This window comes from Nitrosospira sp. Nsp18 (assembly GCF_900103145.1).
Classification (GTDB): Bacteria; Pseudomonadota; Gammaproteobacteria; order Burkholderiales; family Nitrosomonadaceae; genus Nitrosospira.
Genome location: NZ_FMWY01000001.1, coordinates 115,344 through 173,014, shown reverse-complemented (window position 1 = coordinate 173,014; position 57,671 = coordinate 115,344). Strand labels below are relative to the sequence as shown.

General features: G+C 51.1%; 47 protein-coding genes, 2 tRNA genes and 1 pseudogene (1 of these 50 only partly in view). 13 read left to right on the top strand and 37 right to left on the bottom strand.

Annotation, left to right across the window (positions count from 1 at the left end; all coding sequences use genetic code 11):
- The 17 genes from BLS94_RS00785 to BLS94_RS00700 form a co-directional block, all read right to left on the bottom strand.
- Window positions 1–327, bottom strand: the 5' end (the start) of a protein-coding gene (locus BLS94_RS00785; RefSeq protein WP_090957344.1) for an O-succinylhomoserine sulfhydrylase. 852 nt of this gene lie to the left of the window's left edge; the window shows 327 of its 1,179 coding nt (coding positions 1–327); the start codon lies at window positions 325–327; the stop codon falls past the left edge of the window.
- Window positions 328–471: 144 nt separating this feature from the next.
- Complete coding sequence (gene purF, locus BLS94_RS00780; protein ID WP_072766142.1) at window positions 472–1,992, bottom strand: amidophosphoribosyltransferase; 1,521 nt, start codon at window positions 1,990–1,992, stop codon at window positions 472–474.
- A 275-nt stretch (window positions 1,993–2,267) separates the two neighbouring features.
- A complete protein-coding gene (locus tag BLS94_RS00775; RefSeq protein ID WP_072766143.1) occupies window positions 2,268–2,777 on the bottom strand; it encodes a CvpA family protein in 510 nt (169 codons plus the stop codon).
- A gap of 61 nt (window positions 2,778–2,838) precedes the next feature.
- Complete coding sequence (locus BLS94_RS00770; RefSeq protein ID WP_072766144.1) at window positions 2,839–3,483, bottom strand: SPOR domain-containing protein; 645 nt, start codon at window positions 3,481–3,483, stop codon at window positions 2,839–2,841.
- Between the two features lie 16 nt (window positions 3,484–3,499).
- Window positions 3,500–4,798 carry a bifunctional tetrahydrofolate synthase/dihydrofolate synthase gene (gene folC / locus BLS94_RS00765; protein WP_090957343.1) on the bottom strand — a complete coding sequence of 433 codons (1,299 nt, stop codon included), beginning with the start codon at window positions 4,796–4,798 and terminating at the stop codon, window positions 3,500–3,502.
- Between the two features lie 58 nt (window positions 4,799–4,856).
- The gene (accD, locus tag BLS94_RS00760; protein WP_072766146.1) at window positions 4,857–5,726 is read right to left on the bottom strand and encodes an acetyl-CoA carboxylase, carboxyltransferase subunit beta; all 870 of its coding nucleotides are present in this window, start codon (window positions 5,724–5,726) and stop codon (window positions 4,857–4,859) included.
- A gap of 8 nt (window positions 5,727–5,734) precedes the next feature.
- Window positions 5,735–6,562 carry a tryptophan synthase subunit alpha gene (gene trpA, locus BLS94_RS00755; protein ID WP_090957342.1) on the bottom strand — a complete coding sequence of 276 codons (828 nt, stop codon included), beginning with the start codon at window positions 6,560–6,562 and terminating at the stop codon, window positions 5,735–5,737.
- Window positions 6,563–6,573: 11 nt separating this feature from the next.
- Window positions 6,574–7,770 carry a tryptophan synthase subunit beta gene (gene trpB, locus BLS94_RS00750; RefSeq protein WP_072766148.1) on the bottom strand — a complete coding sequence of 399 codons (1,197 nt, stop codon included), beginning with the start codon at window positions 7,768–7,770 and terminating at the stop codon, window positions 6,574–6,576.
- On the bottom strand, window positions 7,757–8,383 hold the full coding sequence (locus BLS94_RS00745; protein ID WP_090957341.1) for a phosphoribosylanthranilate isomerase: 627 nt from the start codon (window positions 8,381–8,383) through the stop codon (window positions 7,757–7,759). Before BLS94_RS00745 ends, trpB begins: the two co-directional genes overlap by 14 nt.
- 71 nt (window positions 8,384–8,454) lie before the next feature.
- Window positions 8,455–9,261 carry a tRNA pseudouridine(38-40) synthase TruA gene (gene truA / locus BLS94_RS00740; RefSeq protein ID WP_090957340.1) on the bottom strand — a complete coding sequence of 269 codons (807 nt, stop codon included), beginning with the start codon at window positions 9,259–9,261 and terminating at the stop codon, window positions 8,455–8,457.
- A gap of 255 nt (window positions 9,262–9,516) precedes the next feature.
- Window positions 9,517–10,446: a type IV pilus assembly protein FimV gene (locus BLS94_RS00730; protein ID WP_090957338.1), complete on the bottom strand. Its 930-nt coding sequence runs from the start codon at window positions 10,444–10,446 to the stop codon at window positions 9,517–9,519.
- A gap of 362 nt (window positions 10,447–10,808) precedes the next feature.
- A complete protein-coding gene (asd, locus tag BLS94_RS00725) occupies window positions 10,809–11,921 on the bottom strand; it encodes an aspartate-semialdehyde dehydrogenase (protein ID WP_072766152.1) in 1,113 nt (370 codons plus the stop codon).
- A gap of 49 nt (window positions 11,922–11,970) precedes the next feature.
- The gene (leuB, locus tag BLS94_RS00720) at window positions 11,971–13,032 is read right to left on the bottom strand and encodes a 3-isopropylmalate dehydrogenase (RefSeq protein WP_072766153.1); all 1,062 of its coding nucleotides are present in this window, start codon (window positions 13,030–13,032) and stop codon (window positions 11,971–11,973) included.
- Window positions 13,033–13,062: 30 nt separating this feature from the next.
- Complete coding sequence (leuD, locus tag BLS94_RS00715) at window positions 13,063–13,701, bottom strand: 3-isopropylmalate dehydratase small subunit (protein WP_256325224.1); 639 nt, start codon at window positions 13,699–13,701, stop codon at window positions 13,063–13,065.
- Window positions 13,702–13,726: 25 nt separating this feature from the next.
- A complete protein-coding gene (locus BLS94_RS00710) occupies window positions 13,727–13,852 on the bottom strand; it encodes an entericidin A/B family lipoprotein (RefSeq protein ID WP_072766155.1) in 126 nt (41 codons plus the stop codon).
- Window positions 13,853–13,907: 55 nt separating this feature from the next.
- Window positions 13,908–15,317 carry a 3-isopropylmalate dehydratase large subunit gene (gene leuC / locus BLS94_RS00705; protein WP_090957336.1) on the bottom strand — a complete coding sequence of 470 codons (1,410 nt, stop codon included), beginning with the start codon at window positions 15,315–15,317 and terminating at the stop codon, window positions 13,908–13,910.
- A 106-nt stretch (window positions 15,318–15,423) separates the two neighbouring features.
- Window positions 15,424–16,566: an MFS transporter gene (locus BLS94_RS00700; RefSeq protein ID WP_090957335.1), complete on the bottom strand. Its 1,143-nt coding sequence runs from the start codon at window positions 16,564–16,566 to the stop codon at window positions 15,424–15,426.
- A 199-nt stretch (window positions 16,567–16,765) separates the two neighbouring features.
- Here BLS94_RS00700 and BLS94_RS00695 point away from each other — a divergent pair, with 199 nt between their 5' ends.
- The gene (locus BLS94_RS00695) at window positions 16,766–19,240 is read left to right on the top strand and encodes an ATP-dependent DNA helicase (protein WP_256325223.1); all 2,475 of its coding nucleotides are present in this window, start codon (window positions 16,766–16,768) and stop codon (window positions 19,238–19,240) included.
- A 56-nt stretch (window positions 19,241–19,296) separates the two neighbouring features.
- Here the strand turns inward: BLS94_RS00695 and BLS94_RS00690 are convergent, their stop codons facing one another.
- On the bottom strand, window positions 19,297–19,854 hold the full coding sequence (locus BLS94_RS00690) for a PRC-barrel domain-containing protein (protein ID WP_072766158.1): 558 nt from the start codon (window positions 19,852–19,854) through the stop codon (window positions 19,297–19,299).
- 707 nt (window positions 19,855–20,561) lie between these two features.
- On the opposite strand from BLS94_RS00690, the gene egtD reads away from it, so the two are divergent.
- The 4 genes from egtD (at window position 20,562) to BLS94_RS00665 (ending at window position 25,165) form a co-directional block, all read left to right on the top strand.
- Window positions 20,562–21,548, top strand: coding sequence for an L-histidine N(alpha)-methyltransferase (egtD, locus tag BLS94_RS00680; RefSeq protein WP_218124712.1), 987 nt, complete (start codon window positions 20,562–20,564; stop codon window positions 21,546–21,548).
- A gap of 188 nt (window positions 21,549–21,736) precedes the next feature.
- The gene (locus BLS94_RS00675) at window positions 21,737–22,486 is read left to right on the top strand and encodes a TerC family protein (RefSeq protein ID WP_090957333.1); all 750 of its coding nucleotides are present in this window, start codon (window positions 21,737–21,739) and stop codon (window positions 22,484–22,486) included.
- Between the two features lie 184 nt (window positions 22,487–22,670).
- Window positions 22,671–24,560 carry a bifunctional tRNA (5-methylaminomethyl-2-thiouridine)(34)-methyltransferase MnmC2/FAD-dependent 5-carboxymethylaminomethyl-2-thiouridine(34) oxidoreductase MnmC1 gene (mnmC, locus tag BLS94_RS00670; RefSeq protein ID WP_090957332.1) on the top strand — a complete coding sequence of 630 codons (1,890 nt, stop codon included), beginning with the start codon at window positions 22,671–22,673 and terminating at the stop codon, window positions 24,558–24,560.
- A gap of 221 nt (window positions 24,561–24,781) precedes the next feature.
- Entirely contained in the window at window positions 24,782–25,165 is a 384-nt protein-coding gene (locus BLS94_RS00665) for a hypothetical protein (protein WP_072766162.1), read from the top strand.
- A gap of 217 nt (window positions 25,166–25,382) precedes the next feature.
- On the opposite strand, the gene BLS94_RS14435 is transcribed toward BLS94_RS00665, so the two are convergent.
- Window positions 25,383–25,598 (bottom strand): hypothetical protein, encoded by a 216-nt coding sequence (locus tag BLS94_RS14435; protein ID WP_025041609.1) that lies wholly within the window; start codon window positions 25,596–25,598, stop codon window positions 25,383–25,385.
- A 601-nt stretch (window positions 25,599–26,199) separates the two neighbouring features.
- Window positions 26,200–26,493 (bottom strand): hypothetical protein, encoded by a 294-nt coding sequence (locus BLS94_RS00660; RefSeq protein WP_090957331.1) that lies wholly within the window; start codon window positions 26,491–26,493, stop codon window positions 26,200–26,202.
- 331 nt (window positions 26,494–26,824) lie between these two features.
- On the opposite strand from BLS94_RS00660, the gene BLS94_RS00655 reads away from it, so the two are divergent.
- Complete coding sequence (locus BLS94_RS00655) at window positions 26,825–28,591, top strand: ATP-binding protein (RefSeq protein WP_090957330.1); 1,767 nt, start codon at window positions 26,825–26,827, stop codon at window positions 28,589–28,591.
- Between the two features lie 376 nt (window positions 28,592–28,967).
- Here BLS94_RS00655 and BLS94_RS00645 read toward each other — a convergent pair.
- Window positions 28,968–29,044 (bottom strand) — tRNA-Arg (locus tag BLS94_RS00645).
- Window positions 29,045–29,344: 300 nt separating this feature from the next.
- Here BLS94_RS00645 and BLS94_RS00640 point away from each other — a divergent pair.
- The gene (locus BLS94_RS00640; protein WP_090957328.1) at window positions 29,345–29,701 is read left to right on the top strand and encodes a DsrE family protein; all 357 of its coding nucleotides are present in this window, start codon (window positions 29,345–29,347) and stop codon (window positions 29,699–29,701) included.
- A gap of 52 nt (window positions 29,702–29,753) precedes the next feature.
- Here the strand turns inward: BLS94_RS00640 and BLS94_RS00635 are convergent, their stop codons facing one another.
- The 11 genes from BLS94_RS00635 to BLS94_RS14425 all read right to left on the bottom strand — a co-directional run bounded on the left by BLS94_RS00635 (window position 29,754) and on the right by BLS94_RS14425 (window position 48,265).
- Entirely contained in the window at window positions 29,754–30,764 is a 1,011-nt protein-coding gene (locus BLS94_RS00635) for a zinc-dependent alcohol dehydrogenase family protein (protein ID WP_090957327.1), read from the bottom strand.
- Window positions 30,765–30,816: 52 nt separating this feature from the next.
- Window positions 30,817–31,977, bottom strand: coding sequence for a galactokinase (galK, locus tag BLS94_RS00630; protein ID WP_256325222.1), 1,161 nt, complete (start codon window positions 31,975–31,977; stop codon window positions 30,817–30,819).
- Entirely contained in the window at window positions 31,974–33,059 is a 1,086-nt protein-coding gene (gene galT, locus BLS94_RS00625) for a galactose-1-phosphate uridylyltransferase (protein WP_090957325.1), read from the bottom strand. The genes galK and galT overlap by 4 nt, the downstream gene beginning before the upstream one ends.
- Window positions 33,059–34,840, bottom strand: a complete 1,782-nt coding sequence (locus BLS94_RS00620; protein WP_218124711.1) for a glycoside hydrolase family 2 protein — start codon at window positions 34,838–34,840, stop codon at window positions 33,059–33,061. Before BLS94_RS00620 ends, galT begins: the two co-directional genes overlap by 1 nt.
- Window positions 34,841–35,411: 571 nt before the next feature.
- On the bottom strand, window positions 35,412–35,684 hold the full coding sequence (locus BLS94_RS00615) for a hypothetical protein (RefSeq protein ID WP_218124710.1): 273 nt from the start codon (window positions 35,682–35,684) through the stop codon (window positions 35,412–35,414).
- A gap of 161 nt (window positions 35,685–35,845) precedes the next feature.
- Window positions 35,846–36,049, bottom strand: coding sequence for a Sec-independent protein translocase subunit TatA (gene tatA, locus BLS94_RS00610; RefSeq protein ID WP_090957324.1), 204 nt, complete (start codon window positions 36,047–36,049; stop codon window positions 35,846–35,848).
- Window positions 36,050–36,167: 118 nt separating this feature from the next.
- The gene (locus BLS94_RS00605; RefSeq protein ID WP_143021626.1) at window positions 36,168–40,478 is read right to left on the bottom strand and encodes a hypothetical protein; all 4,311 of its coding nucleotides are present in this window, start codon (window positions 40,476–40,478) and stop codon (window positions 36,168–36,170) included.
- Between the two features lie 46 nt (window positions 40,479–40,524).
- Window positions 40,525–46,782, bottom strand: coding sequence for a hypothetical protein (locus BLS94_RS00600; RefSeq protein ID WP_143021625.1), 6,258 nt, complete (start codon window positions 46,780–46,782; stop codon window positions 40,525–40,527).
- A gap of 619 nt (window positions 46,783–47,401) precedes the next feature.
- On the bottom strand, window positions 47,402–47,584 hold the full coding sequence (locus BLS94_RS00595; protein ID WP_090957321.1) for a hypothetical protein: 183 nt from the start codon (window positions 47,582–47,584) through the stop codon (window positions 47,402–47,404).
- A gap of 61 nt (window positions 47,585–47,645) precedes the next feature.
- Window positions 47,646–47,828 (bottom strand): transposase, encoded by a 183-nt coding sequence (locus tag BLS94_RS15390; protein WP_143021624.1) that lies wholly within the window; start codon window positions 47,826–47,828, stop codon window positions 47,646–47,648.
- Window positions 47,829–47,944: 116 nt separating this feature from the next.
- Window positions 47,945–48,265 carry a hypothetical protein gene (locus tag BLS94_RS14425; RefSeq protein WP_143021623.1) on the bottom strand — a complete coding sequence of 107 codons (321 nt, stop codon included), beginning with the start codon at window positions 48,263–48,265 and terminating at the stop codon, window positions 47,945–47,947.
- Window positions 48,266–48,603: 338 nt separating this feature from the next.
- Here BLS94_RS14425 and BLS94_RS14985 point away from each other — a divergent pair.
- Window positions 48,604–49,006 (top strand): annotated as a pseudogene (locus BLS94_RS14985) (IS3 family transposase); the annotation flags it as partial.
- A 69-nt stretch (window positions 49,007–49,075) separates the two neighbouring features.
- Here BLS94_RS14985 and BLS94_RS00585 read toward each other — a convergent pair.
- Window positions 49,076–50,217 (bottom strand): IS3 family transposase gene (locus BLS94_RS00585; protein ID WP_218124709.1). Its coding sequence is split into 2 segments (ribosomal slippage): window positions 49,076–49,965 and window positions 49,965–50,217, totalling 1,143 coding nucleotides; the frame shifts between segments, so codons are not numbered across the junction.
- Between the two features lie 29 nt (window positions 50,218–50,246).
- Between BLS94_RS00585 and BLS94_RS00580 the strand changes: the two genes are divergently transcribed.
- On the top strand, window positions 50,247–50,960 hold the full coding sequence (locus tag BLS94_RS00580) for an AIR synthase family protein (RefSeq protein ID WP_090957319.1): 714 nt from the start codon (window positions 50,247–50,249) through the stop codon (window positions 50,958–50,960).
- Between the two features lie 281 nt (window positions 50,961–51,241).
- Here the strand turns inward: BLS94_RS00580 and BLS94_RS14750 are convergent, their stop codons facing one another.
- From BLS94_RS14750 to BLS94_RS00565, 3 genes are all read right to left on the bottom strand, one after another.
- Window positions 51,242–51,385 carry a hypothetical protein gene (locus tag BLS94_RS14750; protein ID WP_176767753.1) on the bottom strand — a complete coding sequence of 48 codons (144 nt, stop codon included), beginning with the start codon at window positions 51,383–51,385 and terminating at the stop codon, window positions 51,242–51,244.
- A gap of 412 nt (window positions 51,386–51,797) precedes the next feature.
- A tRNA-Ser gene (locus BLS94_RS00570) sits at window positions 51,798–51,890 on the bottom strand.
- Window positions 51,891–51,999: 109 nt separating this feature from the next.
- Complete coding sequence (locus BLS94_RS00565; RefSeq protein WP_090957318.1) at window positions 52,000–53,229, bottom strand: aspartate kinase; 1,230 nt, start codon at window positions 53,227–53,229, stop codon at window positions 52,000–52,002.
- A 604-nt stretch (window positions 53,230–53,833) separates the two neighbouring features.
- On the opposite strand from BLS94_RS00565, the gene BLS94_RS00560 reads away from it, so the two are divergent.
- A complete protein-coding gene (locus BLS94_RS00560; RefSeq protein ID WP_025041617.1) occupies window positions 53,834–54,118 on the top strand; it encodes a helix-turn-helix domain-containing protein in 285 nt (94 codons plus the stop codon).
- 96 nt (window positions 54,119–54,214) lie between these two features.
- On the opposite strand, the gene BLS94_RS00555 is transcribed toward BLS94_RS00560, so the two are convergent.
- Window positions 54,215–55,075, bottom strand: a complete 861-nt coding sequence (locus BLS94_RS00555) for a radical SAM protein (protein WP_256325221.1) — start codon at window positions 55,073–55,075, stop codon at window positions 54,215–54,217.
- A 16-nt stretch (window positions 55,076–55,091) separates the two neighbouring features.
- Between BLS94_RS00555 and queD the strand changes: the two genes are divergently transcribed.
- The 3 genes from queD to BLS94_RS00540 all read left to right on the top strand — a co-directional run bounded on the left by queD (window position 55,092) and on the right by BLS94_RS00540 (window position 57,565).
- Window positions 55,092–55,553, top strand: a complete 462-nt coding sequence (queD, locus tag BLS94_RS00550; protein ID WP_072766225.1) for a 6-carboxytetrahydropterin synthase QueD — start codon at window positions 55,092–55,094, stop codon at window positions 55,551–55,553.
- Window positions 55,554–55,653: 100 nt separating this feature from the next.
- Window positions 55,654–56,130 (top strand): peroxiredoxin, encoded by a 477-nt coding sequence (locus BLS94_RS00545; protein WP_072766643.1) that lies wholly within the window; start codon window positions 55,654–55,656, stop codon window positions 56,128–56,130.
- Window positions 56,120–57,565, top strand: a complete 1,446-nt coding sequence (locus BLS94_RS00540) for a PhoH family protein (RefSeq protein WP_090957317.1) — start codon at window positions 56,120–56,122, stop codon at window positions 57,563–57,565. Before BLS94_RS00545 ends, BLS94_RS00540 begins: the two co-directional genes overlap by 11 nt.
- The last annotated feature ends 106 nt before the right edge of the window (window positions 57,566–57,671 follow it).

Genomic DNA, 57,671 nt, shown 5'->3' with positions numbered 1-57,671 from the left:
AAGACTGCGGGACGCGATGACATGATCGCCGGCGGAGAGTAGCCCCATCACGCAAGCAAGTATGGCCGACATCCCCGAAGAAGTGGCCACACAGGCTTCTGCGCCTTCGAGGGCGGCAAGCCGCTCTTCGAAAGCCGTAACCGTTGGGTTGGTGAATCGCGAATAAATATTTCCGGATTCCGCACCGGAAAAGCGCGCCGCAGCCTGGGCCGCGCTATCAAATACAAAACTCGAGGTCAGGTACAAGGCTTCCGAGTGTTCGTTGAATTGACTACGGTGAATACCGGTGTGTAACGCCAGGGTTTCCAGCTCAAAATCATCAGACATGCTTAACTCCCAAAAAAAACCCGTTCAGCATTCGCTAAAACGGGTTTCCCGCTTTAGCCGAATTTATAATGCGCCCGCAAGCTGAATATCAAATCGGCGCTACAGTCAAAATTACGCCCGATAACTGTTTTTGTCAAATCCCCATCAATCGATCGCTACCAAGTTCAAATCCAACTGCGTACTGGACCGCGCGCGAGACAAGGGTATGCCGCCATCGCGTTGCGCCTCCAGTAAAGCGAGATACTCCGGCGTAACATCACCGGTGATGTAGCGCCCATCGAAACAAGAGGTTTCGTAATGGGTGATTGATGGATTGACGCGGCAAACATCTTTAACAAGCGAATCGAGATCTTGATAAACGAGATGGTCGGCACCGATCTCGCGGCAGATTTCGTCTTCATTCCGTCCCGTAGCGATGAGCTCGCGGCGTGTCGGCATATCGATGCCATAAACATTGGGGAACCTCACCGGTGGCGCGGCCGAAGCAAAAAATACCTTGTGGGCGCCGGCCTCCTGCGCCATTTGCACAATTTCAAGACTGGTGGTGCCGCGAACGATTGAATCGTCTACCAGCAGTACGTTTTTACCGCGAAATTCCACGCTCATTGCATTGAGCTTTTGGCGAACTGATTTGCGCCTCTGCTGCTGTCCCGGCATGATAAAAGTACGTCCAATATAGCGGTTCTTTACGAAGCCTTCACGAAAGCTGACTCCCAGGCGGTTAGCAAGCTGCAAGGCGCTTGGGCGGCTGGAATCCGGGATTGGAATCACCACATCTATGTCCAGATGACGCATCGTTGTGGCGATCTTGTCAGCTAGGCTCTCCCCCATGTTAAGGCGCGTTTCATATACCGAAATACCGTCCATTACGGAATCCGGGCGCGCCATGTAGACATATTCGAAGATACAAGGATTCTGCGTGGAATTGGCGGCACATTGCTTATTATGGAAATTACCGTTCTCGTCAATAAAAACTGCCTCGCCCGGGGCGACATCACGCACTAGCTTAAACCCCAAAGTATCAAGCGCCACGCTTTCAGATGCCACCAGATATTCCATCCCCTGCTCGGTTTCAGCAGAGCCGAACACTAAGGGACGGATGCCGTAAGGATCTCGAAAAGCGAGTAATCCATAACCCGCAATCATCGCCACCACTGCATAAGCACCTCGACAGCGCCGGTGTACACCGGACACTGCGTCGAAAATAGCGGCAAGGTCGAGTTGGTGGTTTTTCGTGCTTCTTTGCAACTCATGGGCGAGTACGTTGAGAAGCACTTCCGAGTCGGAACTGGTATTGACGTGGCGCAAATCCTCACGAAACAACTCGTCATTGAGTTGCGCCGCATTCGTGAGATTACCGTTGTGCCCGAGTACGATTCCGAACGGCGAGTTGACATAGAACGGCTGTGCCTCAGCTGATGATTCGGCGGAGCCAGCGGTGGGATATCTCACATGGCCAATACCCATGTTACCAAGCAAAGCACGCATGTTGCGGGTACGGAACACATCCCGGACCAGGCCGCCACCCTTGTGCATGTGGAAAGTGTTACCTTGGGCAGTAACGATGCCGGCCGCGTCCTGTCCGCGGTGCTGGAGCACCAGCAAGCCGTCGTACAGCAACTGGTTGACGGCAGTTCGTGCGACTAAGCCCAGAATTCCACACATGACCGCACTCCGCAAAGATGGCTTTGATTTTGATTGAAGCTGTACAAAAGGTTTATCCGGATATGGACGAATGGGATACCGAGCGCTGTATTATACCGGCACAAGCGCTAGCAGCCTGTCGGACTTAAAGAATCGCAACGAAAAAGTGACTGGGTGAGGACAGATTTTGCGGATTTTGAAGGCCAATAGTTATTCTATTGGCCGAAAAATCGGCGAAATATGAACCAGCCAAATGCTTTTGCAGCCGACTTCCTTTAAGTCCGCCAGGCTGCTAGTCACTGTCCGCGCTTTAATTTCACATAATTAATACGCGTGGACAGATCTGGCGGCAACCATGGTATTACAAACATTGCCGCTGTCTCCAGTGGTTTGCTCAGCAAGGCCTTTTGCCAGAATGGCTCTTGCGGCAGCGCCGTGAATCCCGCTCCCAACACAACCAATAACACTACCAGCAACCCTCGTATAAAACCGAACAACGAGCCAAAAAAACGATCCGCGAATCCCAATCCCACACTTTTTACCAAGGCTGAGATGAGCATGGCGATCAGACTCATTGCCAGCAGAGCCGACAGGAATAACGCAGCGAATGCCAGCAACACACGCAATGTCTCGCCGACAATACCGGATGGCAGCATGGGCGCAAACCCCGCTGAAAATGAATTGGCCACCATGAAAGCGACGATCCAGCCCGCCAGCGACAATAATTCGCGCACCACGCCGCGTGCCACACTGAGCAAAATGGATACAACAAGTATGGCAAGAACGCAGTAATCGAAAATAGTCATTCGTAAACAGGAATAAAATTACAGACGTGCAATTTTCCTGTGCGGTAATGGTTCCATAATCCTATTTCTCTGCCACTACGCCATCGAATCCAAGTTTCTTCAGTTTCTCACGCGTGCGCTCCGCTTCCTCGCGCGTATCAAATGGCCCTACCCGAACACGCGTTATCTCACCCTTATCGGCACCGCTGTCAACCTTCAGTGTTTCCGTATAGGCCTTGGACTTGCTATCCTTCGATGTCACGCTTTGTAGCTGTTGCCTGGCTTTGCCCGGATCGGAAAAAGCGCCCAATTGCACTACAAATACATTGGCCCCGGTGGCAGGAACGGTAGCTTTTCCCGTTCCCGATTCACCCTTGGAATCCATGCCGTTCGCTGCCGGCTTCTCTATCGATTCATTCGCGGGCTTGGCAGGTTTTACTGATGGCTCGGAGGCCACCAGTTCTTCCTGATTTATTCCGGTTTCCAATTTTTCTGGAATAGTCCTGGCGGGTGCTTCTGATCGAAGGGCGGCCTCGGGTGCGAGCTCTTCTACCGAGTCTTCAGACGGTATGCGAATGTCAATTTCGTGACTTCTCTGCTCCGGTTTGCTATCGAGTACCATCGGCAGAATTACAACCGCTGCGACCACCAGTGTAATTGCGCCGACGAGACGTCTTCTGGCGCGTTTCCTTAGCTGAATTTCTTCTTCGCTGACGGTCTTTGCCATTCGCCTTTGCTTGATTCTAACCGTGCTCAACCACGTTCCGGCATCGCAACACTTCGGCCACGGTATGGAATGAGCCAAAGACACAGATTCTATCATTTCCGGTTGCTTGCTCACAGGCAAATGCATATGCCGCGGCCGGGTCCGAAAAACTCTGAATTGCCTCCTCAACCACACCTGCCTCTTTCAGTGCCCGAGCCACCTCGCCAGCCGCAGCGCCACGCGGCAAATTGATGCTAGCCGTCAGCCATACATCGATTTTTGCCGCAAGTGCCCGCGCCACCCCTGCGATGTCCTTATCTTTGAGCATCGCAAATACCGCATAAGTCTTTTGATAGCGGCCCATGCTGTCGAGGCCGGTAGCCAAGGCGCGTGCAGCACTCGGATTGTGCGCCACATCCAGCACCGTCGCGGGACGGCCGGGTAACACCTGAAATCGCCCTGGCCAGACAACTTCCAATAGTCCCTGGCGTACATCGCCCATGGTAATCGGCAAGCTATCCTTTACCGCATCCAGTGCGGCAAGACAGGCACTGGCGTTGCGCAGCTGATAAGCACCCCGCAATGCCGGATAGGGCAGCGAATGGCGCTTTCCACCATTTCCCCAGAAACTCCATCCGGTTGCGCTGGTTGAATAACCGAAGTGCTCTCCGATGTGCATCAAATTCGCGCCGATCGCTTCTGCATGAAGCCGTACGGACTCGGGAATATCCGGCTCCGAGCAAATGGCAGCCTTCCCGTTTCTGAAAATTCCGGCCTTCTCAAATCCAATTTCCTCTCGTGTGTTGCCGAGATAATCCATATGATCGAAGTCAACACTGGTGATAACCGCACAATCCGTGTCAAAAATATTGACTGCGTCCAACCGGCCGCCCAGTCCCACTTCCAGAATTGCAACCTCCACTTCGGCCTGTCTGAATAGTTGCATCGCTGCCAGTGTGCCAAACTCAAAGTAGGTCAGGGGAATGTCGCTATCAAGCCGGGCCGACTCTACCATTTGAAAAGCATCACATAACTCGTCATCGGCGGCTTCCTTTCGGTTTACCCGCACGCGCTCGTTATAACGCAGCAAATGCGGAGAAGTGTAACAGCCAACGCGATATCCGGCGCGGCTCAAAATCGCCTCCATCATGGCACACGTCGACCCTTTGCCGTTAGTGCCACCGACCGTGATGATGGGAAAGGAGCAGGCAAGGTTCAAGTCGGCCTTCACCCGATTTATCCTGTCCAGCCCCATCTCGATGGTCTTCGGATGGATGCGCTCAAGCCAGCTCAGCCAATCGGAAAGCGTTCCGGATTTTGTATCGGGTTCGCTCATTACCATCTGATGCCACGCGGCATGAGTATCATGACGATATGATCAGATGAGCCAAAGATCAGGCTGCCGGTGGTGAAACGCGCATCAGGAGCGAGCATAGGTTGGCAACCTTATCGCGCATGCGCCGGCGATCTACAATCATGTCTATAGCACCGTGTTCCAGTAGGAATTCGGCACGTTGAAACCCCTCCGGCAGAGTTTGCCGCACTGTCTGCTCGATAACGCGCGGCCCTGCGAATCCAATCAATGCCCCGGGCTCGGCGATTACCACGTCACCGATGAAGGCAAAACTGGCCGATACCCCACCCATGGTGGGGTCTGTCAATACCGAGATAAAAGGTAGCCGCTCCTGGCTCAGTTGGGTAAGCACCGCAGTTGTTTTAGCCATCTGCATCAATGACAGCAAGCCTTCCTGCATGCGCGCGCCGCCACTGGCGGCGAAACATACAAAAGCCACGTGTTGCTCAACGCATGTTTGCACCGCGCGCACGAAGCGCTCACCTACCGCTGAGCCCATCGAGCCACCCATGAAGCCGAATTCGAATGCCGCTGCAACCAGGGGTACGGTTTTGACGCTCCCCTGCATGACCACGAGAGCGTCATTTTCATCCGTATCTCTTTTCGCTTCCGACAACCTGTCGATATAGCGCTTGTTATCCTTGAATTTAAGCGGGTCAAGGGATTGCACTTCCCCGCCGATCTCATGACGACCTTCGGCGTCCAGGAATAAATCAAGGCGCACGCGGGCAGAAATGCGATTGTGATGATTGCACTTGGGGCAGACGTTTAGATTGTTACCCAGATCAGAGTAATAAAGCACTGCTTCGCAAGATGCGCACTTGCTCCACAGTCCCTCGGGCACGGCCTTTTTTTCGCCGCTTTCCTTGCGTTTGATTTTTGGGGGAAGAAGTTTCTGGAACCAGCTCATAGATTGGTTTAAACGATGGACAACGAGTGTTCAGGACTGGCTTCGTCGATGGCGGTACGGAGATTTTTTACCAAGCTGTATACGTTCGTTAATAAATTCTCTCTGGTTGAATTTTCTATTTCTTCAATAATGCGGCTACCTATCACGACTGCATCGGCGAGCCCTGCCACGGCTTTGGCAGTCGCACCATCGCGTATGCCGAAACCGACGCCAATGGGAATGGAGATACAGGTACGCAACTGAACCAGTTTGTTGGCGACGTCGGGGAGGTCGAGACTTAACGCACCGGTTACGCCTTTTAGCGAAACATAATATATATATCCCCGCGCCAGTTCCGCTACCCGTTCGACGCGCCTTTGCGGAGTAGTAGGCGAAAGCAGAAAAATCGCGTCTATTTGCTGGCAATCAAGATTTCTTACCCAATCCCGGGACTCTTCCGGTGGATAGTCCACTACCAGCACTCCATCTATTCCGCATTTTTTTGCTCGCGCCGCGAATTTTTCATAGCCCATCGATTCTATCGGATTGGCATAACCCATCAGCACAACCGGCGTGTATGTGTCGGTTTTCCTGAATTCCTCCACCATTGTCATTACGTCCTTCAGACCTACACCATGCTTGAGCGCGCGTTCCGAAGATCGCTGTATGGTCGGTCCGTCAGCCATGGGATCCGAAAACGGGACCCCCAGCTCAATGATGTCGGCGCCTGCCTTAACCAGCTCATGCATCAGCGGAACCATCATCGCGGGCTCCGGGTCGCCGGCAGTGATGAAAGGAATCAGTGCTTTTCTTTTTTTCTGGAGCAGGTTGCCGAATACGGTAGCGATACGAGACATGTATGATGATTTCAGAAGGTTATATTGGATGCCTGTGCCACAGTGGTCATATCTTTATCCCCACGTCCTGAGAGGTTCACCAGCAGCAGCTTATCCTTGCCAAGCGAGGGGGCGAGCTGGGCGGCATAAGCCAGCGCATGGCTGGATTCCAGAGCCGGTATGATACCTTCGTAATGGCACAGTGAATGGAACGCCTCCAGTGCCTGGTCGTCGGTAATGGCGATATATTCAGCACGATTGCTGTCCTTGAGCCAGGCGTGTTCGGGGCCGACGCCAGGATAATCCAGCCCGGCTGAAATAGAGTGGGTCTCGACAATCTGACCGTTCTCATCCTGGATCAGATAGGTGCGATTTCCGTGCAATACGCCGGATCTTCCCATCGTCAGGGAGGCGGCATGCTGCCCACTCTCAATTCCGCGTCCCGCCGCTTCCACGCCTACCATCCTTACATTACTTTCTATATAAGGATAAAAAAGGCCAATAGCATTTGACCCACCGCCCACACAGGCAATCAATGCATCCGGTTGCCGCCCATATTCCTCCTGCATCTGCACGATTGCTTCCCGTCCGATAATCGCCTGGAAGTCGCGCACCATCATCGGATAGGGATGGGGTCCCGCTACTGTGCCAATAATATAGAACGTATCTTCGACGTTGGTTACCCAGTCGCGCATAGCTTCATTCAAGGCGTCTTTCAGTGTTCGCGAACCTGATTCAACCGGAATGACCGTTGCTCCCAGGAGCTTCATCCGATAAACGTTGGCGGCCTGGCGTTCTACGTCGACGGAGCCCATGTAAACGACACATTCCATGCCATAGCGCGCGGCGACTGTAGCGCTGGCTACGCCGTGCTGGCCCGCGCCGGTCTCGGCGATCACACGCGATTTCCCCATGCGCCTGGCCAGGAGTGCCTGCCCGATAGCATTGTTGATCTTGTGCGCCCCGGTATGATTGAGGTCTTCACGCTTCAGCAGAATCTGCGCACCCCCCAAATGTGCCGACCATCTTCTGGCGTGATAGATGGGGCTGGGACGTCCGACATAGTGCTTTAACTCGTAAGCAAATTCCGCCTGAAAATCGGCGTCACTGCGATAGTGCTCGTACTGAACGCGTAAATCTTCCAGTGCTGCAATAAGTGTTTCCGCGACAAAAATACCGCCATATGGACCAAAGTGCCCATGGCGATCGGGAAGATCATAAACTTTCACTGGTTTGAACTCCTCGCATGAAAGCGGCAATTTTTTCCACGTCCTTGATACCTTTGGCGCTTTCCACGCCGCTTGATACATCTACCGCCCAAGGCTGTGCCTGCTGGATCGCACTGGTAATATTGCCCGGGTGCAGTCCTCCCGAAAGAATCAGGGGCAGCGGTAATTCTTTAGGAATCAGATTCCAGTCAAACGAGTGGCCTGTGCCGCCCGGCTCGCCTTCAACATAGGTATCCAGCAACAATCCGCTGGCCCCGGTATATCGGGTGGCGTATTGTAGCAAATCTACGCTCGCCCTGACTCGCATCGCCTTTATATAAGGCCGCAAAAATTGCCGGCAAAATCCGGGGTCTTCATTACCATGAAATTGAAGCAAATTGAGGCCAGCTACAGAAAACGTTTCTTCCACCCAATCCGGATCAGGATCGACATAGACACCGACCGCGGCAATGAATGGCGGTAGCGCGGCAATAATTTCCTGCGCTTTTGCCGGCGTCACATAACGCGCACTTTCCTTCCAGAATACAAGCCCGATGGCGTTTGCGCCCAAACGCACTGCTGCCAGCGCATCCTCCACACGCGTTATACCGCAAATTTTTACTCTGATAGACATACTTGCAATTTCTTCTTTCCCTTTTCCTTAATTTTGTTCGCCCACCTTTGGCTTATCCGCGATCGAGACGGCTAGCGGGGCCTGCTCGTCCTCGGCAATACCGCGGCAAGCGGTGGCTCGACAAAAGAGGGTAACTTCCATTTGGAATCATAAGTGATACCCGCCAAATATAATCCGGCAGCGGAAAAAGTCGGCGCCGCATCACTACGCTTACCGCTATCAAGCAGTTCGCCTATCCATTCAGGTGGATATTTGCGTTTTCCCACATATATCAGGCAACCGATGATATTGCGCACCATGTGATGCAAAAACGCATTGGCGCGCAGTTCGAACGCGATGGTGTCTCCCAGCCGGATAATTTCCAGCTTCGTCAGATTGCGTACGGGAGATTTTGCCTGGCACTCGGCAGCCCTGAAAGCGCTGAAATCGTGCTCTCCCAGCAGCATCTGTGCGGCAGCCTGCATGGGTTCAATGTCGAGAGCCTGATGAAACCAGCCAATATTGCCCTGGTAAAGCCCCGGGCGCGCAGGATGATTCAATAGCAAATAGAGGTAGCAGCGCTCGATGGCGCAGTAGCGTGCATGGAAATCATCCGCAATCTCGGATGCCCATAGTATCGCAATGCTATCCGGTAGCAACGCATTAGCTCCTCGAACCCAGGCTCCCATGGGCCGCTGTGCCTGAGTATCGAAATGCACTACCTGATACGCGGCGTGAACGCCGGCGTCAGTTCGCCCAGCGGTTACTACTCGAACATTCTTGCAGGCAATTCTGGATAACGCAGCCTCCACCGCATCCTGCACCGAGCCACCTGACCGTTGGCTTTGCCAGCCACAAAAACTACTGCCATCGTACTCCAGCACCAATGCAATTCTCACAGCACCGACGCCTGCACGCCTATCTTTATCGTAGCGCCCACATACCCCTTGAGCAGAGATTCATTAAGCAAATGTTGCGCAAGAAACAGAAGAATTCAACATATGATAAAAAGCGCCGTCCGATGTCATCCAGTTTGCTTATGCGATATCCTGAAACCACGGCTGGAGATTTGCCAACAGCAATCTTGGCTCTCCCGCTGCCGAGCATCCCCTTCTCGCATCACTTCCTGAAGAACCTGAATTGCAAAATCCTTGTCACCGCATGATCCCGCCCATGTTGTTGCTGATGTACATGCTCTCATTCCCGCTTTCTTCACCTTTTGAAAGCTTTAAAATCTGACGAGGAAGCGCTTGAACTGGAGTGGCATCTACCTCAACAGCGGATTCAATCCTCCCACTGACCGGTTGCTTCAGTACCTCGGTCGCCCCTTCTATATCCGCAAACCTCCGCCGGTACCAATCCGCCAACTGTGCTTTCACTTCCCGATTGGCTTCCGCTGGGGTTATCGCACCGACTTCATCATTATCCGGTATTCTTAAAATAGGCCCTGTCTTAAGCTGATTCATATTATTGCCGAAGAAAGCATCGCGATTTGCGCGATGCAACGCGACAAGCATCTGATTCAAGCTCGCCCCAGCGGGAAGAACGATATTTTTCGCTATCCTGACTAAAGTATCGCCGTGTTTTACCGGACCATAGGCAGTATGAGTCTTGCTGGCGGAATCGGGCTCATTCTGTATTGGCAACTTCTCATCCTGTTTGACTGACGCATCTGATTTACCAATCACCGATTCAACGGGCAGATGCGTATCATTTTCGGATGAGCTGGGCAGCACGGTATATTCGCGCAACAATCGTCCCGATGACCAATTCAGCTCAACCAGCATATTAAGAAACGGTTCGGCAATCGGTTGCAGGGAAATAATTTTGACGTAAGGCTGCCCATCGGAACGGGTTTCAATACTCGTTTTAAATGTCGATAGGACAGATGAATAATCGATGTTGGCCTGGCGAAACGTTTCTTGTGAGGCAAGACGCACCATCAAAGAAGATTTCTGTTCTTTTTTTACCGAAACCAGTTCAATTTCTGCTTTAAAGGGGTGTCCCTGAGCCGAACTGACGGTCAGCCTGCCCAAGCCAACTGCATATCCCGCCACCGGCAACAAAATTGTAAATAAAAACAAACATGCTTTAGAAGTAAACTTCCGCACAGCCGTACACTCTCAAGGAGGACATATGGATTAATCTCACAGGGGCCGGCATTAACATTTGGCTGAAATTTTGTCTATTGCTGGTCTACTACTAACCCTCCCGCCAAGTTATACCCGAACCTCGTTTATAGGTAAGAAAACAAGTATTGCTGCGAAACGTATAAGCAACAACCCGCCGAGCGAATACGGCGAACCAGGATTGTTGAGATGACGTTCTATCGGAAAAACAGGGAAACCGTTTAAAGATGGAATTGATACAAACCCCATTTTGCACGACTCACATAAATCCAATTTTTCTGTGTGATGCAGTGATGCAGAAATCGGCTCCGCCGACTTCAGGCTTCAACCAAAATTCTCAACATTCTACGCAAAGGTTCCGCCGCTCCCCACAACAATTGATCTCCCACAGTGAATGCTGAAAGATATTCCCCTCCCATCGCGAGCTTGCGCAGCCTCCCCACTGGAATCGTCAGCCTTCCGGTAACCGCAGCCGGTGTCAACTCTTGCAACGTGCTCTCGCGCTCGTTCGGAATAACCCGTACCCAACTGTTGGATGCAGCAAGAATATCCTCTATCTCATCCAGTGGAACGTCCTTCCTGAGCTTGATGGTCAGTGCCTGGCTATGACATCTCATTGCACCGACGCGAACACAAATACCATCGACAGGTATCACCTGATCATTCCGGCCCAGGATCTTGTTCGTCTCGGACTGGCCTTTCCATTCTTCTCTGGTTTGTCCGTTGCCCAGATCCTTATCTATCCAGGGAATGAGGCTGCCTGCCAGCGGCACACCGAAATTCGCGGTTGGAAAATTTCCATTGCGCAACGTACCCGCAACCTCCCGGTCAATGTCAAGTATGCCCGCAGCCGGGTCATCCAGCAAATTTTTCGCCACACGATGCGCTTCACCCATCTGCAGCAATAATTCCCGCATGTTCTGGGCGCCCGCACCAGACGCAGCCTGATAAGTCATCGCGCTCATCCATTCCACCAGGTCTTCTTCGAACAATGCGCCCACAGCCATCAGCATCAAGCTAACGGTGCAATTGCCACCGATGTAATTTTTGACATCGTCGTGCAACGCTTGTTCGATAACCGGCAGATTGACGGGGTCGAGTATGATGATTGCGTCGTCTACCATGCGCAATGTGGAGGCCGCATCGATCCAATAACCCTGCCAGCCCGCTTCACGCAGTTTTGGGAAGATCGCGCTGGTGTAATCTCCGCCCTGGCAGGAAACAAGTATGTCCATCGACTTAAGCTGGTCTATATCATGCGCATCCTCGAGCAACGGCGTTTCCTGGCCGATATCCGGACCTCTGCCGCCTTTCTGGGAGGTGGAAAAGAAAGTCGGCTCCACCAATGCAAAATCATTTTCTTCCCGCATTCGCTGCACAAGCACCGACCCTACCATGCCCCGCCACCCAATAAACCCAACTCGTTTCATCGATCGCCTCTCTCCAGGAAACTAAACCTGGTCTTTTTCAACCATTTACCTATATGTTTGCCAGGACCGCATCGCCCATTGCCGCTGTACCAACCTTTTTCGTTCCCGTCTCGTAGATATCTTCAGTACGATACCCTTGAGCCAGGACTTTCTTTACCGCATTCTCGATGCGGGAGGCTTCAGCTTCCTTGTCGAACGTATAGCGCAACATCATCGCCACTGACAATATCGTCGCCAGGGGATTAGCTACGTCTTTGCCGGCAATGTCGGGAGCGGAACCATGTATTGGCTCATAAAGGCCCTTGTTTCGGTCGTCCAGCGAGGCCGATGGCAGCATGCCGATCGAACCGGTCAGCATGGAAGCTTCATCCGACAGGATATCGCCGAACATGTTGCCCGTCACCATCACATCGAACTGCCGAGGATTGCGCACCAACTGCATAGCGGCATTATCCACCAGCATGTGCGAGAGTTCCACATCCGGATAATCTTTCGCTGTCTCGATCACCACATCACGCCACAGTTGAGTGCATTCGAGCACATTCATCTTGTCCACCGAGCAAAGCCTGCGATTACGCTTACGCGCCGCCTGGAAAGCCACCCGGGCAATTCTGCGAATCTCGGTTTCGCTGTAGATCATGGTATTGTAACCAACACGTTGGCCGTCGCGACATTCAATGCCCCGCGGCTCGCCAAAATAGATGTCCCCCGTCAGTTCACGCACGATGAGAATATCCAGGCCAGCCACCACTTCGGGTTTTAGCGTCGAAGCATTGGCAAGCTCAGGATAAAGTACCGCCGGCCGCAGATTGGCAAACAGATTCAGCGCTTTTCGAATGCTGAGCAAACCCCGTTCCGGCCGCAGGTGACGCGGCAGCGTGTCAAATCGTGGACCCCCTACGGCGCCCAGGATAACGGCATCCGCACCGGCCACAAGATTGCGCGTCGCTTCCGGAAATGGCTCACCAACCGCTTCTACGGCACAACCACCCAGCAAGCCCGGCTCCAGCTCAAACTTTAACCCGTCGCTTCTTAATGCTTCCAGCACTCGCACAGCCTGGGCGACAATTTCCGGGCCGATACCGTCTCCGGCCAGGATTGCAATTTTCATAAAATCCTTGGTTTTAAACCGGAAGAAAAATCATGTAAACAACCAGGGCTGCGCAGCCCGATGCTTCTCTTCAAAGGCCTTGATCTTATCCATATGTTGCAAAGTCAGGCCAATTTCATCCAGGCCGTTCAATAAAGTATGTTTACGGAAGGGATCGATATCGAAAGAGAAAGACTTACCGCTGGGCGTCGTTACCGATTGATCCTGCAAGTCGACCAGCAACCGATAGCCCGCAGTGGCCTCCACCTCCGTGAATAACTGATCCACGTCAGCCACATCCAGCACAATGGGAAGCAGGCCGATCTTAAAACAGTTGTTGAAAAAAATATCAGCGAAACTGGGCGCGATGACTACCTGAAAGCCATAATCCTGAAGCGCCCAAGGCGCGTGTTCGCGGCTCGAACCACAGCCGAAATTTGAGCGCGCAAGCAGTATTTGCGCACCCTGGTAACGCGCCAGATTGAGTATGAAATCCGGGTTGGGCTTGCGCCGGGCGGCATCCATGCCCGGTTCGCCGTGATCCAGATAACGCCACTCGTCAAACAGGTTCTGCCCGAAACCAGACCGTTTGATGGATTTCAGAAATTGCTTGGGAATGATGGCGTCGGTATCGACATTAGCGCGATCAAGCGGCGCCACCAATCCGTCGCAGAAATCAAATTTTTTCACTAGCTGATTTAATCTAATACTTATTTTATTTTGCCTGTTTTTCCAACGCTTCCCCGCCGCTCTGAACATCCTTGCCCAGGCCTTGCATGGTATGACAGGCGGACAAACCAAAAACAGCGATCAAGGAAACCATTACCGTTAGCATTCTCATTACAAACCCCTTTTTATAGTAAAAAAACAGAACTCACTTTTGTTGCCTTCAAATTTTAATATATTTCCCGTACATCCACAAAATGTCCCGCTACCGCTGCCGCCGCGGCCATCCCCGGGCTTACGAGATGAGTGCGTCCCCCCGGCCCCTGCCTGCCTTCGAAGTTACGGTTGGAAGTAGAAGCACAGCGTTCCCCCGATTCCAGTCGGTCATCATTCATCGCCAGACACATAGAGCAGCCCGGCTCACGCCATTCAAATCCTGCCTCGCGAAATATCTTGTCGAGTCCCTCCTGCTCCGCCTGATGTTTGACCAGACCGGAACCCGGCACAACCATCGCAAGCTTGATGTTCGAGGCAATATGCCTGCCTTTGACTACTTTCGCGGCGATCCGCAAGTCTTCTATGCGCGCGTTAGTACAGGAACCGATGAAAATCTTGTCCGGGCGAATTTCACTGATCGGGGTGTTAGGAGCAAGCCCCATATACTTCAAAGCGCGCTCCATGTCATGGCGCTTCACGATATCGGTAATTTGCGACGGATCAGGCACCTTTCCGTCGATTGCCGCCACCATTTCGGGAGAGGTTCCCCAGGTTATCTGGGGTTTGATCTGTGCCGCATCCAGCGATATCGTCTTGTCGAAGCTTGCACCCTCGTCGCTTTTCAGCGTGCGCCAGTAAATTACCGCTTTGTCCCACAGATCACCTTTTGGTGCAAAAGGGCGTCCCCTGAGATAGTCGACAGTAGTATCGTCCACCCCTACCATGCCTGCCCGCGCGCCCGCCTCGATGGCCATGTTACAAAGCGTCATCCTTGCCTCCATGGAAAGCTCGCGTATGGCGCTGCCGGCGAATTCAATGGCATAGCCAGTGCCGCCCGCTGTACCGATCTCACCAATAAGGGCGAGTGCGATATCCTTGGCGGTGATGCCATGACCAAGGTGGCCCTCGATCGCTACCCGCATCGTTTTTGCTTTTTTCAAAAGCAGACACTGTGTCGCGAGCACATGCTCCACCTCCGAAGTGCCGATACCAAAAGCAAGACAGGCAAACGCACCATGCGTACTGGTATGCGAATCACCGCATACTACTGTCATGCCGGGCAACGTGGCGCCCTGCTCCGGGCCTATTACGTGAACAATACCCTGGCGCAGATCATTCATCCTGAATTCGGTGATGCCCAGTTCCTCGCAATTCTGGTCAAGGGTCTCTACCTGGAGACGCGATATCGGGTCGCTGATGCCGTAGTCACGCCGGGTGGTGGGCACGTTATGATCGGCTACAGCCAGGATCGAATCCAGCCGCCACGGCTTGCGTCCAGCCAGCTTCAACCCTTCGAATGCCTGCGGGCTGGTGACTTCGTGCACAAGGTGGCGGTCGATATAGAGCAGCGTCATGCCATCCGGTTTATTGGATTCCTCATGTACCACATGGCTTTGCCAGAGTTTGTCGTATAACGTATGCATTTCTCAGAATTCGAATTTAATCGAACCTCGATTCCGATGGAATTTGAAATTATCCCATAACGGGACCGCAAGAAACAGTGACATGAGCGTAGCACCTCGTTTTCCGTTACCGCTCAATGTCCATCTTCCACATCACCAATGTTAACCCAAGCAAAACAGCAACCGCGCTCACGGTAAATGTAAGGCCCGGCCCGAGCGATTCCCAGGCATAGCCGCTGAATATCCCGCCAATAGTGCCGCCGATACCGAATGTAAGGCTGGTGTAGAGCGCCTGTCCCTTGCCCTGATGACGCCCGCGAAAGAATCGGTGCACCAACATCATGGCCGTAGCGTGATGAGCACCGTAGGTCGCAGCGTGAAGTAGTTGCGCCAATAATATGATGACCGGCCAGTCCACTCCCCAACCGATCATCAAAAAACGCACTATCGCGCAGCTCAGGCTGAAAACCATGATCTGCTTGAGGCGGAAACGATGCATCAACTGGGGCATCAGGAAAAAAATGCCTATTTCACAAATTACGCCGATAGCCCATAGCCAACCGACCATGCTCTTGCTATAACCGTGCTCTACGAGATAAATAGAATAGAAAGTGTAATAGGGACCGTGGGCAAGCGCCATTAACAAACAGGCAGCGAAAAACGCCAGCACTTCCGGACGCTTGAATATTTGCCGAATGGACTGACTATCGGCAGCATGGACCACTATCTCGCCCTCTGGAATCTGGCGCGAAAAGATGACGATGCCCAGTTTGAATCCAAGCACAGCCCACAACAGCGAGGCAATATCGGTTGAATCAAGCAGATAGCCGACGCTTGTCACCGCGAAAATAAATCCTATTGAACCCCATACTCGAATACGCCCGTATTTTGCGGTGCTCTCACCAAGATAAGAAAGCGTGGTTGCCTCAATCAAAGGCAAAGATGCGCTCCAGAAGAAACTCATCAGGGCCATGGTTACGAATAGCCATAAAAACGATTGGCCAAAAAAAACCGCGCAATAACTTATCAATCCGATAATTGCGGCGGATCGTACAATCAGCAACCGCTTGCCGGTGTAATCGGCAAGCCACCCCCAGGCGGCCGGAGCAAAAATACGTGTCACATGCAACAGGGACATGAGCACGCCAATCTGAAAGGCCCCGAACGAAAGCGACTTCAGATAGAGGCTCCAGTAAGGAGCAAAAGCACCGATGAAAGCGAAATGGAAGAAATAAAAGCCGGAAAGGCGCCAGTAAGGGATCGGTTGCATCTGGCAGAGTTTAACAGCCTATAACGGGCAACATACTAAACGCCAGGACCCAGGTGATCTGGTAACTATGAGAATTTTTACCCATATATAATGGCTTCGAATTTATTAATGATGGAACTGAAGTAGCTGAAGATGAAGCATTTGGAGCTATATCAGGTTTTTATAGCAGCAGGGTATCTCCACCAGACACAGCGAGACAGTGAATAACCATTTAATAGCGCATTCAACTGCAGGGAAGGCTGATTCCACGGATAAATTGGGAATTGAGGTTACTTCAGAGATCGCCTCTGAGCTCGACCTTGACCGGTCGCATCCCACGAAATACGCGGTGTCGGTGCGTGCGTTGTGCGAATTTACTGCTAAACAAGGTGACCTCGACCTGCGCTTTTCCCCCGCACCTTCAGCGCAGGAGGGCATCGCCGGGCATGGGATAGTCACATCGCGACGACCACCGCATTATCAGACAGAAGTGAGCCTGTCCGGTGGATTCCGGCATCTACTCGTTCGAGGCCGGGCCGACGGTTTTGACCCGGCTCAGAACCAGCTTGAAGAAATCAAAACTTTCCGGGGTGACCTCAGCACCATGCCCGACAATCATCGGCAGTTGCACTGGGCACAGGTCAAAATTTACGGATGGCTGCTCTGCCAGAAGCTGGGCTTTTCAAGCATTCGCCTGGCGCTGGTGTACTTTGATATCATCAGCAGGAAAGAAACGCTGTTGAGTGAAACATACGATGCCGGTTCACTCAAGCAGTACTTCGAAGACAAATGCGGCTGCTTTCTCGGTTGGGCTGAGCAGGAACTGGCTCACCGCGCCTCACGTGACCGGGCGTTGACATCCCTGCGCTTTCCGCATTCATCCTTTCGACAGGGCCAGCGCCAATTGGCTGAGGCTGTGTACAAAGCAACCCTTCATGGCCGTTGCCTCATTGCCCAGGCGCCGACCGGCATAGGCAAGACAATCGGAACGATATTCCCCCTTCTGAAAGCCTGCCCGGAACAAAACCTGGACAAAGTTTTTTACCTGACCGCTAAAACGTCCGGCCGCCAACTTGCGCTCGATGCACTCACGCTCATAAAAAATAACGAGCAGGCGTTACCGCTGAGGACGCTCGAGCTCATCGCACGGGAGAAGGCATGCGAACATCCCGACAAGGCATGTCACGGGGAATCATGCCCGCTTGCCAGCGGGTTTTACGACCGCCTGCCACAAGCACGAAATGCCGCTTTGGCAACTGGCACTGAGGGCATGGCCGTGCTGGACAGGAGTGCGCTGCGTGCCATTGCCCGCGAGCACCAGGTTTGTCCTTATTATCTCAGCCAGGATCTGATCCGTTGGTGCGACGTGATCGTGGGCGACTATAATCACTACTTCGACCTGAGCGCCATGCTGTACGGCTTAGCGACTACCAACCAGTGGCGTATCACCGTATTGGTGGACGAAGCGCATAACCTGCTCGAGCGCGCCCGCAAGATGTATACGGCAGAGCTGGATCAGGCCAGCTTCAGAATCGCGCGGCGCTTCGCACCGTTAGCACTCAAGAAGGTCCTGGATAGGCTCAATCGCTGCTGGAATGAATTGCACAAGAATCAGGTACACGATTATCAGGTCCACGCTGCCTTGCCGGATAAATTCATAACCGCATTGGAGCAGGCCATTACCACGATCACGGATTATCTGGCTAAAAACCCAACAGGCATTGATGGGGAAGGAAAACTGCAAAGCTTCTACTTCGATGCGTTGCACTTCTCTCGGGTAAGTGAGCTATTTGACGGGCACTCGTTATTCGATATCACAAAGGATGTCACAAAGGTAGCGAGGATTACAGGGAATCGTGAAAAAAGCGTTTCAAGAAATACTCGGGCTAACGGACTGCTCTGTCTCAGGAACATCATCCCGGCGGTTTTTTTGGCACAGCGGTTTGCAGCCGCACAGTCCACCGCGTTATTCTCCGCCACGTTGACCCCACGGCATTTCTATAGCGACACACTGGGCTTGCCTGAAAACGCTGCGTGGATCGACGTGCAGTCGCCCTTCACCGCCGAGCAGCTCACGGTTCAGATCGTCAGCGACATTTCTACCCGCTATCAACATCGCGACGATTCCGTTTCGCCTATCGTTGATTTGATATCCAGGCAATACAAGACAAAACCCGGCAACTATCTGGCATTCTTCAGCAGCTTCGAGTATTTGCAAAAGATAGCTCTCTCATTAAAAACAAGGTATCCTGACATCCCCGTCTGGGAGCAAACGCGCAGGATGGAAGAAGCTGAACAGGATCAATTTCTCGCACGTTTCACCCTTACGGGGCAAGGTATAGGATTTGCCGTACTGGGCGGGTCTTTTGCCGAAGGCATCGATCTCCCCGGCAAGCGCCTCACAGGTGCCTTTATCGCTACACTGGGCCTACCGCAGGTCAATCCGGTCAACGAGCAGATAAAGCAGCGCATGAGTGCAATCTTTGGCGCCGGCCAAGATTATACTTACCTCTTTCCAGGTATACAGAAGGTGGTGCAAGCTGCGGGACGTGTGATTCGCACCCACCTGGATCAAGGCGTCATTTACCTTATTGACGACAGGTTTACACGGCCTGATATTCTTCGTCTATTACCGGATTGGTGGAAAGTCGAGCAATATAAAACAACAAGAGGCAAGATAAACTTGCCTCTTTGACTCCAACTCAAAGGATCAAGCCGCGCGACCTATCCGGCCGCATGCGGCTTTGCCTCTTATTTATGCGTATAGTCACCATCGGTCTCGTTTTTTACGTGATCAGTGCCGCTCGGCGCCACAGGTATTATTCTTTCGTTGTTTTTATGGGCTGACGTGGTGTAATCCTTGGTGGATTTTGTGTCCGCGTAGCTTGTGTCAGTGTATGATTTTGTTCCGTAGTAGGAGTTAATTGTATTCTGCCAGCTCGGATCCGCCATATCGGGCCAGTTGTCTTTATCGAATCCGGGAGCGGAGTCTAGGCGTTTCTTATCCACGTTGAGTATGAAGCGCTTGTTCTCCGTATCCAGCTTCAGCGCACTCCAGGGCACAGCAAAAAGCTTGTCGCCCATACCCAGAAACCCGCCAAAAGACAATACCGCGTAAGCGATTTTGCCATTGTTCATATCCAGCATGATTTCCTTGATGTCGCCGAGGTCCTCGTCTTTCTGATTGTAAACATCTTCTCCAATGAGCGTATCTGCACCCATCAAGCGGGGTCCGGGACCCTCGTTTCCGCTATAGCTTTTGTCATAGCTTTTGTACATGCCGTAGGTATCACGATCTTCATAACTCATGGTTATCTCCTGAAAAGTGGTTTAATTTCAAGGTTCCGGTTTCATTTTGCTTCTTACTGAGAACTTCCCTGATTTCATCCCTGGCCGCTTCGGTTAGCTTCAAAAGCGACTCAGACGGGTACAGGATGCTTGAACTCCTAAAACAGGTCAGTGCGGTAACGTACAAAGACAATCTTTTCTGGCACATCCATAAATATTCATCAGCTGCGATCAGTGCTTCCGCCAGCGATTGCCCCTCTATGTCTGGCAGCGCACAGAATGCATACGGGTGTTTATAGAAAATGCACAGCAGAGTTAACAAGAACCGATGAGAATTCGTATGGGCAGCAAATTTTTATGAAAAATTCGCGAACGCTATCCTTCATAAACAAACGATAAGGGAATAGCACATCGGTTTTTTTGTTGTAGCGGTTTTCAAACCATGCCGATAATGACTTCAAAAAGACGAGATAGCCCATGCCCGGAACTTTCAACCAATACAGAAGACACACCAGGTTGTCGTTCTCGCTTACGCCTCCCGGGCGGTATAACGCGGTGCAAAATCAGACCTTGAGGATTGCCGGAATGCTTACCATAAATGAACCCATCCAGTCCCTGCCTGACTTTAGAGCATTTATTTTAACGGCGTTCTATGCGTTTAGTTCGCACTACCCCAGGTTCCCTGGCATTTCTCCGTGTATCCCGTTTACTGATGTTGGAGCGGGCACATGATCACGCCTGAGCGCTGGAATCGAATCTCGACCCCCACCTCCATGCCCAGTCCGGCTCCGGTAATAGCAGGTGACGTGCTTCTGGGCCTTACACGTATGCCTAAGAGCCTGCCGCCCAAGTTGCTCTACGATGCCGAGGGCTCAGCCCTATTCGAAAAAATTACCTGTTTGCCTGAGTATTACCCCACGCGAACGGAAGCCTCGATACTGATGACCCATGCGGACGAGATATGCGGCCGGCTCGGCCCGGACGTCTCCGTCAGCGAACTCGGCGCAGGGACGGCGACCAAGACGCGTATTTTGTTGCGTTCACTGTTACGACAGCAATGCAGCGTGAATTACTTTCCGCTCGATGTATCCGACGCGGCTCTGCAGTTGGCCAAAGATGAAGTGGAAAGAGAAATGGGCGCAGTGAATGTGCATCCCCAAATTGGAGATTTTGAAGACCTCGGGTTTCTTAAACTACAGCCCTCGCCGCGTCTGGTCTTGTATATCGGCTCGAGTATCGGCAATCTGGAACATGGCGAAGCCATTGCGCTGCTCCGAAATGTAGCACAGCACTTATCACGCGGGGATCAGCTATTGCTTGGGGTAGATCTCGTCAAGGACGCGAATGTCATGCACGCGGCGTATAATGACAGCGCTGGGATAACTGCTTCGTTCAACAAGAATCTTCTCGTGAGAATCAACCGCGAACTTGGCGGTCAATTCGAACCGGATTCTTTTAGCCATGTATCTTTTTGGAACCACAAGGCGTCCCGCATGGAATTGCATCTGGAAAGCATGCGCCCCCAATCAGTCAGAGTCGACGCGCTGGATACCACGTTGCAGTTCTACCAAGGTGAGCGCATCCACACGGAAAACAGCTACAAATATACGGTTGAGCGCCTGGAAGACCTGCTCCAGCGCGGCGGCTTCGAGGTGGAACATACCTGGACGGACCCCCATTGCTGGTTCGCGGTGAGCCTGGGCATGATAATATAAGCGTCGTTTTTTTGGCTGGTTCCTGCTAGCGCTGTAATAGCGCTCCCACCATAGCGACCCGCGCCCGGCAAAATCAGCGTAATAGACCACCGATGAACTTCATGATGACATCCAGTAAAAGCTGGGCAGCGAAATGGTGCGCCCAATCAAGGCAAGGCCAGCGTTAACCATGACCATGAGAGAAATCGATGTTTGAGTGGGTAACCAGTCCGGAATCCTGGGTAGCATTGTTGACTTTAACGGCGCTGGAAATTGTGTTAGGCATCGATAACATTATTTTCATTTCGATTCTTGTCGGTCGTCTTCCTGAAGCTCAGCGTAATTTCGCAAGAAGAATGGGGCTCGGCCTGGCCATGCTTACCCGCCTTGGTTTACTGTTCTCCATTACATGGGTAATGGGTTTGACCGAACCGTGGTTTACCGTATTCGGCAATTCAGTGTCCGGCCGGGATGTAGTGCTGATCGGGGGCGGGATGTTCCTGCTGTTCAAAGCAACCCATGAAATTCATAACAGCCTCGAGGGTGCGGGGGATAATGCCAAAAATATCGCCGTTACCAGTATGGGCATGGTACTGATACAGATTGCTATCCTGGACATCGTATTTTCGCTGGACTCAGTCATAACCGCTGTCGGGCTGGTGGAACATATCACGTTGATGGCCATTGCCATCATTATGGCAGTGCTGGTAATGTTGATGGCGGCGAAGCCCATCGGTGATTTTGTGGAGGATCACCCAACCATCAAGATTCTTGCTCTTTCGTTCCTGATACTCGTAGGAATGACGCTCATCGTCGAAGGTTTCGATGTCCATATCCCTAAGGGCTATATTTATTTTGCGATGGCATTTTCGGTCGGCGTGGAATTTCTTAACCTTCGAATGCGTAAAAAAACTGCGGAGACGGTCAAATTGCATAGGCAGATAAATAACATCGAGTGATTGCCCAGGCTGGTATGTAAGTGCCCACGTATCGTCTGGTCCTTATATTTTGAGTGTTTCCGTTACGCCATCCGTTGATGTAATAATTGACCTGGTCCGAATTATGTTGAATCCAGCTAATCATTCCCTTCAGCGCGCCCCGTTCAAGCTCGCTGCTTGACTGCATATTAAACCCCTTCCGGTGATGCTCGATTGGCAGAACGATCAACCGTTTTCTTCCCGCTTCGGCGACGTCTATTTCTCAAGAAATTCCGGTATGGCGGAAAAACGCCATGTTTTCCTGGAAGGCAACGGCCTGGCTGAGCGTCTTGCATCATTGTCAAGCGGAGATGGATTTGCCGTCGGCGAGATGGGGTTCGGCACGGGATTGAGCTTTTTATGTACATGGAAGCTATTTGATGAAGCTGTCCCATTCCCCTCCAGATGTAGCCTGGATTTTTTTAGCGTCGAAAAATATCCACTTACGGAACCGGAGCTGAGCGCCGCGCTGGCGCAATGGCCAGCGTTGCAAGACTATGCCAAAGAACTCATCAAACGCTGGAAGCGCCGCGTACCTGGCTGGAACCGATGGAGCTTCGGCGAAGGCCGGTTACGCCTCACGCTGGTAGTAGACGATGTGGCCAAGGCACTGCCTGAAATTTGCGGCGGTATCGATGCATGGTTTCTGGATGGCTTTTCACCTGCCTGTAATCCCGAAATGTGGACTCAGCGGGTGTTCGAAGGTATCGTGCAGGCCTCCCGGCCGGGCGCGACGTTTGCCACCTATACCTGCGCCGGTCATGTACGGCGCGGTTTGGAGCAAGCCGGGTTCCAGGTAAGCAAATCGCGCGGTTTCGGGCTAAAACGTGAAATGCTGCAGGGCCGCCTTCCTGGGTCACCCCCTGCTCGATCCATTCCGGCAACAGCCGTCGTCATCGGCGGAGGTATGGCCGGTTGTGCCGCTGCTTCAGCGCTGGCGATGCGCGGTGTCTCCGTCAAGCTGATCGAGCGATCGCCTGCGCTGGCCACAGGGGCATCGGGCAACCCCAGCGGCATACTGCACACCCGTCTGGCCGCAGGCATGAGTTCACTGCAACGCTTTGTTCTGGCATCCTATGGACACGCTCTTGCCCTGCTCGATGAAAAGCTGCCCATAGATGGCATCGTCCGGGCCGAATGCGGAGAGCTGCAACTGGCATTTTCAGCGGAAGAAGCGAAACGTATCGACAAACTTGCGGCACTCGATTGGCCGCCACATGTATTGCGGCGCGTAGATGCGGCTGAAGCTTCCATGCTGGCAGGCATTGAACTGGCATATGGGGGCTTGTGGTTTCCAGCCGGAGGCTGGCTGGTTCCGCCGCGGATGTGCGCGGCATTGGCGTCAAGTCCAGCCATTGCGCAGTTTACCTGCCATCGTGTCGAATCATTGACAGCAGTGGATGCTGGCTGGCGTGTCGAGGGGAAAAACCAGCGTGAACAGGCCTGGAGCTATGAGGCTCAGCTAGTGGTCGTTTGCACTGGATATGAGGTAAAATCGTTCGTCCCGTTGGCAAGCTTGCCGCTGACGCCGGTACGGGGACAAATCACTGCGTTGTCCGCAACATCCCATAGCCGTAATCTGCGAACCATCGTTTGCACCAGCGGCTATCTTCTCCCCTCAATTGGCGGCGTACATATGATGGGTGCGACGCATAGCTTTAATGATGAAGCAGTTGATTTGCGCATAGCGGACCATGCTAAAAATTTATCTCGATTGGCAGAAATATCCGCAGTATTAGGCAGATCGATGAATATGGATTCGTTGGATATTGCGCAGCTGGACGGCCGTGCATCGGTAAGAGCATCTCTCCCCGGCGCAATGCCGCTGGTGGGAAAACTATTGCCTGGGCTATATACCAGCCTGGGCCATGGGACGCGCGGCTTGATAAGCGCGGGACTTTCCGCCGAATTGATCGCGTCGGCGTCATGTGAACAATTGCTACCCCTGCCATTGGCTGTGGTTAATGCGCTTGCTCCTGTCGGGAAGCGTGCGGGAGAGACTTCAAGTTATATAGACAGCCCAACGATCGGGATACGCTCATCCGAACCTGAATAATCTATCTTGGGCTTGCGTCATGCGATAGCGTGAGGTGTACTTTGGTCCAATGGGCAACGCATCTTAAAACCCGTAGAATAAGCATATCTCTCCCGCACAGCTTCACTTGCTCGGCACTTGGACAGTTCGTCTGCCTTATACAGAAACCAGGACCTGATCCTGGTCATTCCGCCCGATCTGCGGCGGGAGAGCAGTTTTAACCCTGCTTACAGAGGAGCCTTATGAAAGCTAAACCCAAGCGTGAATCGCTGCAAGCCGCAAAATCCCTTCAGGCAGCGCAACCGCTTATACCGATCAGTTACTGGACGAGTGCCGCCATCGGCATCACGGCCTATGTATTTGAAGAATCCGAAGTGACCATACGTCAGTCCGGCCTGGTGCCCGAATGGGTGAGTTATCCGGCAGAAAGCGCGGGCAATGGAATTGCTGTACCGGCACATCATGTTTTTCCCAGTTATCTGAAGCTACTGAGGCTGGAAAGCGGACGTTTACGCCTCATAATCGATGTCCGTGCCGTGCTGAGAGAAGATATGAACTTCCAGTGCTTTCTTGGAGGCCTGATAGCAGATACCAACCTTACTTTAGTCAAGAAAGAGTCTGCATGAGTCGGGTACGACCATAAACCCATACTCATCCGCGCTAATTCAGGCAATTGAGAGAAAAAAAAGGTCAGGCGTTTTGCCTGACCTTTTTGATATGACGACCCGACAGATTTGAACCTGCGATCCCTGATTTATAGCCGGCAGGCGTCCCCTGCCTTTCAATTATCTATATTGACTCAACAACCACTAGCTAAAGCTAAAGCTGTAATTGTTGAGTTGTTCATTCTTTCAACGTCATCCTGATTCTCGCCTGCGCGTCCGCCTTATTAAGGGCCGAAATCTGCCGCCCGAACGCATCGCGGGTTTTTCTGTCTGCCTGGGCGCTCTTGATGCTGCGCTCGCAGCGCCATCGCTTGCCCGTCTTCGTAACGACCAATCGCATTTCGCTGCGGTCATGGGGAATGTGGCAGTGGTAGCAATAAATGGATGTAGGCATGGTTAAATATGAAGGTTATTGAAGTGTCGCGCTGAGGCTGACCCGCCGCTAGCTCAAAAAAATCAGGGATTAGGCAAATTGCCTCACCCCTTGTTATGGCTTTTAAGGTTCAAACCCAAGAACGCCTTGGTTCGCACCCAACTTGGCTCGTATATAATGATATTATATATCAATAACTTATATAATAGCAAGTATGCTATGGATTTTCCGATGATACATGTATAAGCCATTGATATTTAAATATTCCCATTCAGCGAATAGTACAGCAAAAATCGTATACCCAAAAGTTTTGAAAAACGCCTGTAGTGGCTAAAGCTGATCAAATAAATAAAAAGGTAACATGCAAACGCACCACCCGTATGGTTGGCCGATTTCATAGTTCGGGAGCGGCCACTAGCACTCGGAAAACCGTAAGCTGCTGGCAACGTACTGTTTATTGAACACGTGAACGGGATTGCTCGTGCCCTGCATGGGCACATTCACGGGCTACGCAAACGGGGCAGCGGTTCGCAAAGTTGAGGCGACTCAGATTAGGGGTTAAAGCTAAAGCGGGGGTTCAAGGAATCGCCAAACCTGAAAGCACATTTCCGCGAGGCAATCCTCAAGAGCGTACCCCATGAGTAGGGAACGTGGTCGCGCACGGAGCGCGAGTTTTAACGTTTCCGGTCTTTGTCTTTGTGTTCGGCCTGCGCTGCTGACGGGCTCTTTTAATCAAAGCCTTGTCATCGCGTCCAGTGACGACGAGCGAGCGATCCCGAACATTGTCCCTGATCTGTTCCAACAAGTCGCCCGTCATTGTAGCAGGCATGAACCCATAGGCCGGGTTGCCGCCGAGCACGGGATGGGTATCTGTCCGGCCCAGATGAAGCGGTTGATTTCGGTGGCGATGATCCATGAAGATTGCTCATCAAGCTTCAAACATTCCAATCAGTGCAGATCACCGACACTAACTTAATTAAATCAGTGTTAACGCTATACCTTGTAGAATAATATGACTTACGTCCTTTGATTGAAATTTCCCAAGGCGTGTGATAAACGCTGTTCAAACGTACAGCCCCGAGGGAATTTTTAGCTCTGATTTCTGGTTTAGATGAAAGGCGTGGAAAACAGGACTGAAAGGGGCACAAACAAATGAAAGAAACAAAAACAATTCAAAAATTAGCTTTCAGCTTCGAGAATATTAGCATTGGAATTCACGCTGTTTACTGTATCCAGGGAACATGCCAATGAGTCAATCTGATCTGCACTTTCAAGTGGATTCCCGCTTGGCCACGTTACTCAGCCAAGAGTATTCGTCATCCGAAAGAGCTCTGAAAGAACTGATCGATAATGCTTGGGATGCCGACGCCGAGCAAGTCTCGGTGACATTACCAAAGCCATTGAGCGATGCGCCCATCATCATCTCGGATGATGGTTGCGGCATGACCGAAGAAGAATTGCGTCGCCACTACCTTTTTATCGCGAGGGATCCTCGTTCACGTCGTGGCGACCGAACCGTTGGCAAGAATCGTTTGATCAAGGGGCGCAAAGGTATCGGGAAGTTCGCGGGCTTGATGGCGGCATCAGTGATGACGTTGGAAACGCGAGCACGAGGTCGCCTTTGTGGCTTTACCTTGCGTCTGGAGGATCTTACACAGACTGATGATATCGAACATTTGAACATCGCCTTTCGGAGCGAATCGTGTTACGTACAATTACATGACACCACCATCACGCTGACGCACCTCCATCAGGGAATGGCATTTCCTGATGCCAACAAACTGCGTCAGGTATTACTCCAAGACTATGGCCGCCAAGACGACTTCCAGATCATGGTGGATGGCAAGCGCCTTGACGTGGACGATGTATCGGGTAGTTTTTCCGAAGTTGAACAGGAGTTGCCGAAGGTAGGGAAAGTTAAGTTGCGATTTGCCATCAGTGACGGCAATGCCGGCTTGCGGCAGCCCGGGATCATCCTGCGTGTGGATGGCAAGTCCGTTGGCAAGCCCGGTTTCTTTGGTCTTGATAAGCGTGACGACTTTCCAGTGAGGTTGCTGCGCAAACTCTACGGAGAAGTGAACGCCGATGGGCTGCGCGACCACATTACTGCTGGATGGGATGCACCGGTTGAGAACAGCGAGCTTTTAATGGCAGTAGAGGCATATGTACAACCCATTCTCCAGCAAGCTTTCGAACAACAATACCGGCGCGACATGCAGTTGGCCCAGGCGCGGCTACAGAAGGCGATTCAGACTCGCTTGGCGGAATTACCGGAACACAAAAGACAATTTGCCGACCGTGCAATCAGAAAGGTACTCGACAAATACTACGGGGAACCAGACAGCAAGGTTGAGCCTATCGTCTTTGTATTGCTGGAGGCACTGGAGCGTTCCGACTATCGCCTGCTGCTGGAGCACATTGCAGATTCGCGGCCACGCGATGTCGCGGCAATTGCGGAAGGGTTGAATGACTTTGGGCTCGCAGAAATGGCGTATCTGGTCGAACAGGCTAGCGCACGCTCGATGTTCTTGGATCAGCTTGAGCAACTGGCTTCGAATACTGGGACTTCCGAAGCAATCATGCACAAAGCATTGGAACGCAACTTATGGGTATTTGGTCCGGAATTTTCGCTTTTTAGCACCAACATCACTTTGAAACGACAGATAGAGGAATATCTTCAAAAGAAATATGTAGGCAATAAAGCTGATCAGCGGCCCGATTTACTACTTAACCAGAATCTGAGCGGCGAGTATTTACTGATCGAGCTCAAACGACCAAGCCATTCTCTGAATCATGACGACTATACTCAAGCCATTGCCTATCGGCATGATCTTGGAAAACATATTAGCGCTACGATACGAGTGCTTTTGATCGGGGGTCGTCGTTCGCCAGACTTTCCGCAGGTCAATCGCGAACCCGATGTCAATGTTGCGGTGTTTGACCAACTAATTGCAACCGCTCGAAAGCAGTTGCAATGGCTGTTACGCGATAAGACTGGAATTGCACCGACGTAGTCGCCCCTGAAATACCTTCCGGACCCGCATAAATGTTGACGTTTTGGGTATTCAGAAGGCGGGGGATTTGCCAGAATTAAGGCTGTTATTCCCTGATTTCTGGGTGAATTCTGATGAAGGCGAAGAAGCAAGAACGCAGCGGTTGTGATGATCTTTTCCGGATGCAGCTGGAGCAGATACTGGATCACAACACGTGCTGTACCGGCTGGATGGGAAGATTGACTGAGCAGCGGTGGAAGAGCGGTTTGGTGCCCTTTATTCATGCGGCGAATCGTATTTGTGAAACTGATTCACGCAAAGCCAAGCATTCGTTGTGTTGAAAAGAAAAACCGCCTAGTGTGAGAACACATAAGCGGTTGATTTTAATACTTAAAACTGGCGCGCCCGGCAGGATTCGAACCCACGACCCCTTGGTTCGTAGCCAAGTACTCTATCCAACTGAGCTACGGGCGCTGAAGCTGGTCATTTGCGCGGAAAATTGGCCGTTCGCGAAGCCGTATTTTCCGCGCATGAATTAATTATTATACCAGACGGGCATACCACCAGGTCAAAGCAATTTTCTTGCTATTTCCGAGCACGACGAACGCCGATCGGTCCCAAGCGAGCCCTTGAAACGCTCCAGCCGATAACAAATACGCCAGTATCTTCTTTAACGGTATGTTTAGCCTGGATCACGCTCGTGCTAAAGTATCGGAACAAGGATGCTGCCTGACCCCAAGGTTTTTGAACCGGCACGAATAAAAGGATATCTTTATGCAATTCATCATCTCTGGAAGTCACGGAACCGACGACCCGACAATGGCAACCCTGCCTTTCATGGCCGCAAAAGTTGCACAGGAGCAAGGGCATGACGTAATTCTATTTCTATGGAATGAGGCCGTGACGCTTGCACGTCCTGGGATCGGTGACCATATAACGGGTGTAAATTTGCCGCCATTAAAAGATACCTTTATAGCTATACAAACGGCAGGCATTCCCATCTGGGTGTGCGGCGCTTGCGCCGTTGCGCGAAAGATCGGCGCGCCCGATCTTGTATCAGGCGCGCTAATCAAAACCATGGGAGACTATATCAAGGCCGTGGCCGAGCGTGATAAGTGCGTCGCTTTCTGATGTTCTTTCTGATGTTGTATGCCAAACGGCAACGCAACTCATCCTAACAGAACTAAGATTCAGGAATGAGCACCGCCGCACCGGTTAGTTTCCCTTCACGCAGCCTCGTTAATGCTGTATTCGCCTGGCTAAGCGGCATGGATTCCGTAGTTACCCTGATTGGCACTTCGGGTGCCAGCGCCAGAAATTCTTCGGCATCTCGACGGGTAAGATTGGCGACCGAGACCAGACGCTTTTCATGCCACAGAATATCGTAGGGAAAACTGGGGATGTCGCTCATATGGATACCCCCACATACGACAAGTCCACCCGGACGAACCGCTCGCAATGCGGCAGGCACCAACGCGCCTACAGGTGCAAAAATGATAGCCGCATCGAGTTCCTCGGGCGGGACCATGCCCGAATCACCTGTCCATGCGGCACCCATCCTCCCGGCGAAATCCTGGGCCCCGGTATCCCCGGGACGCGTGAATGCAAACAATTTCCGTCGCTGATGAGCCAGAATCTGGGCCACGATATGGGCAGCGGCGCCAAATCCATAAATTGCGACCCGTTCCGCATCTTCAGTCATCTTGAGCGCGCGGTAGCCGATCAACCCGGCACATAACAGAGGCGCCGCCTCGACGTCGCTATATGTAGCCGGTATGCGAAAACAATAACGCGCATCGGCGACAGTGTACTCGGCGTACCCGCCATCGATCTGATAACCCGTGAACTTGGCGGTAGTACATAAATTTTCCTGCCCGCTGCGGCAGTACCGGCAATGGCCGCAGGTCCATCCAAGCCAGGGAATGCCGATCCGCTCACCAATGGAAAAATTACGGACATTTGCTCCGTAGGCCACCACTCGACCGATAATTTCATGACCAGGAATAATAGGTAATTTTGGATCGGGCAATTCGCCGTCAACCACATGCAAATCGGTACGGCAAACAGCGCAGGCTGCAATCTTGACAAGAAGCTCATCAGGGCCTGGTTGTGGACGAAGCAAGCAGCGCATTTGAACCGCTTGACCTGGCCCTTCCAGAACCATTGCATGCATGGAATCGTTTAGCGCAGACATGTCAATATCAACGATCAACTATCGATTGATGAACCCCCGTCGAACCGTCCCATTACCGATCCAACCAAGCCTCTTCGGTCGGCGGTACAAGCACGCGACCGGTAAAGCCTGCGCTGGAATAGCCTCTCAGCACCGTCTCTGAAATTTCACGCAGTGCTTGCGGCTCACACAAGGCCACGCACGCGCCACCAAAACCCGCGCCCGTCAGGCGAGCCCCGTATACATGAGGATGCGCCTGCAATAGCACTACCAATTGATCCAGTTCGGGTATGGAGACCTCATAATCGTCGCGAAGGCTGGCATGCGACGCATTCATCAGGATACCGAACTCCGTTGCATCATGACAACTGGCAGCCAGCAACACCCGGGCATTTTCACTGACGACGTGGCGTACCCGGCGGCGCAATGGCTCAGGCAGAATGTCCGCAATCGATATATCGCTGACATCGCGAAGCGCAGCCACGCCAAGCCGCCTCGCAGCCTCTTCGCATTCCGCGCGGCGTCGATTGTAGCCGCTCCCGGCAAGGGTGCGGGCAATGCCCGAATCGAGTACCAGCACCGTCGACGCTGGCGGCAACGGAACCAGCCGTCGCTCCAGCGTACGCGTGTCGAGAAACAGCGCGCATTGCGTTCCGGCAAGGCTTGACGCCATCTGGTCCATGATGCCGCAACGCACGCCCGCATATTCGATTTCCGCCCGCTGCGCGAGCTGCGCCAGGCACACGTCGTCCAGTGACTGGCCCGTAAGGGCACGTAAGGCACGTAACGTGGCAACCTCCAGCGCCGCGCTTGACGACAGGCCCACTCCCATGGGCACATTTGACTCGATGTGGATATCCAGTGCTGGCGCAGCGATGCCGGCAGCACGCGCTTCCATGAGGCAGCCATACACATAGGTCGCGAAGTGTTCCGCCGGCAATGCGTCGAGCTTGAAGCGAACCTTGCTGCCGAGTATTTCCGAATGCAGCACGTACTCGTCCTGATTATTCCGCCGCATGCTGACGCTGGTCTGCTGTTCGATGGCGATCGGCAACACATAGCCGTCGTTATAATCAGTGTGTTCACCTAGCAGGTTGACACGGCCTGGCGCTTGCGCCGCTACCTCGGGCGGGCGCCCAAACGCTGCCTCGAAGCCGCCCATCATACTTCCAGGAGTGTTTCGAGCCATGCCATGAAACGCATGAGCATCCCGCCGCTTAGGAAAAGCGTTCATTCGAGAGTCACCTCGATTTGCTGAAGCTCGCGCGCCTTCTCTTCCGGCAACGCGTCCATCGCAAAAAAACCCGCTGCAATTTCAGTTCCCGCCAAGTATTTTATCCGGTCCCAAGTGCGATAAGGCGGATAGAACTCTGCGTGCAAATGCGATTCAGGATGCGCTTCGCCATCGGTCGGCGCCTGGTACCAGGCCATCAGGTATGGAAAAGGCCTTTGCCACAATCCATCATACTTCAGCAGCACGGTCTTCACCGCCCGGGCCAGATCAGCACGCTGCTCGCCCGTGAGCTGAATGAAGTTCTCGACCGGCTCGATCGGGGCGATCCATACCTCATAGGGGTAGCGTGCGCATACCGGAACGAACGCCACCGCATGGTCGCCTTCATAAAGCATGCGCACCCTCGCGCTTCGCTCCGCGGTGATGAGATCCTGCAGTATCCCGCTACCTTTGTCTGCATGGTACCGTTGTGCCTCCTGCTGCATCCCCGCCGGCACTGGCGGCACGACCGGGTAGGCGTAAATCTGGCCATGCGGGTGGTGCAAGGTCACGCCAACTTCCGCACCCCGATTCTCAAACGGCAGCACATAGGCAATATCGCCCCGCTGGGCCAGCCTGGCTGTGCGCTCTCCCCACACTTGCATCAGCAATTCGATGTGCGCAAGCGGCAGCACGCCCAATGACGCGCCCGCATTCTGCGTGAACACCACCACTTCGCAATGCCCAACCGCCCGCGCGGTCGGCACGATCAACGAGGGCGGCTCTGCGCTGGGGCCGCCGAGGGAGGGAAAGCGATTATCGAACACTGCCACATCCCAGTCTCCTGCCGGCACCTCGGTCGGGTGCGCAGGATCGATGGTCACGCCCAACGGATTGTATTCAGGGGGAGGCAGAAAGGTGCGTCCTTGCCGATACGCAGCGTAAGTCACCCACTCACCGCGCAGCGGATGCCACCGCAGATGCGGGCTCGCGTTCAGCGGTTCCACAAATGGGCTCGGCGCGGCAGTCTGCGAATCAAACGGCCGACGTCCATAAAGCGTCATTTTACGACCGTCCGGCTTGGTAAGATCAAGCGAATACATCAGACGCCTCCGGGTATGTGGGTACGCGAAATGCATGTCACCTTCGCGATTTCCTCAAGGGGAATCTTGGGCGCGCGGTCTGCGCAGAGCAATCCATTCGCTTCCTGAAAGGTATCGGCAAACTGGGTGTAGCAAAAACCGCTGAAGAGCGCGGTATGAATCACCGCATCCATCAGCTCGGCATACATTCGCGCAAATTCGTTTTCGTCTTTGGCCGCAGTGTAGCCCCAGGTGTGCTTCACGTCCGGCTGCGTGCACTTGGCAAAAGCGATGCCCCCGAATTCGGTCAGCATGATCGGCTGGCCTCGATGCGGATAGCCGTCGAGCGTAAGAATCCGCCCACCCGGCCGCCGCCGGTCGAACAGCTGATCGGGCTGAATACCGGCACCATAACGCTGACTCAGGTGTTCGATGTTGGCATCGTAATCGTGAATGCCGATAATGTCGGTCGCGCTGCTTTCCCATCCGTCATTACCGATTACCGGACGGGTGGCGTCCAGTGTTTTCGTGAGGTGATACAGCGCTTGGACCGCGTGCCGCTGCTTCCCGACGGAAGCAAGTTCGGGCACGCCCCAAGATTCATTGAAAGGCACCCAGACAATCACGCAGGGATGGCTGTAGTCACGCTCGATGACCTCTCCCCATTCGCGAACTGTCCGCTTGATGGCGCTGCGCGTGAAACGATAAGCAGACGGCATTTCCTCCCAAACCATGAGTCCCAGCGTATCTGCCCAGTAAAGATAGCGCGGGTCCTCAACCTTCTGGTGCTTGCGAACACCATTGAAGCCCATGGCTTTCGCTAGCTCCACATCCCGGCGTAACGCCTCGTCGCCGGGCGCCGTGAGCAAGGTGTCGGGCCAATAGCCCTGGTCAAGCACGAGCCGCAGCATGTAGGGGCGCCCGTTGAGCATGAAGCGGTCACGCAAAATATGCACAGAGCGCATGGCGGTGTACGAAGCAAATTGGTCCACCACCTCTTCGCCATGCATGAGCCGCACCGTGGCATCGATCAACGTAGGCCGCTCCGGGCTCCACAGCAGTTCGTTGCGAAAATCGTCGATACCCGGATCGGACAGTACAATAAGTCGGTCAACCTGCCCGTCCACCACCTGGTAGCGGTCATGTGCGAGCAACTGCTCGCCATGGCGCAGGCAGACATCGACGGTGAGATCGTCGGTTGATTCGCCTATGACACGCGCCTCAAAACCAATGGCATAGTGCGGCACCTCGGGAGTCCAGCGGATTTTTTCAATGTAATTGTCCGCTACCCGCTCGAACCAGACGGTCTGCCAGATTCCGGTCGTGCGCGGGTACCAGATGGAGTGGGGTTCGAGTTGCCAGTCCTGCTTGCCGCGCGGCTTGGCAAGTTCATGCGGGTCGTCTTCCACATGTACGGTGACCGTCTGGTTGCCGGAGGGATGAAGCATGTCGGTGATATCGGCCCAGAATGGAGTATGGCCGCCCTCGTGGGTGATAGCCAGACAACCGTTAATCCATACCCGGGCGTTGTAGTCCACCGCGCCAAAGCGCAGGATAACTCGCCCGGTAGAGCGTGGGCAGTCGAAGTCCCGCTCATACCAGCAAAATGAGTGAAAGCCGCGATCACCGATACCGCTTGCTTCCGATTCGGGCGGGAAAGGTACCGTGATCTCCAGAGGCCAGGACTTGATTTGAGACGGCAGCGCAAATTCGCCCGCGTCATCAAAACAAAAACGCCACTTGCCGTTGAGAGAAGTCCAGTTCGAGCGCTGCATCTGCGGGCGGGGATAGGCGAATTCCAAGGCATTCCTCCTGCTGCTGGCATCGCGAGTACAGTTATTTCTTGAAAACCGACGGCGGCCCAAATTGCACCGTCTATGTTTAATGTTGCTTCGAAGGCGCTATGGGTGTCTGGTCACACGACCGCAAATGATATCGGTTTCACAAGTTATCAAATAGCGGAGGTTTCTTTCTAATTTTACCGTCGCAGGAAGAGAATTGAAAATTCGTGCTGCCCAGCTTTCCAATATTTATTATTGGTGCAAATCCCGGATTGCCCCACATCATATTTAGACCCTACATGTAGCAGAGCGACGATAACAACAGGGCGTCAAATTTCAGATTAGCAGCAAAAAAGATGGTTAACAAGAATAAAGCCGGTACTACTGCGGCGATTGAGTTTTATGTACAGGAGAGGCGACGATCCAACTCATGGGCAATCACCCGAAAAAATGTAGGCGGGTAGTCGTTGCTGTCAGAAGAAGTGTTAATACTGAGCGGGGCATACGCGGGTTGTATGCTTGGATTATGCGCTTGGGTTGGCGCTGGCCTGCCGTACAACGCACTGCTCATCCGCTGACATCTTACCGATATTTACTGCACCGCATAAGCTTCGGTTTGGGATTCATGGGCAGTAAGCCGCTGCGCCTCTTCCGGGCGCTTCGCCTCGATTACGCCCACCGCTTTCTTGTCCATTAACAGCACATAGTCTGCGGGGCCGATATCCGTCTGGTATTCGCGCACCGCCTGACCGGCGCCGGCGTTCAGGTCGATTCTCCTAGCTGACTGAACCACCCAACCCGCCTGCGAGAGCAGCGCATCAATGTTGTCGCGGGCCTTTCGTTCGGGGTTCTGGTTTTCAGTCATCGCTACTGCAGGCTCGGCAAGTTGGGCTGATTGGGAGGCTTTCTACAACTACCATAGGCCAGGCCTCATGGCAGCCTACGCGGGGAAAAACCGTACGAGCGTCTAGTCGAAAAAATGCGATAATTTTTCCAGTCAGCCGAGGTTGTTTTTATCACAAATTATCATATTTCTTGTTGTTTGGTTTCACCTTCGATAGTCTGCCCCTCATGTTTGATTGTGGTTTTCTCCTCACTTCTTAGTCCTGTCTTAAAATCTTTTATGGCACCCCCTAAGTCACTACCAATACTTCTTAGTTTTTTAGTGCCAAATATCAATATAACAACCAATAACACAATCAACCAATGCGATATCGAGAGAGAACCCATTTGTTTCTCCTAACAGGTCGAGCTAAAAAAGTGTTGCAGAGATGAAAATCCTTCTAAAAGGAGGCCACACTCCGATTTTTCAGTAACCTTCGCGTGCCTAAAGGTGATAATCATAGCCTCACCCTATTTCGTCAAGGTACAGAAAATCGAAATATTTTGGAATTGGATTAATACCCCCCTTTTTGTCAGCCGGCGAAATTTCTTCTTCCAGAATTGCAATTCTATACTTAGTCCACCTTAAGGAATGCTCGGACCTAAAGACGGCGGTCCAGTAAGTCCGGCCCTCTCGGACTTGTGGTTGCGCAAGTATCGTCTCTTCCGCTTCCCAGATTTCTAAGTTATCTATTGATGCGGTTCCTCTTTCTAGAGAAATAGTTACCTGACTCGTTATATTCGGGTACGTAGAGGGTTTATCTGACTCCGGTAATTTTTCGGAAATCACGGGAATTGCAGCAATTCCGTGAAGCGTAACTGTCAACTTGCGATCATCTTGGGCATCACGTTTGACTATTGCTTCCCGATCGTCTAGCAACCCGTGGTGATCTAGCATGACAGGTTTCGAAACTTCACAACCTGCGATTGAGTGGGGTTGATATCGGACGACGGCCAAACGTATCATAGCCCGTGCCACATTAGAAGGGTTAATCACATGAACAAGTACCTTCCATGGCTGACCTATGCCGGCACATGTTGGCACAAATGGCACGATGTCAACATCAAGGGGAATAGGGGGCGGCGCGCCGGGTGTCGCAGGCGTTTCTTGATCGGGAGTGATTTTTACTGGGACACGTTTACCCATTCCTTCGCCTGCAAGATGGTTTTTACCAAAAAAAGTTGGGAGGTGACTCAGTGTAGACGCATGTTCGCGCGCGGGGTCTGCTCCCCAGAAGGAGGCAATATTTCTGTACTTTCGTGATACTTCATCGAAGTCACCCCTAGCTAAACCACCGGGTAACAGAACCACCCCCAGTTGTTCGTCCTCGCCAGAGCTCCACCAATCTCGCTCCAATTCAAGAAGGAATGCGGCTGTACGCCGGCGTGTTAAAGAATTTGACGCGAGCTTATGACTAAACGCAAACGCAGGTAAAACCGGCTCCAATATAGTAGGCGGAAGCGGTGAGCGCGTACTCAATATCTCGATTCGCTCGGTGACGTTTGAAGAACTGGTAAAGAATCGGTAATCATCGAATCTCTTGTGCTGATCAGCATCAAATCTGCTTGGCGCCATACCAATTGCTCTAGTATTCCACTGAATCACACGGTGGCGTGTATCTTTGAAATCATGCTTCAGTACAACGTCGATATCCAAAGGGGGACGCCGCACAACGTTTTGCGACGATTTATGCTTCGATGAATTTTGCTCCGAGGCTCTCCATTGCCCAACCGTCGCGCGGCGAGTTCCATTAATCGTCATAAAGTCCTTGCTCGGAGAGCGTTGACTCATCGGCAACTGATCAAGTGAATCAATGTAATGCTGCCACGCAGCAATAATTTCCAATGCACCCGTCGAACCTGGAGCAACTTCGGCACGCACATTCCCATGTATCTTTGTTTCGTCTTTTTCGGGTTTAGCGCCATCAATTCTATTCACTACGAGTTGGTGTATGTTAGGTCCCATTGTTGGCACATCAACAATATGCTCAAGTTCGATCTCGGTAACCTCGGCAATGGTCATAAGAATTTGCGGGAATTCTGACCATTGCAGCTGGCGGTTACTAATATTTTTTTCCTTTATTTCAGCGTCTAACAATGCGGATAACCCATGAACTTTCGTTAAGTAAAGTGTATCGTCGTTCAACGGAATCGCAAGTATCGTCAAACGCTCGCCCGGCGGCAAACTAACCTTAATCTTACCTTTTGCCGCATTTACGGCGCAGCAAGCAGATGATTGCGATGCTTTTGACGCATGAAGAGACAGCTTGATGCCTCTCGCATAAGGCCATTTGTTGTTATCGTACAAATGGCAGTCAAAAACAGTCGGAAGATTGTTTTCTGAATCGGAAATTGCGCACCAGGTGCCTAGCGCTTGACCACTCTTTCGGCCAACAAAAAATCGAATAGTCGTAACAAGCGGGTCAGGATGGTAGGGATTTGGAGATTTCTGCCGTCCTAGCCGATGTCGCCAAATAACATCTGGGTCGGTAGAAATCTCTGGATTAACCGTAGGATTTAGAGGACGTGAATCGATCGGTTCAAGCGAGTAACCTTCGAAGGCTGATTCCCAAGGTTTAACGTCATCACGAAAGACGCCATGTTTCCAGCATTCCAGCACTGAAAGCGACTTAGGTAATATCCACCGTTCCGACCGATGTTGCTCTTTAAGGTTGTTCGAAGATGAAGTTGCTATGACGAGTCGTCGCGTTGTTTCTCTGGGCCACCATTGCCCACGAATTGGCTCGTCAACAAAAGCACATATTGGAGCACACAGCTTTTCCCATCTGCGGAGGATAAACTCCCCACTCGTGAAGGCGTGTTTGTGTAAAAGGAACTTATTATTTTCCCGGAAATTTTTTCCATAATATCGCTCCGCAGCCTCCGCTAGATTTATAAGGCAACTCCCATCGCTAAATACATACCGAATACCAAAAGCGAGTTGGAGTCCGAACCGAGGGTGTAAGTACGATCTGGGTTCTGCGCTGACGGTTTTGCCGAGTGTCGTTTTTGTACCTTTAGGGTGAATACTTTCCATCGCGCTTCCGAGTGGATTCCAGCGTGTCATTTCTCCTCTAACTGTCGATTCCACAATATAGCGATCGTTAGTTTTCTCATAATTATATGTTCGATACTCGGAAACCCATAAGGAATCGAATGCCTCATCCCTTTCCAGGTCCTGTGGCTTGCGCTCCAATTCTTTGAATGCTTCATAGGTAACCAGTCGCTTTCCGGCAGCGAACCACGTCACTTTTTTCTGTCCATCGATTTCTTCTACAGCACCGACATCTAGTCGAGTACCAATTATCAAATCCTCAAGGTATAGGCAACGCTTATTACTATTCTGAAAATCATCCCGCCTTTTTTTGAATGTCTTGACTCTTTCCATTAAATGAATAGCAACGTCGTCGGAAGTAATAGGCGGTGCTACAAAATGTTCCCCACTGTCTGCATTCCACGCGGGATTCGCTTCTATTGATCGGTTACGGGCATCAAGTACCGTCGTGGTTATCGATAGTGATGCCAAATCAGCATTAAAGTCGGTAGCAACAAATTCGCCATCCTTAGCGCCGAGTCGCATAAGTCCGCATGGATCAAAAACAGAATTTTCCGGGTGTTCTAGGGGTTCAGATGCCGGTAAACCATGACTAGTAACTGCGGTGAATACTCCAGTGGATGTTATAAGCAGCGTAGAAACATTTATATTCGTCCATATAGCCTCAACTGCGATTTCGTCGCCATCCCGGAGTTGGACCGGAAGTGGCAAAAGCATATCGAACACAAGCCCAGCGGGGGCCAACAGCCCTGGCTCTGCTTTTAACATTGCCAAGCGATTAATGGCACTTCCCTCTCTTGCTCTCAATGCGTCCTGTACGTTCGGAGAGATGGCACGCGGAATTGTTGTAAGCAACTGATCCATCGACGCGTTCAATTCAGGACTGAGGATCACGTCAATCTTCAATCCAGACGGCACCTCTGCAATCATGTTATAACGGGCCTTCAATAGCTCTGCGCCAAACTCGGTCAAGACTGATATGCGATCGCCATGAATATTTTGCTCTTTGTTATCCTGGTTCTTCTCGATGGACCGAACATGGGGTCTAGCGTAAGCGTTTTCTGCCGCGTTTAAGAGCGTAGTGGCACCATAGTCACTGTAGTCTTTTTTCTTTACCTTATCTCGGGTGCGTTCTTTTAAGCTCGGCGCGGAGGTGTTGAAGACCTTGTTTAGATCTCCCGCAAACCCGACGAGATATGAAAGGTCCGTTTGTTCCGGGGATCCCTTTTTCCATTGTCCGGGGAAAAGATCGTCGATACTAATAAATTGGGACTCAGAATCTGGTATGACCGTGTTACTTCTACTATTTAAGAGTGTGCGCTGTAGCTGGGCTCCCTGGACTCGTCTCGCAAACCTCATCACATGGACCGCAAAACTCCCCGTACACACCGGAAAAAACTTTTCCGTTTGCAGAAAGCTGGGCGCCGAAGCGGCTATGCGCGCCGTTTTTTGATCGAAAACCGTCTCCCAGATCCCTGTATTTAAATAACCCTCGTTAATTAGCTCATATGAATCGCTGTTAGCTAATACATTAACGCCTCCTTGCTTAATCACCAGCTTGAAACCTTTTAATTGCAGCTTGACGAATTCCGTCCAATTGACTGAACCAATTGCATTACTATCAGGGTCGATTCCCGCCAAGATCGACACCCGCAATCTTTTTTCTTGCAATCCCTTTGGAATAACAGTCCACTTAACTCTCCACTCTTTATCGGTGTCCAAAGATACCCCCATTTAGGTACTGTTGTTCGGGTCAAAAATTCGGTTTTCAGTCTGTGAAGTAGTGGTCGAATTTGTCCCACATCTTGGGATCCAGAAACAAAGACTTAAGTGGTTCGACGGGCTCTTGCGAAGGTTCATTTATCAAAATTTGGTTTGTGCTCATTTGAGCACCTTTCTGTGCATAGTCTACTGAGTAATTAAGGGTCCATTCCACAGGCCAACATCCTACCTTTACACTAAACTCGCCATGCCCTACAACACTAGAAGATTGATACTCAAGACTCAGTGTGAGGCTCACTGAAATAGAGACAATACCCAATACCGTAGCGCTGCCAAGAACGATAAAAAATCCGGTTAATGCGAGTACATTTGCGGATTGGCTTATGATGACCCCAACCATCACTTTTCCCGTTCCCTTAACCGCAACCAGTTTAAAGACTCCACAAAGTCCGTAAGCAAAAGAAGCGTCCATACGCACTAATCTATCCCCGGCAGTTTCTATAACGAAATGTGCACGACCCCCATACGGCATAACCGTCAGTTCACATGGATGTTCTCTACTTGAAATTGCAAAACCAAATGTCGTTGCCCCTCCATCGAATGGTAAGTTTATATAAGCGTCCAGCACAAAATTTTCGAGTACCATATTGGCAGTCGGATAGTACTTCTGAGTAACGCGATATCCTGCCCGCACACCTGAGATTGTAGGTTCAGCATAAGGTCCACTCTGAGCTTGGAATAGATCCCCAAGTGTTTTAACCCAAGATAGGGCGTCAGAAAGCGTTATGGTCCCTATATCAGGGCTACCGAGCCGGGCAGTTCCATTTTCAACTTTAAACTCTAGGGCTTTAATAGGAAGGAATAAAAAGCCCAATACGTTAATACGAAAGTTCTTAATTGTTCCCATCATTCGCGTCGTCGACGCGCCGGTTAGTAAATCAAGTTCGATGAGCGCATCCAGCTTTAAATCAGCAGGTTGATTATCAATCAATCCAGGGCAAAAAAATAAATAACCCTCCGTCAACTCTCGGCAGAATGTGTTACTGACCGATCGGCGCGATGGCACAACTTTCTCAATTGCCTTTTTCAGCTCATCACGTAGAAGTTGCAGCGCTTCATTCGGCAAACTTACCGCAAGTGATTGCACATTTTGAATCGTTCTTTGCCAAATCCCAACTATTTTAGAAAGATGGTCGTTAATTAACGTCGGGCGGTTAACACTATCCAGAGGAGAATCCTTCTTAATAAAATTGACGATCTGCGTCATTGCCTTCTGCATCTCTTCTAGGTCACTCACAAGCCCCTGAAAAAGTTTGTTGACGGAGTTATTTGTCTTAATAGCGTCAATGGCCTTACCAAAAAGGTCAGTAAACGTTTCCAGTAGAATCCCAGCATTTTTTATGATCGTATTTGCAAAAATAGCAGCTTCATCTGAGAGATGGCGCACGGAAGGTAGCTTTTCTCCCACCCCCCTCTTTGCAAGCGGATACACAACCGAGATCCCACCGCTCAGTGAGCATATCGTGCCTATCGCCTCTAACCGAAGAAACGGAGCTTGCATATCGGCGGGCTGAGATGGCTCAAGTACGTTGCGTGTGATTTGTTCAAGACGTAATTTGAGTTGGGTTGCGTTGGCTAGACAGTCAATAACGCGTTTGTAGTTATTGGAAACCAATACGACCTTGATTTTTTGGACTTCATGTTCAAGACTCTCGCCCATTTTCAGGGAATTGACGAAATTCCTAATGCGTGCGAGATTTTCGGCTACGGAACCGGGTGAACCTGATAATGGAAGCTGGTCAGCGAATTCCTGTATTGTCTTTATTGCGCGCGAGGCTTGTGTCAAGGCGTTGCCTGATCGAGCTAAATTTTTTTCATTTACCCCTTTCTTAAGCTCAAGAATCTGATCTGCCAAAACGATAATTTGTGGCTCAATCTGCAAGAAAAACGAGCGGTACGCTGAGACGGTGGATTTCTGAAGCGTGTCACGAAACCTTTGATCAATCCATTCAAACTTTGTAACAAGGGCTTGATATACAGATCCAATTAAATCTTGCAGATCTCCGCCGAGAGTACCGAATTTTGTGATGCAATCCGAATCTAACTTCTCAATATCATCTGTTATCAGTGAAAGCTCACTGGCTAGCGCATCGTATTTGCTTATTAAAGCAAGCAGTCGCGTAAAAATATCATTTGCGTCAATTTTTATGTTCTGGTCAACCTCGTGAAGCAGAGCAAGAAACTCCCCAAGGCGACGTTTCACCTGTTCTTCAAAATAAAATAAGAGTTTCCTCTTCAATTCTTCCCGTGTCGCTTTAATTGCCTCATCTAAAGCAGCGTGGGCCAGAGCCAAGATTTTTCCGAACTCATTCCTAAGACTGCCAATCGCTTTTGCAACCTCAAGCAAAGCTTGACCAAACTCGGGCGGCAGGAATAAGGCTGGGTTGGCGAGCATGTCATCGACGTCATGCTGGATGGCGCGCAAAGCTGCGCCTATATCACCGATATACTTAACTGCCTGGACAGGATTCGTTTCTGAACTGATGCGGATGCAGATCGACTCTATTGTTTCAATTCGGTCTAAAATCTTTTGGATTGCTTCAGATAGTGCTTCTGGTTTTAAGTGTTTAGGATTAAGCCGTTCCTTCAGTCCCCTGGCAATTTGCTGAACATCGCCTGCGAACTCACGGGCGCTCGTGAGCGCGTCCGCGCCGATTGTCTTTAGTCCATCGCTGACCTTTTCCACAAATGCAGGAGCACCTTCTAGGCCAGCAGCTGCCAGCAACCGGCTTATTGGTATGCTTCCAAACAGCATTGCCCCTGCCGCGTCAAAAACGGCTGGATCAACTGAAAGAGATGTTGAAGACTGCTCTTTAGCACGCGTTGATGTTATCAACCGTTGGTTCGTTGCACCATCGATGGCCCCGGCCATGGTGCCCGGTAACCCAACAAGTCCCACTGTTCGAGAAATTGCGCCGACTAACAGATTAGGGGAACCGATACCGCCACCACGATCAGCTTTGGACGAAAAATCTAGTGTCACCGGATTAACAAGTTCAAGAAAAATCTCGCCCTGCCCTCTTCTCACCGCTTCTTCTTTTGGCATATGGCCAAGCGGAAAACCATATTGCCGATAAGACTCTGCAACGCGAACCATGGTTAAGCAATCGCGACCGCTTTGTGTCAATTGCTCGATAGCCGGAACTTCAATTAGCGCTTTATCCATAAACGGAAAAAGGGGCGGCTTTCTGCTTGATTCAAGTACGGCCGTGTTAACCAAATCTTTTCTCAGGGCTAACCTTACATCCATTAATTTTGTTGGAAATGAAGTGTCGCCGATTTCACGGCTGGCCGCATATGCAACCTGTGAACCACCCATATCAAACTTATATTTGAATTTTTCCTCAACTTCACGTCTTACATTGTTGTCATCTAAATTTAGTTCCCCGGTAGTCCAGTTCACGAAATTGTTGAACACGTCCTCGCACTCGATAAGATCGGCTTCACTGTGGGCAACCGTGTTGTCGAGAACTAATGCCGCGCCTTTGCCGACACGTTGTTGGTCTCCATCTATTTCAAAGCGGAACATCAGCGGCTTACAGTTAATTCGCGGCACAAAGACCGATTGACTTCGAATGCCTTTAGGCCCAGTAAGCGGTGCATCGATTTCGATACCGGTTCCCGGTTTTACATCGAGTATTTTGATTTTGCTGAATGGCCATGTAAAACCCCTATCCGGGGCAAGAATGGGATCATAGGTAACTTCGATCGCGCTGAATAAAAGAAAGAACTTTTGCAGAATTGGTGAGTACACGCTTGTACCGGAGAGCATGCGTTCCTCACGAGCTGATCGTCGAACGATACTAATTCGCAATTGATAAGGCGCCAGAAAATCCTTATAAACCGGCTCGTCTAAATGATCCCTGCCTTCTGACGATTTATGTGTCCATTTTTGAAGGCTAAATGCAAAGGGAATCAACGCAGGTGGATCCCATTTCCCCTCCCACGACGCATAGCCCCCAATTGCCGAAAGCGCGAGATACGATGCGTTCAAAGGTTGGGGTTGATAAATTCCTATGTATGCCGCTTCATTTTTATTTATACTGAAGGTCGTCAGTGTTGAAGATACATTCTCAGGTATTAAGACATTTTCGGTGCCCGGGAGTGCCTTTTGCCCCCATTGAGATGTAAGCCAAACCAGCTCTATCCGATCCCTTATGTCAAGTCCTGATCGCCATTCATCATATGGTTTGTTCGGGTTGTTTCGGTCAAATTGATTGTCTGGGAAGTGGGGAGGTAATTCCTTCTTCGCGTAATAATCGAACCATGGGGTAGCGATTGCTCTAAGCGGAATGCCATTTTTCAGTTCGGCCCCAATCCCGACTAGACCACGTAACACGAATAATTGGTGAAAGTTGTTGTGCGCTGATAATTGGAAATGGTTTGGAATAAAATTTGCTTTTTCATTCGGTGAGAGATGAAGACGTCTTGGTATCTCAAGATTTGTCGCCCTTTGAGGTGCGTCTGATTTGTTTCCTTCTGATTTACTTTCTTTCTGGCTGCGCGCGTCCGGTACAATTTCTATTACCCATAAGCTTGAATCGAAGAAAGTCTCAAGCGAGATGTGGAGCGACTTTAGTTTCGAGGGACTAAGCCCTTTTTTAATTGTATAGCTGAGCCATGATTCTCCCGCCGCATGTGTTTCGGCAGGTAAATTATCCGCAGTAAATTCGGTTGGCAGACGTAACTCTACTTTCCTTGCATAAGCTTTCTCGATATGTTCTTGCAGAGTCGTCGCATTTGCAGCATCGTGGAGAACCTGCTTCTTGACCCACTCTGGAGGAGCCTTTCGGGCTTTCGTAGGCTCTTGCATACCTTTACTTGATGGAGGTTCATAATAACTGCGTTCTTCTACCGCTTGAGGAGGAAGGATGATTCGAAGAAAAGTAGAATCATTGAAACGGAATCGTGTACGCCCCCATTCTTTTATGATTTTTGCATCCAGAAGCTCCATTCGTAAAAAAAGCATGTCAGCTGGGCGACGGAATTCTATTTTAATTTTTTGTGCCGAGATTTCATCGCAAAGCCATTTTAGGGCGTTAATAGCAGACTCTTTTTTATTAGGAATAAATTGAATGCGGACGCTCAAGTCACGCGATGTGGGTAGCGCCAATGAATCGAGCTGCATCGCGCACAGCAAATCGCACCCATCATCCGTAGTATGCGCGGTAATCGAGGTTCCTTCTGTAAAGGGCCGCAGTGTTAGCTTTCCATCTGCAAAAGCCACAACACCCTTACCCGCCCGTCCTGAAAATGCGAATTCAGGCGTGCTGTCCGCATGCACCGCTTTGATGAGTGTCGGAGTATATGCAACTATACGTGTGGACGATTCTGCTTGAATGGATTCAACGAATGATGGAGCGGATCCTCGTACGACCACGGCGTAAGAAACTTTTCTCCCTAAGTTTTCCGCAACTTCAATATCGACGCTATTGGTAATGGTGGCTCCTATCCGAAGCTGCAAATCAGGAAGGATCAGTGGATCTCTAGCTTGAGCCAAATTGGTGAAAAAACTAACTAACGCGCGACTTGGTCGTGCATCTTTATTTGCCAATAACTGCATCTCTGCTAGATGTTTCAGATACTTTACATGTTCAAAGTGGAAGGGCGAACCGATCGCCTCGATTTGGCCTTCTCCAAAAATATCGAATTCAAATGAAGGATGGCCCAGCACGGCGACACTATTTTTCCGTGCCGTAATGTGAGTCACTGAAGGAAACGATGTGAGAAGACTGGATGGGACTTGGGGCCATGTAACTTTGGCTTCATTCGCTAACCACAGACCTAATAGGACAGGCACCGACACTCCAAAGACGCGGTGATCAAAGCTAATAGTGGAATTAAGACCGTTAATCACCACTCTACCAACAAAGTCAGCAGAAACTCGCAGGCCCGGATAATAGGCGCCTCTGAGCCGTATTGTGAGCAATCTCCCGTCTTGTTGGGTACTTATTGTTGGTCGTCCAGCAAGCCAGCTCGCGTCTAGCTCCCAGAGAATGTCGTCCGAAACGAGAATTCTGGCAACGCTGGTTCCTGCGCCCTGAGTAAGTAGGCGAGATATTCCAGCTTTTGAAGTGGTCGCCGCGAGTAGACTCAAAGCCGCGGCAGAGCTTAAAAATTGCCGCCGCGATATACGTAGGCCGCGTTGTGTAAGTCGGCCGGGTATATCTGACGTTCCACCTTTAATTGAACAGCTTACTAAGGCGGCCGAGTTAAGATAAAACAGCTGCTTCTTTCCTCTCATCTCGTTCCCTCCTTATTCAACCTAGGTGAAGTGATTTAGAACTGGTTCGAGCCAGCTTATTAAGATAAATTTTGACTCAACTCATGCATCGAATAACTTTGAATGAACTGGCTTGTGGCGCAATATCAGGGGAGTCAATGGCCCGCCCCAGGTTCTTAATCTGAAACCTTGCGGCGAGTGCCGCATGAAAAAAGCTATGAAAAGCTCGCGTACAAAAGGTTGGGAAATTGCGCTGATTTATAACTTTGCAATCACCTCCCACTTTAATTCACCTCGAGGAAAGCTGCCTCCTCCGTTGTCCTAACATTGACCTTTGCCGGATTGGCCAACCGTTAAATCATCTATTGAAATAAGTTCCCAAGGATTACCGTCGTTGGGCTCACTTTTTCGTTTTTATTTGTGAAACTCCCGGAATTTGAGATGAAGACTTCATCAGCAAATTTATAATCGTTGAAAGCCCCAGCAGTATCGATAAAATCTAAGTTTTGCTTTGGTTCCCACCATTCGAAAGTGACATTCTCCAGCTCGACATTTTGGCCTCCTTAAAGAATATGGAATATCTATACTTACGTTTATAGCAATTGACGTTCTCTTCATTACTTAGCCACACATCTCCACCCTACGTTTCACCACATTTCTCGTCGCACTCGAGTTCCGCTAAATGCTTGGCTTGTATGTCATTGGCCGATACCACTTTAATTTCCTTTTTAGTTCCTGTGTTGCAAGTGCAGTCATACTCATAGTTAAAGTTTCCCGCTCCCCCTCCGGCAGGGGTCTTTCTCTTGAATTTTACAGTAGCCATTTGTTTCTCCTAAAAAAGTTGGTATTAAATTTCAATATTAATAAAGTTGTCACCTCCCCCGTCAAGTGGACAGTTCAGAAGCAGGACCTCGCCCGCACGCGCGTCGCCATATCTCTTCTTCGAGCTTGTAGAACCTCGCTTTGGATGTACTAGGGCTGGAGCACACGTCCCTCACTGGCATACCGGCTTCCGCCTGTCGCAATGCGTATGCAATCTGCATCTCGGTAAATCGGGATCTCTTCATCGCTTCAAACTCCTCGAATAGGGGAGCCAGATTCGACTTTACTCTAATTTAGAACTGCGCTGTTTTTAGAAATGACGTCACTACAGTTAAATTGAAATAACTAAATCCGATCATTATTATTCAACGCGCGTACATTTCCAATCGAACTCGCCGGAAGGAAAACTTCCGCCGACGTCTTCCTGTTTTGTTCCTTTTCCAGAACTGCCGACTTTGGGCTTGGTGAAATCGTAAAGGTAATGACCGTCGCTACCTGCGCCGGCGCTCAAAAGGAGGGTTCCAGAAGGATTATCTTTTAATGCGCCGCCCTTCGACGGTTTTCCCCAAACGCTTTCTCCTTCTTTGCAAGACCACTCTCCAGGAGGCAAGAGAGGCTGAGTGATTAGAAGTGTTGCCTCTTCACTTTGATTGGTACACTTCAATGTCCAGGTAGTAGACATATGCGCTCCTATATGGAAGGTGATGATATAAATTATTAGATAATTTGTTACATTCTGCTTTTTCTCGTTTTTTTGCTTTGGTTAATTGCTGGACACTGATCAGCTTAGCGAAAGGTATTTAACGCTTTTCTCACTAAATATTTGTAGCACATTTTGAGAATAATGCTACTTCGAGGCGAGACTTTGGGGCAGGTCAAAAAGGTCCTCATAGGTTTCTGAAACTCCATTTACCCCTTCTGAAGAATTACCCCTCCCTCAATTTCGCGTACATCATTTTTCATTAAGCACCCGCGGGAGATTTCAAAGGTCGCTGATTATTTACCCACCCATCCTCCTTGCGGCTGGTGGCCGACTTGAGCCTGGACAAGACCATGCTGCAGGATGTGCTGTCAAAAAAGCTCTGAAACCTTCCCGCAAACGGTCCTAATCGATGAATTGCGCAACCGCTACCGCGCCAGCTTGAGGCAGACCTGTGCTTTGCTGCGACTATCACGCACCGTGTACGTTTACAAGTCTCGCGCCCGTGATTCATCGATATTACTCATGCGCATCAAGGAAATTGCGGCAACGAGAGTGCATTATGGCTATCGGCGCCTGCATGTTCTCCTCAAGCGGGAAGGCTTCAAGGACAATCACAAGCGTGTTTACCGGTTGTATCGGGAAGAAAGGCTGTCGGGACGCTTAAAGCGTCCCAAGCGCAACAAGTCGGCGCGGCTGCGCCCGCCCAAGCACTTTGTCACCATGACCTGCTCCCACTAATTAGCTACACGGTGCAGTAGAATCCGGGGTTGTAATGACCTGACCCCGAAATCAGTACCGGTCTAAAGTAAAAATTTCCGACTCAGTAGGCCTGCCGGACAAGGCATTTTCCCTTGCCTGGCGGGCGAATTCAGCGGGTGTTGCCCACTGTAATGCAGAGTGGGGGCGCGTCTCATTATAGTACTGCCGCCACTCGTCAATCTTGCGCCTGGCGTCTTCTAAAGACAAGAACCAGTGCGCGTTCAGGCACTCCTGCCGCAATCGTCCGTTGAAGCTTTCCACCTTGGCATTGTCGGTCGGCTTGCCGGGACGGCCGAAGTCGAGTTCGATGCCGCGCTCATAGGCCCACTTGTCCATGACCTTGGAAATGAATTCGCTGCCATTGTCGACTTTGATAATGTTGGGCAATCCCCGCCTCGTTGCAATGCGGTTGAGCGTGTTCACGACATCTTCTCCTTTCAGGCTCTGGCCTACCTCGATGGCCAGACTCTCTCTCGTATAGTTATCCACTACAGTCAGTGCTCGCAGCCGCCTGCCATCGAACAGTGCATCGGCAACGAAATCCATGCTCCAGATCTGATTGATTGCCGTAACAAAGTGTTTAGGCTGGCGCAGCCGCGCCGACTTGTTGCGCTTGGGACGCTTGAGCCGTAATGACAGCCCTTCCTCCCGGTAGAGCCGGTAAACACGCTTGTGATTATCCTTAAAGCCTTCCCGCTGTAACAGGACATGTACGCGCCGGTAACCGTAGTGCACGCGGGCGGCGGCAATTTCCTTGATGCGCATGAGCAGCAATGATGAATCACGGGCGCGAGACTTGTAGACGTACACCGTGCGCGACAGCTTGAGCAATGCGCAGGTCTGCCTCAAGCTGGCGCGGTAACGGTTGCGCAATTCATCAATCAGGATGCGCTTGCAGGAAGGCTTCAGAGCTTTTTTGACAACACATCCTGCAGCATGGTCTTGTCCAGGCTCAAGTCCGCGACCAGCCGCTTGAGCTTGGTATTCTCCTCTTCCAGTTGCTTCAGCCGTCTCAGCTCGGACGGCCCCAGCCCACCGTACTTCTTCTTCCAGTTGTAGAATGTGGCATCACTGATGCCCATCTTCCTGCAGACCTCTTCAACCGGCGTGCCAAGCTCGGCCTGCTTTAGCGCAAACGCAATCTGCTGCTCCGTATACTTGCTCTTCTTCATGTCATGACTCCTTTTACAAGGTAAAAATAATGCCGGAAATTCTACTTTTAAATGGTACGGTTTATTGGGGTAGGGTCATAAGAATCGGACTCTACTACATCATGAAGCTAATGAAAGGGGCGGGTCACTGTCTCGGAACATGCGACAAGCGATATTACTTGGGAAGGGAAGTGGCTAAACCCGGGGACCACTTGGTGATAACTGGATTGCTAGGAGGATTTCCTGGTGCGCATCTTCTCATCAAGGGAGAGGACGTTTACGGGCGGTCAGACAGAGAAAGCCTACTAAATATCTTGACAGATCCAACAGCCCGAATCAACGAAGGTCGTTATATGGAAGAAACGCGCGTCGCGACTGCATCCTGTGACCTTAGTGATGGTTTAGCTGACGCCCTTTCACATTTTTGTAAGGACACAATCGGGATTACTATAGATGAAGCATCCTTACCTATGCGTCCCCTTGCGCGCGAAGCTGCTGCGAAGACCCTTTGCAAGCTGCACAAACTTGCATTTGGCGCTGGCGACTGGGCCGTTGCGTTCACTGTTCCGGACAAAGGGATGAAGCTTTTACAAAGAGGAAAGTATGAGGGCCTTCGCCTTTCGAGCATAGGCCAGTTCAATGAATCGGGGCAAAAATTGATAAAGCGTCTCGACGGTACTGTAGAACGTGCTCCAGAATTCGTCAATGAACAGTTTGTTAAGCGACTTGAGGACGAACGAAATTATTTCGAATTATTTTATTGATCAAATAAACAGTTCAAGACTATGGGAGCAAGAGTATGAGCCTCAAAAGCTTCCTTTCGCGCAATAAAGCGGTCGCGCCTGTGGTGGGCATGGTTCCAGCGCACAATCTCCCCATAACCTCTCCCTTCCCAAGCGGAACGGGCACCGCTGGCATGCTCATACTCAGAGTAACTTAAATAATGGCTTTCTTCGCCTAATTACCGCCCCACGCGGCGATTTAAATCGCCATTGTTTTAGGTTGTATAAAACTCTGCAGTAAAACAAATTGAAGAGCATGCTAATTAATCGATATCTCCGGTAATACGATACTTCATACTCTTGCTGCGCTGAGGAAGGTTGTTCCCTAGCTTCCGATCGATCTCCTCTTGAGTGTAGGAACCTTTTGCAATAAGCCATTCCGCTACTTTTGCGGGGTTGTAGTTCATCCGTCCTGCGTCATCTTGTTACCTCGCTTCGCTCAATCCATTCTGCACAGCCCTTTTGAAATGTTCTTTCCAATCCCGTTCAGAAATTCTATTGAATAATTTTGCTATTGCTTCCCTTGTTAGCGGATCTAAGAGGTCATAGATATATTGGCTGTTCCCTGCGCCTGATTGGTCGGAATCAATCCCTTCGCTGGCAGAATTAGCGGGCAATTCTAGAGGCTGCGGATCAGCTGTGGATTTGGATGAAGAGATGGTCAGAGAGTATATCCGGCATCAAGAGAAAGAGGACGAGCACTATGACCAGCTCAAGCTTGGCATGTGATGCCGCCTTTAGGCGGCGACAGCTTTTTGCCCCTTTGAGGGGCTAACAAGAGTAAGCCTCCGGCTTTGCCGGAGGTAATTTAACTCGTATTGGCGGAGAGAGAGGGATTCGAACCCTCGATAAGCTTTTTGAGCCTATACTCCCTTAGCAGGGGAGCGCCTTCGACCACTCGGCCATCTCTCCACAAAGCAAAAAACGTAAAGCCATACTAGAATAGCGGTTTACAACTCCACGGTCAAACGCTGGGTCGTGTATTGGATGGTATGAATTGCATAACCGGTTGCCTCAGCGGTCATGGCGCCTGATCCAGTTCAAATACCTTATGCAGCACGCGTACGGCGAGTTCCATGTATTTCTCATCCACCACCACCGAGATTTTTATTTCAGAGGTGGAAATCATCTGGATATTGATTCCTTCTTCCGCCAGGGCTCGAAACATTCTGCTTGCGATACCCACATGCGAGCGCATTCCGACACCCACCGCCGATACCTTGGCTATTCTTTCGCCGCCGATGACGCCACGCGCGCCGATATGGGCCTGAACCTGGTTCTTCAGGATGTCCATGGTCCTGGCGAATTCATTACGGTTTATCGTAAATGAAAAATCCGTCATACCGTCGTGGCCGACGTTCTGGATGATCATATCCACATCGATATTGGCATCCGCGACCGGGCCGAGAATCTGGTAAGCGATACCGGGACGATCCGGCACACCCAGCACGGTAATCTTGGCTTCATCCCGATTAAATGCGATACCGGAAATAATCGCATGCTCCATGTTCTTTTCTTCCTCAAGAGTGATCAGTGTGCCCTCCCCTTCTTCCTCGAAGCTGGACAACACCCGTAAATTAACTTTGTATTTACCTGCGAATTCGACGGCACGAATTTGCAATACCTTCGAACCCAGACTCGCCATCTCGAGCATTTCCTCGAAAGTAATGGTTTTGAGCCTGCGAGCTTCAGGCACGATGCGCGGGTCAGTGGTATAAACACCATCCACATCGGTATAAATCTGGCATTCATCAGCCTCAAGTGCTGCCGCTAATGCAACCGCCGTCGTATCGGACCCGCCGCGGCCCAACGTCGTGATACTGCCGGCTTCATCCACGCCCTGAAACCCCGCTACCGCCACCACATATCCTGCATCGAGATCCGTGCGTATTTTATCCTCATCGATTTTCAATATGCGCGCTTTGGTATGAGCGTTGTCGGTAAGTATTCTCACCTGGGTCCCGGTATAGCTCTTCGCTTTGATGCCCAGATCCATCAGCGCCATCGATAACAACGCGACAGAAACCTGCTCTCCGGTCGAAACCATGACATCCAGTTCACGCGGATCTGGATGCGACTGGAACTCCCTGGCTAAAGCAATAAGACGATTGGTTTCCCCGCTCATGGCGGAGACCACCACCACAACCTGGTGACCACGGGATTGAAACTTCGCTATGCGCCGCGCGACGTTCTTGATGCGCTCGGTGCTGCCGACCGATGTACCGCCGTATTTTTGAATAATAAGTGTCACGATTACCCGGCTTCTATGTTGGGAATAACGAACCCTGCCGCAAGCAAAACCGGATTATATGCCGGATCAATTCACAGCCGGTGATGGCAAGAGTTTGCCTCAGAGAACTTAGAGAATATAGTTTTTTATTTTTGGATTTTACCTCATTACCGGAAAGAAAACTTGTAACTATTCCGAATAGGCGAAGTAGGCCCCAATTTCATCCGTTTAGTCGCGGGGCTCATAATGTGATTGCCGTTTACGAGGACACTTCTTTCATCTACGCTATGCAAGTAAGTTCGGGATTTGCACCGCTACCTTATGGTGAGCCTGGCAGGGAATTCCCTAATGAAGACAGGGGATTCAACCATTCGCTCCATCGCATTCCATTCCTTTCGCACCCCTCATCCTTGCAAAGCGCCATATGCTTGCACCGGGAGTTATCCAGCGCTCGCCAAACATGCCAAATGATAAGTACGAGAGCCGGACAAAGCCTGACAGAGGAAAAAACTGACACACTTAATACTTGCATAGAATAAAAAAACGAATTAAATTTATGTATGTGCAATAATTCTATAACATAACCCCAACAATAACTTTTACCATAACCTGTGAGAGCCGACTCATGAAACTCTTCGAAGAAATATCCAATCCTCGTGAAATCCGCCGCAAATTGGGTCTTAACCAGCATGACTTCTGGAGCAAAGTCGGTGTCACTCAAAGTGGGGGCTCCCGTTACGAAAGTGGACGGAATATGCCGCGGCCAGTAAGGGAGCTCGTGCGGCTCGTACATATGGAGCATATCGATCTCACCAAAATCAAAAAGGATGACCTGGCCGTGGCTGCGTTGCTGAAGAGCCAGAATCCCGATTTGTACAAGAGCCTGAAAAAAGCGGCCAAAGCAAAGTAACGGTCAAGATACCCGTTAAGGTATAGCCATTACAGTCCGATTTGGGTTAATGCCATTGAATATCAATGTGAGAATCGGGAAGGCGAGAGTCGGAATTCACGGATTCAGCTTGACGGCGAGTCCGAGGGCGCGGATTTTTGCCGAAAATGACTCGATCCACGCCTGACTGATATTTGTAAGCCTCGGTGCTTCCGGCTGCAGGGACGGGCGTGCAAGCCCATATAGCAATACCCCTTTGAGCAGCCCTCCTCCTTGCAGGAATTTCTCGATAAATGTCAGATAGGCGTCCGACTCCAACTGGGTTGGCGGCAAGCCATCGATTTGAAATACGCAGGTTTGTAGCCAGGTAGGGCATAAAAACGCAGCCCGCTCCAGGTTTTCACGAACCCGTTTCAGGCTCATACTTGCATTGTTGATGGATCGCCTTCCCTCCCGGGTAGCGCTATCCAGCTTAAACCAGACCTCGCCGTTGAGCGCCGCCATGCGGCGCAAGCCTGCCTGTACGCCAAGCCGCTCGATCAGGCTGCCATTGGTGATCAACACCAGCTTAAGCTCTTGGGGTAGATCGTAATCGGCTTTCACGCGTCCAATCAGTTCCACCACCTGTTCAAATTCCCGGGCACTGGTAGGCTCGCCGTTGCCTGAAAATGCAATGTCGTTGATGCGCCGTGCTTCCGGCGGTACTTGCGCCTGCATGAAGTCGCCATGCAGAATTTCATGCAGGAACGTACGCAATTCCGCCTCGAGCCTGCCCAGATCAATTATCGGCGCCGTTCCGCGTTTGAGCTCAGGAACCTGGCAATAAATGCAGCGCCAGTTGCATGCATTGTTGGGATTGAGGTTGATGCCTATCGAAACGCCTCCGGCGCGGCGCGACACTACGGGATAGACGTAAGTCATCCCCGCGACATCGCGGCTGTGGTCCTCGACATGCAATAGTTTAGAAGTTCGCTGCAATGTTACAATTCCGATAATGTTAATTACACGCAGGCTGGAATTCGACGCTGGCCACCGCATACCTTCCCATAATAGCAAATGCCGTCACTTGCACGGGCATCGCTACGCGATTGAAATTACCTTGTCCGGGGACATTATCACTGAGGCAGGCGTCGCCGAACAAGGGATGGTAATGGATTATTCCGAGGTAAAACGCATCGCCAATACCGCGCTGGTGGACAAGTGGGATCACGCATTCCTGGTATATTCCGAAGACGTAAAGTTATTGCAATTTCTTCAATCTCTGGAAGACCATAAAACAGTCGTGCTGGATACGCCACCCACGGCGGAAAATCTCGTGCTCACCGCATTCCGGATATTGGATGCGGCCTATCAGGATACCTATGGCAACCACCTGAGGCTGGAGCATGTGCGCTTGTTTGAAACGCCCAATTGCTGGGCAGACGCCACGCGAGCCCAAGTATTGAAGAAGCGCTGAATAAGTCCCGCGGCCTCGACATTTGCTTTATGCCATCTTTTTGTTACCATGCAAAATGAAAAATTCTGCAGACAAGTCTTTTTACTGTGAGCCTTCTTCCATGCTAAATCAGCCCGTTCCCGATTTTGAGCTTCCTTCTACCGGCAATAATATATTTCGTCTATCCGAGGCTTCGGGAAAAAACCTCGTAATTTATTTTTATCCGAAAGACAACACGCCGGGATGCACCACGGAGGGTCAGCAGTTCCGTGACGCTTACGGCGAATTTCAAAAACTCGGCTGCGATATTGTAGGTATCTCGCGAGACAGTATCAAGTCGCACGAAAATTTCAAGATGAAGATGGAATTCCCTTTCGAATTGCTGAGCGACAGTGACGAAACCACATGCAAGGTGTTCGACGTCATCAAGATGAAAAATATGTATGGTAAACAGGTTCGAGGCATAGAGCGGAGCACTTTCGTCATTGATTCAGAAGGGATCCTGCGGGCGGAATGGCGGAAAGTCAAAATTGATGGCCATGTCGAGGAAGTACTGGAGTTTGTGAAGAACTTGGGCAGAGAAAGTCATGAGTCCTAGAAAACCGGCTTCATCTGCAGGTTCTCCCGTTACCAAAATCACCCGTTTGAGAACCAACCCCAAGCTGTTCGTGCTCGACAGCAACGTGCTGATGCACGATCCCACCAGCCTGTTTCGTTTCCAGGAACACGATATTTATATCCCCATGGTTATCCTTGAGGAGCTCGACAATAACAAGAAAGGAATGTCTGAGGTAGCGCGCAATGCGCGGCAGACCAGCCGTTTCCTGGATGAGATCGTTTGCAGCGCGATAACCGATATTGATGAAGGTATTTCGTTACAGTCGCATGGCAGCAAGAACGCCACCGGGCGGCTGTTCCTTCAGACGCAGGCGATCAATAGCGTTTTGCCCATGCGACTGGCGAGCGGCAGCGCCGATAACCAGATTATCGGCGTCGTAAAATTTTTGCACGAAAACTATCCGGATCGTAGTGTTGCGTTGGTCTCCAAAGACATCAACATGCGTATCAAGGCGCGGGCGCTGGGTTTGGCGGCAGAAGACTACTTCAACGATAAGGTCCTGGAAGACACCGATCTCCTTTTTTCCGGGATACAGGAATTACCCGCGGATTTCTGGGACAAACACGGCAAGGAAATGGAATCATGGCAGCATTCCGGCCATACGTTTTATCGCGTCAAAGGCCCGCTCTGCACCAGCTTTATCGTCAATCAGTTTGTTTATCTGGAGCATGACAAACCGTTCTATGCCAAAGTCACCGAGCACAGCGGCAAAACCGCCGTTCTGCAAACGCTCAAGGACTACAATCATCAAAAAAATAACGTATGGGGAATCACCGCGCGCAATCGTGAGCAAAATTTTGCACTCAATTTACTGATGAACCCGGAAGTCGACTTTGTTACGCTGCTAGGGCAGGCGGGTACGGGCAAGACTTTGCTCACACTTGCTGCTGGCCTGATGCAAACGCTCGAGCACAAGGTTTATTCCGAAATCATCATGACGCGCGTCACTGTGCCGGTGGGCGAGGACATCGGCTTTCTGCCAGGAACCGAAGAAGAAAAGATGACGCCGTGGATGGGCGCGCTGGAAGATAACCTGGACGTTCTCAACAAAACGGACAGCAGCACGGGAGAATGGGGCCGCGCAGCCACGCTTGATCTGATCCGCTCACGCATCAAGATCAAGTCGCTCAACTTCATGCGTGGGCGAACTTTCATCAACAAGTTTTTGATAATCGATGAGGCGCAGAATCTTACGCCCAAGCAGATGAAAACGCTCATTACTCGCGCTGGACCGGCGACCAAAGTGGTATGCCTGGGCAATATTGCCCAGATAGATACGCCTTATTTGTCCGAAGGAAGCTCAGGATTGACTTATGTGGTGGATCGATTCAAGGGATGGAGCCACAGCGGGCACGTAACGCTACAACGCGGCGAACGTTCCAGGCTGGCCGACTATGCGACGGAGGTCTTGTAGTTTATAGCTTGTATAGCTTGATTAAGGCTCGGGGTAAGCCAGCCTGCGCCCTATGCCCCTAAGATTACCGGTGCAGTCTCTGGATGAAATCCAGGTACGCACGTAG

What these genes read in the sequence shown, in the direction of transcription:
- purF (WP_072766142.1), bottom strand. Translation starts at nt 1,992, where the DNA reads ATGTGTGGAATTCTGGGCTTAGTCGCACGAACTGCCGTCAACCAGTTG.
- BLS94_RS00775 (WP_072766143.1), bottom strand. Translation starts at nt 2,777, where the DNA reads ATGACTATTTTCGATTACTGCGTTCTTGCCATACTTGTTGTATCCATT.
- BLS94_RS00770 (WP_072766144.1), bottom strand. Translation starts at nt 3,483, where the DNA reads ATGGCAAAGACCGTCAGCGAAGAAGAAATTCAGCTAAGGAAACGCGCC.
- folC (WP_090957343.1), bottom strand. Translation starts at nt 4,798, where the DNA reads ATGAGCGAACCCGATACAAAATCCGGAACGCTTTCCGATTGGCTGAGC.
- accD (WP_072766146.1), bottom strand. Translation starts at nt 5,726, where the DNA reads ATGAGCTGGTTCCAGAAACTTCTTCCCCCAAAAATCAAACGCAAGGAA.
- trpA (WP_090957342.1), bottom strand. Translation starts at nt 6,562, where the DNA reads ATGTCTCGTATCGCTACCGTATTCGGCAACCTGCTCCAGAAAAAAAGA.
- BLS94_RS00745 (WP_090957341.1), bottom strand. Translation starts at nt 8,383, where the DNA reads ATGTCTATCAGAGTAAAAATTTGCGGTATAACGCGTGTGGAGGATGCG.
- asd (WP_072766152.1), bottom strand. Translation starts at nt 11,921, where the DNA reads ATGAAACGAGTTGGGTTTATTGGGTGGCGGGGCATGGTAGGGTCGGTG.
- leuB (WP_072766153.1), bottom strand. Translation starts at nt 13,032, where the DNA reads ATGAAAATTGCAATCCTGGCCGGAGACGGTATCGGCCCGGAAATTGTC.
- BLS94_RS00710 (WP_072766155.1), bottom strand. Translation starts at nt 13,852, where the DNA reads ATGAGAATGCTAACGGTAATGGTTTCCTTGATCGCTGTTTTTGGTTTG.
- leuC (WP_090957336.1), bottom strand. Translation starts at nt 15,317, where the DNA reads ATGCATACGTTATACGACAAACTCTGGCAAAGCCATGTGGTACATGAG.
- BLS94_RS00700 (WP_090957335.1), bottom strand. Translation starts at nt 16,566, where the DNA reads ATGCAACCGATCCCTTACTGGCGCCTTTCCGGCTTTTATTTCTTCCAT.
- BLS94_RS00690 (WP_072766158.1), bottom strand. Translation starts at nt 19,854, where the DNA reads ATGAGTTATGAAGATCGTGATACCTACGGCATGTACAAAAGCTATGAC.
- egtD (WP_218124712.1), top strand. Translation starts at nt 20,562, where the DNA reads ATGATCACGCCTGAGCGCTGGAATCGAATCTCGACCCCCACCTCCATG.
- BLS94_RS00675 (WP_090957333.1), top strand. Translation starts at nt 21,737, where the DNA reads ATGTTTGAGTGGGTAACCAGTCCGGAATCCTGGGTAGCATTGTTGACT.
- mnmC (WP_090957332.1), top strand. Translation starts at nt 22,671, where the DNA reads ATGCTCGATTGGCAGAACGATCAACCGTTTTCTTCCCGCTTCGGCGAC.
- BLS94_RS00665 (WP_072766162.1), top strand. Translation starts at nt 24,782, where the DNA reads ATGAAAGCTAAACCCAAGCGTGAATCGCTGCAAGCCGCAAAATCCCTT.
- BLS94_RS14435 (WP_025041609.1), bottom strand. Translation starts at nt 25,598, where the DNA reads ATGCCTACATCCATTTATTGCTACCACTGCCACATTCCCCATGACCGC.
- BLS94_RS00660 (WP_090957331.1), bottom strand. Translation starts at nt 26,493, where the DNA reads ATGGATCATCGCCACCGAAATCAACCGCTTCATCTGGGCCGGACAGAT.
- BLS94_RS00655 (WP_090957330.1), top strand. Translation starts at nt 26,825, where the DNA reads ATGAGTCAATCTGATCTGCACTTTCAAGTGGATTCCCGCTTGGCCACG.
- BLS94_RS00640 (WP_090957328.1), top strand. Translation starts at nt 29,345, where the DNA reads ATGCAATTCATCATCTCTGGAAGTCACGGAACCGACGACCCGACAATG.
- BLS94_RS00635 (WP_090957327.1), bottom strand. Translation starts at nt 30,764, where the DNA reads ATGTCTGCGCTAAACGATTCCATGCATGCAATGGTTCTGGAAGGGCCA.
- galK (WP_256325222.1), bottom strand. Translation starts at nt 31,977, where the DNA reads ATGAACGCTTTTCCTAAGCGGCGGGATGCTCATGCGTTTCATGGCATG.
- galT (WP_090957325.1), bottom strand. Translation starts at nt 33,059, where the DNA reads ATGTATTCGCTTGATCTTACCAAGCCGGACGGTCGTAAAATGACGCTT.
- BLS94_RS00615 (WP_218124710.1), bottom strand. Translation starts at nt 35,684, where the DNA reads ATGACTGAAAACCAGAACCCCGAACGAAAGGCCCGCGACAACATTGAT.
- tatA (WP_090957324.1), bottom strand. Translation starts at nt 36,049, where the DNA reads ATGGGTTCTCTCTCGATATCGCATTGGTTGATTGTGTTATTGGTTGTT.
- BLS94_RS00600 (WP_143021625.1), bottom strand. Translation starts at nt 46,782, where the DNA reads ATGAGAGGAAAGAAGCAGCTGTTTTATCTTAACTCGGCCGCCTTAGTA.
- BLS94_RS00595 (WP_090957321.1), bottom strand. Translation starts at nt 47,584, where the DNA reads ATGGCTACTGTAAAATTCAAGAGAAAGACCCCTGCCGGAGGGGGAGCG.
- BLS94_RS15390 (WP_143021624.1), bottom strand. Translation starts at nt 47,828, where the DNA reads ATGAAGAGATCCCGATTTACCGAGATGCAGATTGCATACGCATTGCGA.
- BLS94_RS14425 (WP_143021623.1), bottom strand. Translation starts at nt 48,265, where the DNA reads ATGTCTACTACCTGGACATTGAAGTGTACCAATCAAAGTGAAGAGGCA.
- BLS94_RS00580 (WP_090957319.1), top strand. Translation starts at nt 50,247, where the DNA reads ATGCCGGAAATTCTACTTTTAAATGGTACGGTTTATTGGGGTAGGGTC.
- BLS94_RS14750 (WP_176767753.1), bottom strand. Translation starts at nt 51,385, where the DNA reads ATGAACTACAACCCCGCAAAAGTAGCGGAATGGCTTATTGCAAAAGGT.
- BLS94_RS00560 (WP_025041617.1), top strand. Translation starts at nt 53,834, where the DNA reads ATGAAACTCTTCGAAGAAATATCCAATCCTCGTGAAATCCGCCGCAAA.
- queD (WP_072766225.1), top strand. Translation starts at nt 55,092, where the DNA reads ATGTTAATTACACGCAGGCTGGAATTCGACGCTGGCCACCGCATACCT.
- BLS94_RS00545 (WP_072766643.1), top strand. Translation starts at nt 55,654, where the DNA reads ATGCTAAATCAGCCCGTTCCCGATTTTGAGCTTCCTTCTACCGGCAAT.
- BLS94_RS00540 (WP_090957317.1), top strand. Translation starts at nt 56,120, where the DNA reads ATGAGTCCTAGAAAACCGGCTTCATCTGCAGGTTCTCCCGTTACCAAA.